Genomic DNA, 54,729 nt, shown 5'->3' with positions numbered 1-54,729 from the left:
GCGCCCACTGGCTCGCGGCGTAGGTCGCGCGCCGCAGCGACTGCACGAACCCCGCGGGACGGATCCCGCGCCCTGCGCGGAACGGATCGAAGCGCAGCATCTCGTCCTCGATCGTCACGCGCTCGAGCAGCACCACGTCGGCGACCGGATGCCAATGACGGTGGCGCCCCAGATCGATCAGCCGCCGATACGGCCGCGCCTCGAGCACGAACCGCGCATGGCCGCGCGCGATCGCGATCGCCAGCTTCTCCTCGCGCGTCGCGCCCTCGTCGATCGCGCCGTCCGGCACGAGGCGCCACTCGACCGTGCCCGCGCCGTGCACCTCGAACGGCGAGACCGCGAAGTACTCGTTCGCGAAGAAGTCGTGCACGCGCGTCGTGAGCGGCGCGAAGGGCATCGTCCACGGCCGACGGATCGTCGCGAACAGGAGATCCTGATCCCCGGGGCCCGGCCGCGGGCTGATCCGCTCGCTGCGCGTGAAGCGGATCGCGATGCCGAGCACGTCCTTGATCTCACCGTGCTTCCACCACGCGCTCGAGAGCCGCACCAGCGCCGGCCCACGGAGCCGCTCCGCGATCGTGTCCCACGGCGCGAGGCGAGCGCGCGGCCGCACGTCGGCGCGTAGCGCGATGCCACGCGGATGGAACATCCGCGCACGGCGCACCGCACTGATCGTGGCAGTGAGCGGCGCCAGGACGAGACCGCCCGCGCGCCCGAGGACATCGCCGACTCGAGTGGGCATGTGCCCGCACGTAGTCCCCGCGCGCCGCTCCGATCAGCGAACGTCCTCGATCACCCACTCGCGCACCGCGCCCCGCTGCGTCAGCTCGAAGTCGTCGCCCGCGGAGCGCCCGCAGAGCGCGCGGCCGACCGGCGAGACCGGCGTGATCACGGTGACGCGCGTGCCGCCGACGTCGAGCTCGGTGCCGCCGCCCCACGGCACGACGTAGAGCACGCGCTCGTCCTCGCCGTCGATCGACACGCGCACCAGCGCGCCCGCCGCGATCGCCTCGTCGTCGCGGAAGGCGCGCACCGGTGTCGCGTCGAGGCGCGCGATCTCCTCCGCGATCTCCTCCGCGCGCATCGCCTGTCCGCGCGCGATGTAGCTCTGCTCGGTCGCCCGCATGTCCTTGTCGCCCTCGGAGCGATTCTCCTCGTGCGTCGCGCCCTCGGCCGCGTCCTTCGCGGCGTGCGCGAGCATCGCGAGCGTGCTCGCGAGCGCCGCTCGCAGTGCCTCTCTCACCGCGCTCTTGTCGGGAAGCTTCGTCATCACCGGAGCGCGAGGATGGCACGCGAGCGACGCTCGCGCGCATCAGGCGGCGATGCGCTCGTAGAGCGCGCGCGGATCGAGCTGCGCGGGCAGCCACGACACCCCGCCGTCGTTCACCTCGATCACCGTCCATCCGCCGTCGCTCGTGCGCGCGACGTCGATCGTGAAGAACGGCGAGTCGACGCGCTTCGCGAGCGCGCGCAGCGGGCCGACGTCGAGCGGCACGACCTCGACGTCGTGATAGGGCGCGTGCGCGATCAGCGCGCCCTCGAAGAAGAAGAGCCGGTGCTCGTCGCTCACCGCGCGCTCGGGCATCCGATATCCGAGCTCGCGCAGCCGCACGAAGCGTCGCACCACGATGCCGCGCTCGAAGCGATCGCCACGCGCCTCGATCATCGCGCTGCACACCGCGTCGAAGCGCGCGCGCTCCGCGCCCTCGGGCACGAAGCACGCGTCCAGCCACTGCTCCTTCACCGACTTCACGTGGTCCTTCACGATCCACGGCCCGTCGCCGAGCGCGCGCGCCGCGTCCCACGCCTCGTCGAGATCCGCGCCCTCGATCCACCGCGACGCCGGCGTGACGTCCTCGAGCTCCGGATACCACTCGGGCAGATACGTCGCGCGCGCATAGGAGCGCGCGTCGGTGATCAGCCGCCCGCGCCGCGCGTCGACGCCCTCCTCGAGCGACTCGTACTCGTCCTCCTTCAACATCCACGATCGCAGGAGCCAGTCGCGCCCGCGCGGCAGCCGCGCGCAGGCGCGCTCCGCGTCACCGTCGACGACGAGATCGAGATCGATCTCGTGGGCCTCGATCCCGAGCTCTTCCGCCGCGAGCGCCTCGGCCTCGAAGTCGTCTTCGATCTCCTGCTCGGCGCGCGGACGGGCGAACAAGATCGCGAGTCTCGACATGACACCTCCTCGGTCGAAAAGGGCCGGTGAAGGTGGCCAATCGCGGGGAAAGATCGAGGCTTGTTCTTTCCGCGGCGATCGACGACAAACAGGCCGCAGCCCGACGGGGTGCGCGCTCCCCATCGGCGGAAGAGGGAGCCCGGCGCGCTCCACGATCTCGCTGCCGCCACGCGCAGCCCGCGATCTCCGCGGGCGGTCGCGGCACGTGGTTCGCAACCCGCCCCATCACACGCGCTGTCACGTCGCGCCCCGGTCGTGCCTCCGATGCACGGGGGCGGCGCCCGGCTCGGCGTGCGCTCCAAGCTGTCCAGGTCTTGTCCATGTTTTTCCGTGACCCAAGGTGTCTATCATGCCGAATTGCGACATCTCCTCGCTCGACATCGAGCTCGAGTCGTCCTCCGGCGGGCGCCGCCGCCTCTCGGAGCACCGCGGGCGCGTCGTCGTGGTCTTCTGGGAGGACCGCGATCACCTGGGTGACAACCGCGCGCTCAAGGACGCGCTCAGCGCGATCGCGCAGGATCGCGAGCTCGGCCGCGAGCTCTCGATCGTCGCGATCGGCGACGTCAACGCGTTCGACTTCGCGCCTGCGCGCAACGTCGTGCGCGCCGCGATCGCCGCGATCGCCCGCACCATCGGCGTGGAGATCCTCTTCGACTGGCAGGGCGCGATGACCGCGGCGCCGTTCTCGTTCGTGCGCGGCGAGAGCAACGTGCTCGTGATCGATCGCGAAGGACGCGCGCTGCTGCGCTGCACCGGCGCGCTCGATCCGTCGCAGCAGCGCCGCGTGCTCGACCGCGTCCGCGGCGCGATCGGTCCGCGCACCCGCGTCGCGGCCTGACTTGCGGGCGCCGCATCGTGCGTGCACATCGCGCGCATGGCCGATCGTGACGACGCGCTCCCCTCGTACGTCGTGCACCGCGACGACGTGCCGGAGGTCGAGGGCACGTATCCCGCGCCCTTCGACGCGGAGAAGCTCTCGCTCTATCGCGACCTCGGACGCGCTGCGGGCTCGACGCGCGTGGGCTTCTCGGTCGAGCGCCTGCTCCCGGGACGGCGCACCAGCTTCACCCACGCCCACCTGCGCGAAGAAGAGCTGATCTACGTCGTCTCCGGCACCTGCCACGTGCGCGTGATCGAGCCCGGCCGCGAGGCCCGCGAGATCACGCTGCGCGAGGGCCACTTCGTCGCGTTCCCGCCCGGCACCGGCATCGCGCACACCTTCGTGAACCGCGGCGACACGGAGTGCACGCTCGTGATCGTCGGCGAGCGCAACCCCGAAGAACGCGCGTTCTACGCCGAAGATCTTGAGTACGACGCACACTTCGCGCGCACGCGCCCCGAGTGTCACTGGACGCGCTGATCGCGAGATCCCGCTTGCAATCCCGCCGATCCGTGCGACCTAGGCGCGTGCAGTTTCGTGACCTGGGCCTCTCGGCCCCCCTCCTCCGCGCGATCGAACAGACCGGCTACGAGACGCCGACTCCGATCCAGCGCGAGGCCATTCCTCCCGCCATCGCCGGCCGCGACGTCCTCGGATGCGCGCAGACCGGCACCGGCAAGACCGCAGCGTTCGCGCTGCCCCTCCTGCAGCGCCTCGACGCGAGCGCGGGCGACGAGCCCAAGCTCCGTGCCCTCGTCCTCACGCCCACGCGCGAGCTCGCGATCCAGATCGGCGACTCGTTCACGACGTACGGCAAGGGCCTCGACCTCTGGCACACCGTGATCTTCGGTGGCGTCAACGAGAAGCCGCAGATCGCCGAGCTCCGCGACGGAGTCGACGCGCTGATCGCCACGCCGGGCCGCCTGCTCGACCTGATGAACCAGGGCCACGTGAAGCTCGCCGACGTCGAGATCTTCGTGCTCGACGAGGCCGATCGCATGCTCGACATGGGCTTCCTGCCCGACGTGAAGCGCGTGATCGCGAAGCTCCCGCGCGAGCGCCAGACGCTCTTCTTCTCGGCGACGATGCCGCCCGACATCCGCGCGCTTGCAGACTCGCTGCTGCGTGATCCGGTGAGCGTCGCGGTGACGCCGGTCTCGTCGACCGCGGAGCGCATCGATCAGCACGTGTACTTCGTCGACAAGGGCAACAAGCCGCGCCTGCTCGTCGACCTGCTGAAGAAGGATCCGGCGATCGAGCACACGCTCGTCTTCACGCGCACGAAGCACGGCGCCAACAAGGTCGTGCAGCAGCTCGAGAAGGCGGGGCTCAAGGCCGCCGCGATCCACGGCAACAAGTCGCAGAACGCGCGAGAGCGCGCGATGACCGGCTTCCGCACCGGCGAGCTGCGCTTGCTGGTCGCGACCGACATCGCGGCGCGCGGCATCGACGTCGAGGGGATCACCCACGTGATCAACTACGACCTGCCGAACATCCCCGAGACGTACGTGCACCGCATCGGTCGCACCGGGCGCGCGGGCGCGGCGGGCATCGCGATCTCGTTCTGCGAGAGCGAGGAGCGCCCGTACCTCGTCGACATCGAGCGGCTGATCGGCAAGCACGTGCCGCGCGTCGAGCAGCACGCGTACCCGCCGAGCGAGCCGCTGCCGCCGATGACCGATCTCGCGCGTCGCGGCGGGGGCGGTGCGGGCCCGCGCCCCGCCCAGCGTCCGAGCGGCGGTGGCGGCGGTGGACGGCCGCAGCACGCGCGCGGAGGCGGACCTTCGCGCGGACCGGGCGGCGGCGGGCGCGGTCCGATCGTCGAGCGTGTGTCGCGCGGCAAGAGCGAAGGCCCGATCGTCGAGCGCAAGCCGGCGGGCGAGCGGAGCGCTGCCGCGGAGGGTGGCTCGGCGGCGCAGCCGGGTGACGGCGGGCGGCGTCGCAAGCGTCGCCGTGGCGGTCGCGGGCGCCGGCCCGGTGGGCCGCGGCCCGAGGCGCAGGGCGCTCCGACGCGCTGAGCCCACCCAGTTTCAACGACCCGCGAACGGGCGCAGACCTCGTCTGCGCCCGTTTTCGTTGGTGAATCGGGCGGGTCGTCGCGGCTCTGCGATTGACAATCGTTCTCAACTAGCGCAGCTTCCGACCCGTCCGAGGGAAGGAGGCCGCCTTGTCCGATCCGCGTACGCCCGATCGCTCCGCTCCCCGCCCCGACTCGGCCCGCCCCGACTCGGCGCGTCGGTGCGCCCGCGCGCTGATCGAGCTCGCCGACGAGGCCCAGTCGCTCGGCATGCGGCACGCCGCACGCGCGCTCGCGACGGCTGCGCTCGCACGGGTCGCCGCCGCGCCGCGCACGAGCGCGGACGACGTCGCGTTCGCCGCGCTGCTCACCCACGCCCGTCGCGCTCACGACGTCGAGGGCGACGACACCTTCGCCGACGCCGCGGAGTGAGCCCATGCGCACCGAGCTCCTGCCCTCGTTCCCCGCGTTCGCCGAGCACCCGTGCTCGATGCCGCTCGTCGAGCACCTCGCGCGCGCGCGCCTCGTCGAGGCCAACCGCGCGAAGCGCGCGCTGTCGGGCCTGCTCGAGGTCGTCGACGCGCGCCGTCCGGTCGCCGCGGCGCGCGCCGCGGTGCGCGCGTTCGCGCTCGCCGCGCATCGTCTCGCCTCGCTGGAGCGCGCAGCGGGCTCGCACGCCGCGGCGGAGCGCGCGCTCTCCGATGCGCTCACGCGCCTGCTCGGCCTCGCCGTCGATCGCCGCGCCGAGCCCGAGCTGCGTGTCGCCGCCGCGCACGCGGCCGAGTCGTGCGCCGACGACCTCGCGACGCTCTACGACGACCACGAGCTCGCCGAGCACGCGGGCTACGCGCGCCGCGCGATCGTCATGGCGCAGCGCGCCGCGCGCAACGCGATGAGCTGAGCGCGGGTCACTCGGCGCCGGTCTCGACCGCGCTCGCGCTCGGCGAGCTCGGCGCGCAGACCCGCAGCACGCCGGCGCCCGCGACCGCGATCGCCAGCAGGAACACGACTCGGACGACGAACGAAGACTGCGCGTCGGGCACCACCAGCTCCTCTCCGCGACCGGCGCGTGATGGGATCTGGGGCCCGGACGCCGTCCGTCCACGGCGGAGAAACGCGGAGCACCCATCGGAATTACCGATGCGTCGCGGGAGGTGTTCGCGCTTGTCTCCACCGCTCGTGCGCCCTATCTGCGCACGAGCGCCCGACGCATGCCTCACGAGCTCCCTCTCGTCTTCACGATCACCGGTGGCCTCGTCGCCGCGCTCTTCGCGGGCCTCGGTGCGCAGCGCCTCGGGATCTCGCCGATCGTCGGCTATCTCCTCGCCGGTGTCGCGATCGGCCCGTTCACGCCGGGCTTCGTCGCGGACAGCCACATCGCCGAGCAGCTCGCGGAGCTCGGCGTCGTGCTCCTGATGTTCGGCGTCGGGCTGCACTTCCACGCGCGCGATCTGCTCGCCGTGCGCGCCGTCGCGATCCCCGGCGCGGCGGTGCAGATCGCGGTGGCGACGGCGCTCGGCGTGGTGGTCGCGGTCGCGTTCGGGTGGAGCATCGCCGCGGGACTGGTGTTCGGGGTGGCGATCTCCGTCGCGAGCACCGTCGTGCTCACGCGCGTGCTCTCGGACAACGACGCGCTCCACACCCCGGCGGGGCACGTCGCGGTCGGGTGGCTGATCGTCGAGGATCTGTTCACCGTCGTCGTGCTCGTGCTGATGCCGGTGCTCGGCTCGGGCGAGGCACAGAGCGTCGGGGGTGTCCTGTGGGCGCTCGTCGTGGCGGTCGTGAAGCTCGCGGCGCTCGTCGTGTTCACGATCGTCGTCGGACGGCGCGCGCTGCCGTGGTTCCTCGGTCGCGTCGCGCGCACTCGCTCGCGCGAGCTCTTCACGCTCACGGTGCTCGCGATCGCGCTCGGGATCGCGGTCGGCTCGATGGTGCTCTTCGGCGCGTCGATGGCGCTCGGCGCGTTCCTCGCCGGGATGGTCGTCGGGCAGTCGGAGTTCAGCACCAGCGCGGCATCGGAGGCGCTGCCGATGCGCGACGCGTTCGCGGTGCTCTTCTTCGTCTCGGTCGGGATGCTGCTCGACCCGGGCGAGCTCGCGATGAACGCGCTGCCGATCCTCGCCACGCTCGCGATCGTGCTGATCGCCAAGCCGGTCGCTGCGTTCGTCGTGGTGCGCGCGCTGCGCAGGCCGCGGCGCACCGCGCTGACGGTCGGGCTCGCGCTCGCGCAGATCGGCGAGTTCTCGTTCATCGTGGCGGTGCTCGGCGGCGAGCTCGGTCTGCTACCGCCCAACGCGATGCAGGTGCTGGTCGCGACCTCGATCCTCACCATCGCGCTGAATCCGCTGATCTTCCGGGTACTTCCGTGGCTCGCCGCGCGCTGGCCCGACACCGACGCCGCCCCCGGTGGGCCCCCGCCCGAGCCGGCGGAGCACCCGGTGATCGTCGTCGGCTACGGCCCGGTCGGAGAGACGCTCGTGCATCTGCTCCGCGAGAACGGCGTGGCGGCGACGGTGCTCGAGCTGAACGTCGAGACGGTGCGCGCGCTGCGCGAGCAGGGCGTGCGCGCGATCTACGGCGACGCGGCGCAGAAGGAAGTGCTGGAGCAGGCGGGCGTGCGGACGGCGCGCGCCCTGGTGTTCGCGGCGGTGGGCACGCCGGCGGACGCCGTGATCCGCGCGGCGCGCGATCTGAGCCCGGACCTCCGCGTGATCGCGCGCGCGCCGTACCTCTCGGAGGCGAGCGCGGCGCGCGCCGCGGGCGCCGACGTGGTGGTCACCGCGGAGGCCGAGGTCGCGCTGGCGATGGCGGAGGTCCTGCTCGATCGCCTCGGCGCGACGCGCGAGCAGCTCGATCGGACGCGCGATCGCGTCCGCGAGGAGCTCGCGCAGCGCATCTGATCAGGGCCCGCAGATCGCGCCGCTGCCCGCGGCCTCGCCGGTCGCGACGTCGTCGATCCACACGCGGTCCATGCCCGCGACGTCGCTGCCGTCCTTCGAGTAGCGCCACTCGATCAGGTGCTCGCCCGCGCTCAGCGCGACGCTGACGCGCGTCCACGCGGTCTCGCCCGACCACTCGCCGCGCGCGGTGCCGTCGACGAAGAGCTCGAGGACGTCGTAGTCGCGCTCGGTCGAGGTGCGCACCCAGAACGAGAGCTCGCCCGCGGCCCCGAGCGACACGAGGCGCGAGAGCGTCGACGCGCCGTCGTTCCCGATCGCCGCGCTGCGCGCCGCGAACGCGCCCGCGTGCACGCTGCTGCCGTCGACGACCCAGCCGGTCGTGCTCGAGGTCGTGAACGCGCTCGGCATCACGCCGCTCTCGAAGTCCGCGCTCGGCTGGAGGTGCTCGACGCGCACGTCGTCGATCCACACGCGATCGCTGCCCTGCGCGCCGCTCGAGTCCTTCGCGTAGCGCCACTCGACGACGTGCGTCCCCGCGGGGATCACGACCGCGGCCTGCATCCACGCGGTCTCGCCGGACCAGCCCCACTGGTCGACGCCGTCGACCGCGACCTCGAGCCAGTCGTAGCTGCGCTCGCTCGACGTCGAGAGGCGGAACGTGACGAGCGAGCGCTCGCGCACCGTGAAGCTCGCGCGCATCGACGAGGTCGCGCCGTTCCCCGTCGCTCCGCTGTGCGCGGCCATCGCGCCCGAGAGCACGCGCGAGCCGTCGATCACCCAGCCGCCCGCGCCGCCGACGGTCCATCCGCTCGGCAGCCCGGCCTCGAAGCCGTAGTGCAGCGCCGAGGGCGCCGCGCCGCACGTGCCCGCGGCGCACACGCCGCCGCCGCACGCCGTGCAGTCGCTCGCGACGACGGCGCCGCAAGTGCCGGCGCGGCACGTCTGGGTCACGCAGTCCGTCGCGTCGGGATCGCACGACGTGCCGTCCGCGACGGGCGTCGCGACGCACGCGCCGGTCGCGGCGTTGCACGTGCCGCGCGCGCAGAGCCCGTCCATCGACGTGCAGTCGAGCGCGGTGCCGGCGCAGGTGCCCGCGCTGCACGCGTCGCCGGTGGTGCAGCGATCGCCGTCGTCGCAGCCGGTCCCGCTCGCGCGCGGCTGGGCGCGGCACGCGCCGCTCAGCGGGTCGCAGACGCCGACCACGCACGGGCCGTCGAGGCCGGCGCAGTCGACGCTCGCGCAGCGATCGACCGTGCCGGCGTCGCTCGTCGAGGCGTCGGCGATGCTCGAGGACGCATCGAGATCCCCCGCGTCGTCGGGGTCGATTGTCGCGGCGTCGATCGGCGCGGGGGCCGCGTCGTCGCCCATTCCCGCGTCGTTCGCCGCGTCGATCGCGGGGCCGGCGTCGAGGGATTGAGCTGGGCGCGCGTCCCGTCCATCGGCGCCGCCGCGCGCACAGCCGCTCACCGTCAGCAACGACGAGACGACCGCGAAGAGGCCGAAAAACGACGAGCAGTGAGCGCTGAGAACGGACTTGTGAGGCACGGTCGGACAACGTCGCGCGCATGACGCGGCGTGTCAAACGCGATCGCTCACGCTGCGTGGGACACGCGACCGGCGGGCTTCGCGACCCCGAGGACCGGCGCGAGGGCGGCGAAGTCCTCGGCGCTCAGCACCCGCGCTGCGAGCGCCACGACGGCGTCGAACACCTGCGGAGGCGCGCCCGCGCGCATCGCCGCGAGCATGTATAGCCGCTCCGGCGCGCTCACCGCGGGCAGCATCCAGCGGTAGAACGCGAACGCCGTCTGGGGCGGGATCGACCGCACGAGCGCCTGGTGGACCGCGTCGATCCGCGCGTCGTCGAGCGCGGCCCACAGCGCGGGCATCGCGAGCTCCTCCTCGTCCGCCATGTGCAGCGCGAGCTCGCCCGCGAAGCGCGAGAGCGCGACGACGAACTCGTGCCCGAGATCGGCGGCGCGCGGGCCACCGCGCTCGGCCGCGACCAGCGTCGAGACCATCAGGCGCATGCGCTCGTGGTGCTCCACGTGGGCCGCGTCGAGCTCGGCCGCGGTGACGGGCGCGTAGCTGCGCAGGAGCGGTCCGACGTGCTCGTCCTCGTGGTGCGCGTGCGACTCCAGCAGCGCGAAGATCTCGGTGGTCTCGTTGCGCAGCCGCGTGATGTTCCCCGCGTCGCCGAAGTCGGTGCGGCCGGCGCGCTCCACCAGCGAGGCCAGCATCGCGCGAACGCCCTTGTGGACCTCGCGGTAGAAGCTCGGGCGCTGGTGGGAAGTCGTCGTCGTCATGGCCTTCTCGGTCTCCTCGCCCGCGGTCTTCTTCGTGCGGGACGAGGGTGATTGGGCAGGCGACGACGGACCCGTTTCCTACGATCTCCCTAACCGACCTGAAGAGATCGCTCGCGCGTGCGGGGCGCGATGCGGCGCAAGAAGAGCCCGCTCACGAGCGCGACGGTCGCGCCCATCATCACGCCGGTGCCCGCGACGATCGCGATCATCACGTCGGGGCGGGTCGCGGCCGACGCCATCCCGCCGGCGACGTAGCTCCACGGGAGCGCGAGCGCCCACGCGCATGCGTTGCCTGCGATCCACCGCGCGGCGCCCGACGCGTGACGGCGGAGCGCGAGCCACTGGAACGCGCCGAACATGGCGCCGAGGACCGCGCCGAGCGCCGCCGAGACGAGCACCGTCGTCACGAGATCGGGATCCCACGCGGGCGCGTCGCCCGTGGTCGGCGCGCCGAGCAGCGAGACCAGCGTCGGCGGGAGCGAGCCGAGCAACCACCCGGTCGCGCCCGCGAGTGCCGTCGTCGCGATCCACGCGCGCGCCGGGAGCGAGCGATACGTCGTGCGCAGCGCGAGCCACTGCATCCCGCCGAGCACCGCGCCCTCGATCAGGCCCGCGATGACGCACGCGAGCACGAGCATCGCCGCGAGCGGCAGCGTGGTGGGGTCCGGGATCGCGATGAACGCGCTGGCGCCGAGCGCGCCGCCCACGCCGAACCCGAGCAGCTCGCCGAGCGTGCACGCGATCGTCCATCGCGCGAGCGGCACCGGTGTGAAGGACGCGTCGGTCATGCGCGACGCGGCTCAGCATCGCGCGTGCCGCGCAGCGTCTTCGCGATCTCGCGCGAAGCGCTGCGCAGCGTTTGCGCGCGGTGCGCAGCGTGTGCGTCAGCCGCGCGGTGCGGGCAGCGGGTTGCGCTCGGCGAACTGCTCCTGGTGCCAGTACGGGTAGGGACGCGGCACCGCGCTCGCGGCATCGAGCTTCGCCATCTGCGCGTCGGTCAGCGTCCACCCGAGCGCGCCGAGGTTCTGTCGCAGCTGTGCCTCGTCGCGCGCACCGATGACGATCGTGGACACCGTCGGGCGCTGCAGGAGCCACCGCAGCGCGATCTGCGGCACCGTCTTGCCGGTCTCGCGCGCGACCTCGTCGAGCCCGTCGACGACGCGGTAGAGGTGCTCCTCCGGGATCTGCGGTCCGCCTGCGCGCGACGCTTCGTTGCGCAGCCGGCTCACCTCGGGCAGCGGCTGATCGCGGCGGATCTTGCCGGTGAGGCGCGCCCAACCAAGCGGGCTCCACACGACGGTGCCGACCTGCTGATCGAGCGCGAGCGGCATGAGCTCCCACTCGAAGTCGCGCGCGACGAGCGAGTAGAACGCCTGGTGCGCGACGTAGCGCGCCTAGCCGTGGCGCTCGGCGAGCGCGAGCGACTTCATCAGGTGCCAGCCCGAGAAGTTCGAGCAGCCGACGTAGCGGATCTTCCCGGCGCGCACGAGATCGTCGAGCGTCGCGAGCGTCTCCTCGATCGGCGTGAGCGCGTCGAAGCCGTGGAGCTGGAAGAGGTCCACGTAGTCGGTGCCGAGGCGGCGCAGCGAGGCCTCGACGGTGCGCACGAGGTGATGGCGCGACGAGCCCACGTCGTTCGGGCCCGGGCCGTTGCGGAACGTCGCCTTCGTCGAGATCAGCACGCGATCGCGCCGGCCGCGGATCGCCTGGCCGAGGATCTCCTCGGACGCGCCGCCCGAGTACACGTCGGCGGTGTCGAACATCGTGAGGCCTGCGTCGAGGCACACGTCGACGAGACGCGTCGCCTCGGCCACGTCGCTCTGGCCGAAGCCGCGGAAGAACTCGTTCGTGCCGCCGAAGGTGCCGGTGCCGAGCGTCAGCACCGGTACGTTGAGCCCCGAGCCGCCGAGCCGTCTGTGCTCCATCCGATCCTCCTGTGGGCGCCGCTTGTGGAGCCGGGAGGAGGAGACCGCAACGGCCGTATCCTCGCGCCGTGCACCACGACCTCCGGGCCGCGTTCGACCGCGACATCGCGCGCACCTGGCGCGACCACGTCGTGCAGGCGCTCTTCGCGGGCATCGTCGTCGCGATCACGATCGCGATCGATCACTGGCGCGCGTGGGCGCTCGGATCGCTCGTGGTGCTGCTCGTCGGGCTCGCCGCGTTCCTCGTCGTGCTGCGGCGTCGCGCGCTGCGCCGGCTGCGCGAGGTCGCGCTCGCGCCCGGCGCGATCGTCGCGGTGGACCACGCGCGCGGCGTGCTCTCGATGTGGATGCGCTCGGGCGAGCTCGTCGAGCTGCGCGCCGCGCCCGTCGAGATCGCGGGCGCGCACCGCGTGCGATCGAGCGAAGAGCGCGAGCGCCTCGCCCAGTTCGTCGAGGCGAGCGGGCTCGTCGCCGAGATCGAGCGCGAGCTCGCCGCACCCACGCTCGTCGGAGAGCTCGCGCGCGAGCCCTTCCGCGCGTGGGCCGAGTCGTGGCGCGCGGGCGCGCCGTTCGAGCACGACGCGGCGCGGGTCGCGCCGCTGCTGCGCGACTTCTTCGTGAAGGCGATCGCGGCGCGCGATCACGAGCGTGCCGTCGGCCAGCGCGGGATGGTCGAGGGTCGCGAGATCCGCGACGTTCCGTTCATCGGCGAGATCGCGACGCTGCAGGGGCGCTTGAACGCGCTCGATCAGAAGCGCACGACGGGCCCGTCGACCGCGGTGTGATCGCTCTCCTGCGAGCCGACCGTCGAGACGAGCCCGAGCACTGCGGCCGTCACCACCAGCACGCCGACCGACACGCCGACGACCCACACCAGCGTGTCGTCGCCGCTTCGTTCCTCGCGCGCCGCGATCTCGCCGGCGGTCGTGCCCGCGAAGTGCTCCGGGAGCGCGGTCGTGCCGCGCGTCGCGAGCACGATGCCGCGCGGTCCGAGCAGCTCGATCGCGAGATCGAGCGCGTCGATCGACTCGATCGGGATGTCGACCTCGTCGCCGTGGAGCACCTGCCAGCGCCCGTCGCGCGCGCTGCGCACGCTCACCCGGACGGCCTGCACGAGACCGCTCGGCGCGTGACGCGCGTGGACGCGCACGACCGCGCGCCCGGCGCCGCGCTGCACGTCGACGTCGACCGCGAGCGCGCCTCCCAGCGCCGCCCGCTCCTCGTCGAGCGCGCGCCGCAGCTCGAGCGTCGCGCTCGACGGGAGATCACGCGTCGGGTCGAGCGCGGCGAGCCTCCGCAGATCGATGCGCGCCGCGTCGTGCGCGCCGAGCGCGTCGCGGAGCTCGGCGCGCAGCGCGTGGAGCGCCACCAGCTCGCTGCGCGCGCGCACCTCCTCGGCCTCCGCGCGCTCGAGGCGCTCGATCGCCTCGCTCGCGCGACCCGCGCGCGCGATCGCGATCGCCTCGTGCTCCCACGCCTGCGCCGAAGCGCTCGACGCGTCGCACACGAGCGCCGTCACGACCACGAGCGACGCGGAGCCGAGCGCGCTCCACGCGGGAGCCGACCGCGATCCGTCGCGCCTCGTCGCGCGCGTCGTGCGCCCCGGATCGTGCGCGCTTTCGCCAGTGATCGAAGTGGCTTGTGTCATCGCCCCGTGACGCACGTAGCGACGCTCGTGCCGAGGCATGCGCGCTGCAGCGCTCGCCGAGCGATGCGCCAGCCTCTCGAGCCATCGATCCGCCGCACCGTGCTCGCGACGCTCGCGGTGGCCGGTGTGCTCGGTTGTGCGTCGCCGCGCCGCGCCACGTTCGAGATCGTCTTCGCGAGCGACGCGCTCGCGCAGCGCGCGGTGCGCGCGTCGGTGACGGTGGCGTCCGGGAGCTGTCGCGGGAGCGTGCTCCACGAGGACGAGTTCGACGTGCGCGATCAGGGCGCGCCCATCGCGCCGCTCGCGCCGGGCACGTACGGCTTCCGCGTGCGCATCACCGACGCGTCGTGCGCGGTGTACGCCGAGGGATGCACGCAGGTCGTGCTGCCCGCCGACGATGCGCACGTCGTGGTCGTCGTCGCGGAGCGCGTCTCGCAGTCGACGTGCGACGCGACGAGCTGTCGCGCCGGGGTCTGCGGCGGAGGTCCGATCGCGATCGACGACGCCGGGCTCGTCGAGCTCGACGCGGGGCCGCTCGACGAGGCCGACGCGGGGATCGCCGCGCTCGACGGTGGCGCGCCGCCCGCCGACGCAGGCGCGCCCGACGCGGGCCCGGCCCCCGACGACGAGCTCGTGCCGTCGAACATCCCGCCGCCGCTCGTGTCGATCGGCAGCGGTGATCTCGTGGTGCGCGCGTCCGACGACGTCGTCGTGCTCGACACCGACGACGGCACGATCGAGCGCCTCTCCGACGGATCGAACCGCAGGCCCTCGGGCGTCGTGATCTCGGTGCTCCCGCAGCTCGGCGGCGCGCCCGATCTCACGATCGTCTCGCTGCGATCGCTGCTCGTCGAGGCGGGCGCGGAGCTGCGCGTCGTCGGCAGCGCGGCGCTGGTGCTCGCGGTGCGCGACGAAGCGCGGATCGAAGGGCGTCTCGACGCCGATGCCGATGGCGACGAGCCCGGCCCGGGCGGGTTCGCAGGCGGGACCTCGTCGTCGCGCGCGGGCCGCGGCCCGGGCGGCGGCGCTGCGGGCGCCGGCACGTCGACCGACGTCGGCGGCGGCGGCGGCGGCTTCGCCGCGCCCGGCGGTGCCGGCGGCGACCACGACGACACCCGCGGACCGGCAGGAGGCGCGCGCTGCGGCGAGGACGATCTCTCGCCGCTGCTCGGGGGCAGCGGAGGCGCGGCCGGCGGTGGCTCCGACGCACCCGGTGAGGGCGGCGGCGGCGGCGGTGCGGTCCAGATCGTCGCGGAGCGCATCGTGATCGCGGCCGGCGGCGTGATCGACTGCGCGGGCGGCGGCGGGCGTGGCGGCGCGCTCGACGACGGCGCCGGCGGGGGCGGCGCGGGCGGCGCGATCCTGCTCGAGGCGCGCACGCTCGAGGTGCACGGCGTGCTCGTCGCGAACGGCGGCGGAGGCGGCGCGGGCGCCGACGTGTCGCGCCGCGGCGCCGACGGAGAGCCCGGTCAGACGGCCTCGCGCGCCGCGCGCGGCGGCACGGGCAGCGGCGAAGGCGCATCGGGCGGGGCCGGCGGTGCGACCGGCGCGGTCGGCGGTGTCGCAGGGCGCGCGGCGACGGGCAGCCTCGACAACGCGGGAGGCGGCGGAGGCGCCGGTGGACGCCTCCGCCTTCGTGCCGCCACGATGTCGCTCGACGGCGCGGTGATCTCACCGCGTGAGGCCGCCACGTTCGCCGGGCTGTGACGCTCACTCGAGCGCGAACGACCCGTACGACGGCTTCCCGACGCGCCGGTACACGCTCATCACCACGCCGGTGGTGCTCGTGCTCGAGCGCGCGAGCGAGAGCGCGCTCGGCGCGACGCTCGGCTCGAACAGCCGCTTGCCGGTCCCGAGCACGATCGGGAACTGCATCACGTTCAGCTCGTCCACCAGATCGGAGCGCAGCAGCGTCTGCAGCAGCCCCGCGCTGCCGTGCACCTGCAGCTCGCGCGCGTACTGCTTCTTCAGCGCCGCGACCGCCTCGACGACGTCGCCCTGGATCACGCTCGACGCGTTCCACGAGGCCTCGCGCATCGATCGCGATGCGACGTGCTTCGGCAGCGCGTTCAGCTTCGCCGCGATGGGATCGTTCGGATCGGTGACCCGCGGCCAGTGCGCGGCGAACGTGTCGTAGGTGAAGCGCCCGAGCAGGAACGCGTCGACGCGCGAGAAGACGTCGACGACGAACGCGCCCAGCGCGTCGTCGAAGTACGGAACGACCCACCCGCCGTGGGTGAACCCGTCGCGCCGATCCTCGTCGGGCCCACCGGGCCCCTGCATCACACCGTCGAGCGTCACGAACGTCGTCACCGTCAGCTTGCCCATCGCGTCCTCGCTTCCTTGCCGAGACGACGAACGATCGGCGCTTGATACGACACGCCTCGGCGCTTTTTTTCATGGTCGCCGATTCCGCCGACGCTCGGCGCTTGCGTGCCCTGGTTGCGGACCGAACTCACCGCTGATTCGCGAACGGAGCAGTGAGATGCCTGATGTCGTCCTCGAACCGGCCGCGCGCGACCTCGCCAAGGCCACGTCGAAGCCGCCGTTCCTCTACGAGCTCTCCCCCGCCGACGCGCGCAAGGTGCTCGACGGCCTGCAGTCGGGCCCGATGGATCTGCCCGCGATCGACGAGACCTGGGTCACCGTCCCCGCCGACGTCGGCGACGTGCGGGTGCGCGTCGTGAGACCGAAGGGCGCGACCGGCTCGCTCCCCGTCGTGCTCTACGTGCACGGCGGCGGCTGGGTGCTGGGCAACGCGCGCACCCACGATCGCCTGGTGCGCGAGCTCGCGGTCGGCGTCGGCGCGGCGGTGGTGTTCGTCGAGTACACGCCGTCGCCCGAGGCGCACTATCCCGTCGCGATCGAGCAGGTCTACGCGACCGCGCGCTGGATCGTGCGCGACGGCGAGGGCATCGGGCTCGACCCCGGACGCATGGCGATCGCGGGCGACTCGGTGGGCGGCAACATGACCGCCGCCGTGGCGCTGCTCGCGAAGAAGCGCGGCGACGTCCGCTTCGTGCACCACTCGATGTACTACCCGGTCACCGACGCCGGCATGAGCACGCCGAGCTACGCGCAGTTCGCGAACGGCCCGTTCCTCACCGCGAGGGCGATGGCGTGGTTCTGGGATGCCTACGCGCCCGACGTCGCGAGGCGATCCGAGATCACCGCGTCGCCGCTGCGCGCGACCGCCGAGGACCTGAAGGGCCTGCCCCCGGCGTTCCTGATCGTCGACGAGGCCGACGTGCTGCGCGACGAGGGCGAGGCGTACGCGGCGAAGCTGCGCGAGGCGGGCGTCTCGGTGACGACCGTGCGCTACGACGGCATCTGCCACGACTTCATGATGCTGAACCCGCTGCGCGACACCCAGGCCGCGAAGGCCGCGACCGCCCAGGCGATCGACGTCCTGCGCGAGGCGCTCGGCACGAGCGCTCACGCGGATCGGCGCTCGGGCTCGTAACACAGCAGGACGAGCTGCTGGCCGAGCTGCGTCGTGCGCACGAGCCTCAGCGCTCGTCGCTGCACGACGTCCTTCCACATCGGCGTGCCGCCGCCGAGCACCACCGGGTGCACGATCAGCCGGTACTCGTCGACGAGGTCGAGCGCGCTCAGCGTCGCGACGAGCTCCGCGCCCGCCCACGCGACGATCGGCTCGCCCGGCTGCTGCTTGAGCTCGCGGATCGTCTCGCCCACGCGATCGCGCACGACGCGCGTGTTCTGCCACTCGGCGCGCTCGAGGGTGCGCGAGAGCACGACCTTCGGCAGCGCGTTCATCTTGCGCGCGAACGCGCGCTCGTGCGGCGAGCGCGGGTGGCGCTCGGCCTCGGGCCAGTAGCTCAGCATGATCTCGTACGAGCGTCGGCCGAAGATCGCGAGCCCGACCGAGTCGATCATCTCGTCGCAGTACTGCTCGAACTGCGGATCGCCGTCGTGGAACCAATCGATCTCGCCGTTCGGGCCGTCGATGAAGCCGTCGAGCGACACGCACATCGAGACGTAGAGCCGCCGGCCTGCCTGGGTTTCGGTCGTCATGCCCGGAGGACGAACGAGAAGGCCGCGAGGATAGGGAGCGCGGCGAAAAAACCGCGACGTGCCGAGGCGCGCGTCATGCTTGACAAGCACACGCTGCACCCTGCAAGGAGCGCTTGTCATGCCTCCGAACCGACTGCGCGCGCTGCGCGAGGCACGCGGGCTCTCCCAGGTCGCGCTCGCGTCGGCCGCGAGCCTCACGCGGCAGAGCATCGGCGCGATCGAAGCGGGACGCGCCGTGCCGGGTGTGGACGTCGCGCTGCGGCTGTCGCGCGCGCTCGACACGACCGTCGAGGAGCTCTTCGGCGCCGCGCCGAGCGAGGAGACGATCTCCGCCGAGCCCTGGGGCGCGACGCGCCCGGGCCGGGTCGCGCTCGCGAAGATCGGCGGACGCTGGGTCTCGTACCCGCTGCACGGCGGCGCGGTGCGCGCGGCCGACGGGATCGCGGGCATGCCGGTGAAGGGCAGGGCCACGGTCGAGGCGGTGCGTCCGATCGCGGAGAGCGCGGAGAACCTGATCGTCATGGGCTGCGCCCCCGCGCTCGGCGTGCTCGCCGCGCGATCGGCGCGCGTCGTGTGGATCCCGGCCTCGAGCACGCGCGCGCTCGAGGCGCTGGCGTCGCGCCGCGCGCACCTCGCGGGCGTGCACCTCGTCGACGCGCGCACCGGCGAGGCGAACGTGCCCGACGTGCGCCGTCACGCGGGCGCGGGGCGCTTCGTGCTGATCACGCTCGCGCGCTGGGAGGCGGGGCTGGTGATCGCGCCCGCGCGCGCGAACACGATCCGCGGGCCGGGCGATCTCGGCCGCCGGGGCATCCGCGTCGTCACCCGCGAGCCGGGCTCGGGCGCGCGGCGCCTGCTCGATCGCGCGCTGCGCGACGCGGGATGCGCGCCCTCGACCATCCAGGCGAGCGGGCACCTCGAGGTCGCGCACGCGGTCTCGCTCGGCGCGGCGGACGCGGGCATCGCGACGCGTGACGCGGCGATCGCGTACGGGCTCGACTTCGTCGCGCTCGCCGAGGAGCGGTACGACCTCGTGGTGCCGCGCGCGCTGCTCGCGGACGCGCGGGTCGAGCGCTTCTTCGACGTGATGACGGCGGGGCCCTCGCGCCGCGAGCTCGCGTCGCTGGGCTACGACGTGAGCGCGAGCGGCACGCGCGTCGCGGAAGTGAGCGCGGCGTGAGAGCGCTCGCGCTCGTGCTGCTGCTCGCGGCGTGCAGCGATCCGCCACGCGAGGATCGGCTCGTCGTATTCGCGGCGTCCTCGCTGCGCGACACGTTCGCGGAGATCGGCGACGAATTCGAGCGTGCGCATCCGGACGTCGAGCTCACCTTCCAGCTCGCGGGCACGCAGCAGCTCCGCGCGCAGATCGAGCAGGGCGCGCCCGCCGACGTTCTCGCGTCCGCCGACGTGCAGCACGTCGACGAGCTGGTGCGCGCCGGGCTCGTCGCGTCGCCCGTGGTGTTCGCGCACAACGAGCCGGTGATCGTCGTCGCGCCCGACGTGCCGGTGCGCGCGCTCGAGGATCTGCCCGCGGCCACGCGCATCGTGATCGGCGCGGAGAGCGTGCCGATCGGTCGCTACACCCGGCGCATCCTCGAGCGCCTGCCCGCGGAGCTCCGGGCGCGCATCGAGGCGCGGATCGTGTCGCACGAGCTCGACGTGCGCGCGGTGCTCGCGAAGGTGCGCCTCGGCGAGGCAGACGCCGGCATCGTGTACCGCACCGACGCGCGCTCCGCGGGCGACGAGGTGCGCGTGGTGAGCATCCCGCCCGAGCGCAACGTCGTCGCGGAGTACCCGATCGCGATCACGACGAACGCCGCGCACCCCGCGCTGGCGCGCGAATTCGTCGAGCTCGTGCGCTCCGAGCGCGGACGGCGCGTGCTCGCCGAGCACGGCTTCGCGCCATGACGCGCGCGCAGTCGATCCTCGTCGCGGCGCTCGGCGGCGTGCTCGCGATCTTCCTCGTGGTGCCGCTCGTCGCGCTCGTCGTGACCACCACCGATCTCGCGGCGGGCCTCGCGAGCCCGCTCGTCGTGCCCGCGCTGCGCCTCAGCTTGCTCACCACGCTCGCGAGCCTCGGCATCGTCGTCGTGCTCGGGATCCCGCTCGCGTGGTCGCTGCGCAGCGCGCGCGGTCCGGTCGCGCGCGTGGTGGAGACGATCGTGCAGCTCCCGATCGTCGTGCCTCCTGCGGTCGCCGGGGTCGCGCTGCTGCTCGCGTTCGGGCGCCGGGGGCTCGTCGGCGCGTGGACGGGATCGCCCGCGTTCACGACGCTCGCGGTGGTGATGGCCGAGGTGTTCGTGGCCGCGCCGTTCTTCGTGCAGGCCGCGCTCGGCGCGTTCCGCCGGGTGGACGAGCGGCTGATCGTCGTCGCGCGCACCTTCGGCGCGTCGCCGCTCCGCGTGCTGCTGCGGATCTCGCTGCCGCTCGCCGCGCCGGGGCTGCTCGCCGGCGCCGCGATGTCGTGGGCGCGCGCGCTCGGAGAATTCGGCGCGACGCTGATGTTCGCGGGCAACCTCGAGGGCGTGACCCAGACGATGCCGCTCGCGATCTACACCGCGATGGAGTCGGATCTGCGCGCGGCGCAGGCGATGTCGATCGTGCTCGTCGCGGTCGCGGCGGCGCTCTTCGTCGCGATGCGCGCGCTGCTGCGGAGAGCGACGTGAGCCTGCGCGCCCGCATCGAGGCGCAGGTGGGGCGGCTGGCGATCGACGTCGAGCTCGACACCGGGCCCGGCGTGCTCGCGATCGTCGGGCCCAACGGTGCGGGCAAGACGACGCTGCTCTCGTTGCTGCTCGGCGTGCTGCCGGTCACGCGCGGGCGCATCGAGGTGAACGGCGTGGTGCTCCTCGACACGAGCGCGTCGGTGAACGCGCCGGTCGAGGCGCGCCGGCTCGGGTACGCGCCCCAGGATCACGCGCTCTTTCCGCACCTCGACGTGCGCGGGAACGTGGAACTCGCGGTGTCGAGCGCGCTGGCACGTGCCGAGCGCGCGCGCCGGATCGACGAGGTGCTGCGCGATCTGCAGATCGAGCACCTCGCATCGCGGAGGCCGAGCACGCTCTCGGGCGGTGAGCGCCAGCGCGTCGCGCTCGCGCGCGCTCTCTCGATCTCGCCGCGCGCGTTGCTCCTGGACGAGCCGCTCGCCGCGCTCGACGCGCGCGCGCGCCGCGAGGTGCGCGACTTCCTGGCGACCACGCTGGGTGCGCTCGCGATCCCGAGCATCGTGGTCACGCACGATGCCGCGGAGGCGCGCGCGCTGGGCCAGCGCATCGCGGTGATGGAGGCGGGGCGCGTCGTGCAGCAGGGCACGTGGGACGAGCTCGTCGCGGCGCCCGCCACGCCGTTCGTCCGCGAGCTAGCTGCACACGCCTGATCGACACACGCTCGTGCCGCAGCAGCCGGTCGACGTCGTGCACGCCTGGCCCGACTCCGCGCAGCACACCTTGCGCGTCCCGGACGTCGTCGTGGTCGCGCAGATCAGCCGGCCGCAGCAGTCCTCGCCGTCGATGAACGAGCAGGGCTCGGTCGCGAGCCCGCAGCACACGGTGCGCTCGGGGCCCGACGTCGCGGTGGTCGCGCACGCCAGATCGCCGCAGCACTCCGACTCGCTCGCGCACGCGCTCGTGGCCTCGACGCACATCCACGCGTCGGGCGGCGCGTCGAGCGCGCCGTCGCTCGCGTCCATGTCGTCGCCCGCGTCGAACGGCAGGAGCCGCGGCGTGGTGCAGGCCGCGAGCAGCAGCGAAGCGAGCAGCGCTGTCGTCGATCGTCGCATCGTCGCTCGGCGATCACCCCTGGAGTACCATAGACCGCGACGTGACAGCCCCGGGCGACACCCTCGGACCTTACGTCATCGAAGCGGAGATCGCGTCGGGCGGCATGGGCGTCGTCTACCGTGCGCGCAACCGCGTCACCGGGCAGCTGCGCGCGCTCAAGGTCGTGCGCCCCGAGCTCGGGCGTGATCCCGACTTCGTCGATCGCTTCGTGCGCGAGGCGACGATCGCGTCGCAGCTCCAGCATCCGAACCTGGTCGAGACCCACGAGCCCGGCATCGACGGCGGCACGATCTACCTGCCGATGGAGCTGCTCGAGGGCGAGACGCTCGCGTCGCGGCTGCGGCGCGTGGTGCGCGTCACGCCGTCCGAGGCGGCGGCGATCCTGGTGCCGATCGCCGAGGCGGTGCAGCTGCTGAACGATCGCGGCCTGGTCCACCGCGACCTCAAGCCGGGCAACGTGTTCCTCGCGCGCACCGACGCGGGCGAGACGCCGAAGGTCATCGACCTCGGCACCACGCGCGACGTCGAGGACGACGAGCACACCCACACCGGGATGGTGATCGGCTCGCCGTTCTACATGGCGATCGAGCAGGCCGAGGGACGGCGCGACATCGACGCGCGCGCCGATCAGTACGCGCTCGGCGTGATCGCGTACCAGATGCTCACCGGCGCGCGCCCCTACGAGTCCGACGACTCGCGCAGCGCGCTCGCGAAGCTCCTGCGCGGCGATCCGTACGCGCCGCCGAGCACGATCGCGTACGTCGGACCGGCGCTCGAGCGCGTGATCGAGCGCGCGCTGCAGCACGACCGCGAGCGGCGCTTTCCGACGACGCTCGCGTTCGCGCGCGCGTTCGCGGAGGCGGCGCGCTCGGGCGTGTCCGAGCCTCCGACCTCGGTGCACCGCCGCGCGGCGCCGGCACGACGGCGCGCGCTCGTCGGCGCGGCGATCGTCGCGGCGCTCGCCGCGTTCGGTGGGATCGCGGCGCTCGTGGTGACCGATCGCGCCGAGCCTCCGGTGATCACGGTCACGCCGCTGCCTCCGCCGCCGCGCGCGGCGGCCGCGCCCGCGACGGCGCCGAACGTCGAGCCCGCGCCGCCCGCCGAGCCCGTCGTCGCGCCGGCGGCGAGCACCACGCTGCAGGCGGATCCCGCGCCGCGGCCCGCGCGACGTCGTGCCCGTGCGCGTCGCGATCGCGCGCCTTCCGACGCCGACTGCGGCGCCGCGACCGGCATCCCGTGCCTCGACTGACGATCACGTTGCTGCTCGCGCTCGCCGCGGCATGGGCACCATCGCGGCTCGCGGCGCAGCCGTTGCCCGAGTGCGACGGCGACGATCCTCGCGGCGCGCGCGTCGCGCTCACGGAGGGCACCGCGCTGCTCCAGGACGCGATCGCGGAGGCGCGCCGTCGCGGCGCGCGCGTGCGCGTGATCGCCGAGTCCGCGCTCGCGCGCTTCGATCGCCAGTGCGCGCTCGGCGATCCCGCTGCGCTCGCCGAGCGAGGCGCGGCGTTGATGTTGATGGGCGAGCCGCTGCGCTCGGCACAGAGCTACGACGCGTTCTTGCGCGTGCATCCGCTCTCGTCGCTCGACGGTCGGCGGCGCCGTCGCATCGAGGCGAACCTCCAGCCCGGCGAGGCGATCGTCGAGCTCGATCGCGGCAGCGCGCGGCTGGTCGTCGACGGGCTCGACTTCGGCCCGCTGCCGCGCAGCACCGCGGTGCGCCTGCCGCCCGGAGCGCATCGCTTCGAGGCCCACGATGCCGAGGGCGACGTGCTCGCGAGCGCGAGCGCGACGCTGGTGGTGGGCGAGGCGCCCGCGCTCGTGCGGCTCGTGTCGCCTCGCGTCGAGGTCGAGCCCGACGCGACGCCGGATTTCAGCGCGTGGTACGTGGCGTCGGCCGCGCTCGGCGCAGCCTCGCTCGCGACGGGCATCGGCTTCGTCTTCGCGGTGGACGAGCGGCAGCGTGCCTACGACGAGGTCTGCACGCTCGGTCTTCCGGCGACGGGGTGCGAGGCGGTGCTCGTGGAGCGCGACGCGGCGCTCGGCGCGAGCATCGCGGGGTTCGTCCTCGCCGGCCTGTCGATCGCCGCGCTCGTCACGATCGTCGTGATCGATCTCGAGCACGACGATCGGCCGATCGCGATCCGCTGGGGCGGCACCTCGCTCGCGCTCGAGGGGACGTTCCGATGAGCGAGCGCGCGTACGCCGCGATGATCCGAGGCGCGCTCGACGAGGCCGCGCTCGTCGTCTCGCAGCCTGCGCGCACCGCGATCGATCACGCGTGGTCGCTCGCGCTCCGGGCCGCGGGCGCGCTGCTCGATCCCGACGCGTTCGAGGCGCCCTCCGTCGACGAGATCGCGCGACATCGCACAACGCCGCTCGATGCGCGCGCCATCGCCGCGCTCGCGTGCGCCCACCTCGCGCGCCGTGCCGTGCTCGGCTTCGCGCGCCGAGAGCTCGACGCGATCACGTCGCTCCACGCCGCGCTCGCCCACGATCTGCCCGACGCGTCCGAGCCGCGCCTCTGGCTCGCGCTCGGGCACGCCTGGTCGGCGTGGCTGCGCGGCGATCTCGAAGACGACGACGCATCGCTCGCGACGATCGAGCGCCTCGCGCGCGAGGCCGGCAGCGCGCCGGTGGTGATCGATGCGGGCACCCTGCGCGCGCTCCGCGCCGAGAGCCGCGGCGACGTCACGTCGATGCTCGCGCACGCCCGACGCGCCTCGCGCATGGCGCGCACCGAGGCGCTCCCCGCGCACGAGCACCTCGCGCACCTCGTGCTCGCGCGGGCGCGCCGGAGCGCGCGCCATCCGCACCTCGCGCTGCGCATCCTCGGAGCGCTCGATCGGTTCGTCGCCGAGCCCTGCCGTCCGTGGGTGCGCTGGGAGCGCCTGCTCGCGGGCGACACCGAGGCCCTCGAGGGGCTTCGCCCCGCGCCCGACGCGACCTGCGCGGAGCGCGGCGCAGCGGCGCTCGCGTCCGTGCTCCGCGCCGCGACCGCCGGCGACGAGCCCGCGCTCGAGCGCGCCGCGCATGCGCTCTTCGACGCGGTGGGCCCGATCGCGTTCGCCGCGCGCGAGGCACGCCACGTCCTCGTCGCGCTCGACGCGCGTGTCGACGCGCGCGCCGAAGAGCCCGAGCTCGCCGCGTGGTGCAGCGGCGCGACGATCGCCGCGCCGGCTTCGATCCACGGCCTCTGCATGCGCATCGACGCCGAGTCGCGCGACGCGGCCGAGGCGATCGTCCTCGCCGCGCCCGATGCGGCGCCGCGCCGCGTGCTCGGGGCCGCGGGCGCGCTCGTCGCGCGGCATCCCCGCGTGCACCTGCGCAAGACGCTGCGGCGTCGTGGCCGCGTCGAGACGCTCGTCGCGGTGCTCGCGTGCGCGGGCCCCGAGGGGCTGACCGACCCCGAGTGCTTCGCGCGCACCTACGAGATGCCCTACGACGCGATCGCGCATCGCGGCGTGTTCGAGGTGCTCGTCACCCGCGCCCGGCTGTACCTCGAGGGCGCGGGCGAGATCGTGCGCGGCCAGGGCGTCATCGCGCTGCGCCTGCGCGCCGCGATCGCGGTGCCCGATCCGCGCTGCGCCGCGCCGATCCACGACGCGGTGCTGCGCGTGCTCGCGCACGACGGTCGCGTGACCGCGAGCGATGCCGCGAAGCGCGTCGGGCTCTCGCTCCGGGCGGTGCAGCAGGCGCTGCGCTCGCTCGCCGAGGACGGCGTGTGCGTGGGCGAGAAGGAAGGCCGGCAGATCGTCTACGCCGTCGAGGACACCACGTTCTCCGAGCCGACCTACTTGCTCGCGCGCCGCTCGTGACCCGACGTCGCGTAGAGGGCGCGCCGACGTGGCGCGGTGCGACGGAGAGCGCGCCGTTGCTGCTGCTCGGGATGCGCCCATCTGGCGACTCGATGCCGCCCGCTCCCACCGATCTCACCGACGAGAGCCTCTACGTCTCCACGGGACACCTGCCGCCTCCTGCCGACGTGCAGCGCCGCGTGCAGGCCGCGTTCGAGCACGCGCGCGTCCACACCGAGGGCGCGTGCTCGGAGGTCTATCCGGCGCTCGCGCGCGTCTCACCCGAGCTCTTCGGCGTCAGCTTGGCGGGCATCGACGGGAGCCTCGTCTCGATCGGCGACGCACGGCACCCGTTCACGATCATGAGCGTCGCCAAGCCCTTCACGTTCGCGCTGCTCTGCGAGGCGCTCGGTCCTGCCGCGTGCCGGCGCCTGATCGGCGCGAACGCGACGGGCATGCCCTTCAACTCCGCGGCTGCGATCGACTTCGGCGACGAGGGGCGCACCAACCCGATGGTCAACTCGGGCGCGCTCGCGGCCGCGAGCCATCTGCCGGGCGAGAGCCTCGAAGCGAAGTGGGCGCACCTGAGCGAAGGCCTCGCGCGCTTCGCCGGACATCCGCTCGCGCTCGACGAGGACGTGTACGCGTCCGCGATGCAGACGCACCACCGCAACCACGGCATGGCGTGGCTGCTCCACGGGCTCGGCCGGCTCGGGATGCATCCGACCGAGGCGACCGAGCTCTACACGCGTCAGTCGTGCGTGCAGGTGACCGCCGAAGATCTCGCGCTCATGGGCGCGACGCTCGCCGACGGCGGCGTGCAGCCGAAGACGCGCGAGCGCGTCGTCTCGGTGGAGAGCTGCGCGTACGCGCTCGCGGTGATGACGACCGCGGGAATGTACGAGACGTCCGGCGACTGGCTCTACGAGGTCGGCATCCCCGGCAAGAGCGGGATCGCCGGCGGCATCGTCGCGGTCGCGCCGGGCAAGGGCGCGCTCGGCTCGTTCTCGCCGCTGCTCGACGGCGCGGGCAACAGCATCCGAGGACAGCTCGTCGCGCGCGAGCTCTCGAGGAGCCTCGGGCTGAGCCTGTTCACGTCGTCTCCCGCCGAGCCGCCCCGCGCCGAGAGCCGCGCCATGCCGCCGTCGTCCGAGTGGGCGCGCGGCTGGTGATCGAGGGATCCCGTCTGCGTGCGGCGCGCGTGCACGACCACGATCGCGACGTGGTCGTGCACGCGACGCGCACGCTACCGGCTACCGACGGCGACGGCGCGCCGCCACCGCGATCATCGCCGCGACCAGCCACCACGCGCTCGCGCTCGGCCCCGACGACACCCCGCCCGACGACACCGCGCAGCCGCCGTCGACCCGCACGCGTCCGCCGCCCGTTCCGCCGTCGGTCCGCGGCGTCGTGCCCACGCCGCCGTCGCTCTCGACGCCCGTGCACGAGAGCCCGTCGTCGGCCTCGCCGTCGCAGTCGTCGTCGCGCCCGTTGCACACCTCGTCGCTCGCGCTCTCGTCCACCTCGCCGTCGCAGTCGTCGTCCACGCCGTTGCAGATCTCGTCCACCGCGTGCTCGTCGACCTCGCCGTCGCAGTCGTCGTCGCGCCCGTTGCACGCCTCCATCTCGGCGCGGCAGGTGCGGCTGCTCGAGAGGATCGTCGTCCAGTAACGCGCGTCGGTCCAACCCTGCTCGTTGCCCATGTCGCCGAGTTCGATCACCGCGCCGAACGAGTCGCCCGCCGAGGGCTGGCAAATCCATCCGACCGCCGCGCGCGCGCAGATGTCGTCGAGCCCGTCACCGCTCACGTCGGCGAGCTGGATCGTGTCGTAGTAGTGCGCCGCGCTCCATCCGTTCGCCTCGTCCCACGCAGGACCGGCGTGCCCGACGAAACCGTCGCCATCCCACGTCCAGCAGTGCACCTGCGCGTTCGCGCGCGCGCACAGATCGTCGGCGCCGTCGCCGTTCACGTCGCCCACGCGCAGCGTCGCGTAGTTCGCGCGGTCGCTCCATCCGCTGCCGTTCGACAGCGGCGCGACGATCACCGTCTCGCCGAAGCCGCTCTCGCTCGCGAGCACGCAGCGCAGATCCGTCGAGCTGCGCGCGCACACGTCGGCGCGCCCGTCGCCGTTCACGTCCGCGAGGCGCAGCGTGCTCCAGTACTGCACCGCGCCCCAGCCGCTCTCGTCGCTCCACGCCGGCCCCGCGACGCGCGTCGGGAAGCCCTCGCCGTCGGCGAGCCAGCACTCGATGCCCGCCGAGCTGCGCGCGCACACGTCGCTGCGCCGATCGCCGTTCACGTCGCCCATCCGCACCGTGCCGTAGAACCGCGGCGCGCCCCAGCCCGACGCGTCCGACCAGCGCGGCCCGTCGATGCGGCGATCGAAGCGCGTCCCGTCCGAGAGCCAGCACCCGAAGCCCTGGCTGTCGCGCGCGCAGAGATCCTCGCGGCGGTCGCCGTTCACGTCGGCCAGGCGCAGCGTCGTGTAGAAGCGCGCCTGGTTCCACCCGTTCGCGTCGGAGATCGCGGGGCGCCACACCGCGGGCGCGGTGAACCCGTCGGCGGTCGCGACCGCGCACCACACGTCATCGTTCGCGCGCCCGCAGAGATCGGCGCGTCCGTCGGCGTTCACGTCGCCCATGCGGATCGTCGCGTAGTTCGTCACGTCGCCCCAGCCGTTCGCGTCGCTCCACGGCGCGGCGAGCACCGCCTCGTTCCATCCGCCGTCACGCGCGGTCCAGCAGCGCACGCCGGACGCGCCGCGCGCGCACACGTCGGCGCGTCCGTCGGCGTTCACGTCCGTCGAGCTCGGCGGCGCGTAGGCGTGCGGCTGCTCCTGCAGCAGCGCGACGTCGCACACGTCGTCCTCGTCGCTGTTGCCGTCGCAGTCGTCATCGCGCCCGTTGCACACCTCGGCGCCCGGCGTGCAGCTCGCGCCGCACACGTTGCGCTCGACCGGGTGCGTGTAGCGCCACGGATCGACGCCGCGGTCGTAGTCGCCGTCGGGATAGATCGAGTAGTGCAGGTGCACCACGCCGTTCGACGCGCTGCCGGTGCGGCCCACGTAGCCGATCACCTGGCCCGCGGTGACCCGCACTCCGTCGCGGATCCCCGGCGCGATGCGCTGCAGGTGGCAGTAGAAGTGGTACCAGCCGCAGTCGTCGACGACCGTGACCTTGTTGCCCGAGTAGCTCGAGAACCCGACGAGGGTCAGGCGCCCCGCGCTCGACGCGACGACGGGCGTGCCCTCGGCCGCCCAGATGTCGTTGCCGATGTGATCGCCCGCGATGAAGTCCTCGTTGGAGTAGGCGTCGTCGCAGGTCCAGAGGCTCGAATTCCCGGCGTTCCGGTCGTAGCCGTGGTTGTGACGGCCGCGCACGGGATACACGGTGACGACCGGGTTGCATCGGACCGCCTCGGTCGCGACTTCCACCTCTGGCGCGTTGGTGCACGCGCCCAGCACCAGGACGACGGCGAGCGCGCTCGAGACTCTGCCCATGAGATGCCTCCTCCGGTTCGACCGCGTACCACCCGCGCGCCGCGGCGGGCACTTACGGATGCTTCGCGAAAAAAAATCGCGAGCGATGTCGATTCGCGCGCCGCTGGTTCGTCGTTCCATCGAAGGGCAGGCTCGGGGCCTGCCGATGCGGAGGAAGAAGACATGCGCGTTCTCGTGATCATCAAGGCGAACAAGGCGTCGGAGACGGGTCAGATGCCGAGCGAGAAGCTCATCACCGAGATGGGCAAGTTCAACGAGGACCTGCTGAAGGCGGGCGTCCTCCTCGGGGGCGAGGGCCTGCACCCGAGCTCGAAGGGCAAGCGCGTCGTCTGCTCGCCGAGCGGCAAGAAGACCGTCGTCGACGGGCCCTTCGCGGAGACCAAGGAGCTCATCGCGGGCTTCTGGATCTGGAAGGTCGCGTCGATGCAGGAGGCGGTCGACTGGGTGCGCCGCGTGCCGATGCCCGAGGGCGAGACCGAGGAGTCGACGATCGAGATCCGCCCGATCTTCGAGGCCGAGGACTTCGGCGCGGAATTCACGGCGGAGGAGCGCGCGCGCGAGGACCGCATGCGCGCCGAGCTCGAGGCCCGCGCCGCGAAGAAGTGAGCGGGCCATGCGCTTCATGCTGCTGATGATCCCGAAGGGCTACGAGGCCGCGCCCCCGGGCACGATCCCCGACGACGTCGAGCGCGTCACGGCGATGGCGAAGTACAACGAGTCGCTGCAGCAGGCGGGCGTGCTGCTCGCGCTCGATGGGCTGCATCCGCCGTCGATGGGCGCGCGCGTCTCGTTCCGCGGCGGCAAGCCGAAGGTGGTCGACGGGCCGTTCGCCGAGGCGAAGGAGGTGGTCGGCGGCTACTGGCTCATCCAGGTGCGCTCGCGCGACGAGGCGATCGAGTGGGCCCGCCGTTGCCCCGCGAGTGACGACGAGATGATCGAGGTGCGGCAGGTGCAGGAGTGGTCGGAGTACCCGGCGGACGTGCGCGAGGTGCTCAAGCCGGATCTCACGGCGCGGTGACGCGCGATCGCGCGCCCGGCGTCAGCGTTGACACCGGGCGCCTGCGCACCGACGTCCCCTCGGGAGGTCGCACCGATGGCACCCGAAGCGCCGAGCGCGGCAGCGCCGATCCTGGTCACCGGAGCCGCGGGACGGGTCGGCGCGATGGGCCGCATGCTGGTGGAGCGCCTGCGCGAGAGCGGCCTCGCAGTGCGCGCGCTCGTCCATCGCGAGGACGCGCGCGCCGACGCGCTGCGCGCGACCGGCGCCGAGGTCGTGCTCGGCGATCTCACGCGCACCGAGGACGTGGCGCGCGCCCTCGCGGGCTGCCGTCGCGTGTACTTCGGCATGAGCGTGTCCGAGCAATACCTCGCCGCGACCACCGCGGTCGCCGCGGTGGCGCGCGCGCAGGGCGACCTCGAGGTGCTGGTGAACATCTCGCAGATGACGGTCTCGCAGATGAGCCTCACCGACCAGACCGACTCGCCCCAGCAGCGGCTGCACTGGCTCGCGGAGCAGGTGCTCGCGTGGTCGGGGCTCCCGGTCGTCGAGATCCGCCCGACGGTGCTGTTCGAGAACCCGTTCTTCCTCTCGTGGGCCGCCGAGTCGATCCGGCGCGACGGCACGATCCGTCTCCCGTTCGGCGCGGGACGCACCTCGCCCGTCGCCGCGCGCGACGTGGTCGACGCGGTCGCGGTGATCCTGCGCGACCCCGCGCCGCACATCGGTCGCACGTACGAGCTCACCGGGCCGCGATCGCAGGACATGCGCACGATCGCCGCGCAGTACGCCGCGGCGCTGCACCGCCCGGTGACCTACGTCGACGTGCCGTTCGAGCAGTGGCGCGATCACGAGCTCGGGCCGCGCAACCTGCCGGAGCACCTGCGACACCACATCGAGGTGATGGCGCGCCTCCACGCCGCGAACCGCTACGATCGCGCCACGTCCGACGTGGAGACGATCACCGGTCACCCCGCGACCGACATCGTGCAGGACGTCGCGGGGCACGTCGCGGAGTTCGCGGCCTGAGGCGCAGATGAAGAACGACGTGGGACGAACCATCGACGCGGTGTGGAGGATCGAGTCTCCACGCATCGTCGGCGCGCTCCTCCGCATGACGCGCGACGTCGCGCTCGCCGAGGAGCTCGCGCAGGAGGCGCTCCTCGCGGCGCTCGAGCGCTGGCCCGAGCACGGCATCCCCGACAACCCGAGCGCGTGGCTCGTCACGACCGCGAAGAACCGCGCGCTCGACGAGCTGCGCCGCCGCAAGATGCTCGCGCGCAAGCACGAGGAGATCGGTCGCGAGCTCGACGAGCGCGACGCGCCGGACCTCGAGACCGCGATCGACGAGGACGTCGGCGACGACGTGCTGCGCCTCGTGCTCATCGCGTGTCATCCGGTGCTCTCCACCGAGGCGCGCGTCGCGCTCACGCTGCGCCTCGTCGCGGGCCTCACGACCGAGGAGATCGCGCGCGCGTTCCTGGTCGCCGAGCCCACCGTCGCGCAGCGCATCACGCGCGCGAAGCGCACGCTCGCCGAGGCGCGCGTGCCCTTCGAGGTCCCACGCGGCGCGGAGCTCGCGGAGCGGCTCGAGTCGGTGCTCGAGGTCGTCTACCTCGTGTTCAACGAGGGCTATCTCGCGACGTCGGGCGACGATCTCATGCGACCGCAGCTCTGCGAGGACGCGCTGCGCCTCGGGCGCATCCTCGCGGCGCTGGTGCCGAACGAGCCCGAGGTGCACGGCCTGGTCGCGCTGATGGAGCTCTCGGCGTCGCGCGCCGATGCGCGCGTCGATGCGAAGGGCGACCCGGTGCTCCTGCTCGAGCAGGATCGCGCGCGCTGGAGCCCGCTGCTCATCCGTCGCGGCCTCGAGGCGCTCGCGCGCGCCGAGTCGCTGCAGCGCCCGCTCGGCCCGTACACGATCCAGGCCGCGATCGCCGCGTGCCACGCGCGGGCGCGCACCGCGCGAGAGACCGACTGGGCCCGCATCGTCGCGCTCTACGATGCGCTCGCACAGATCACCGGCTCGCCGGTGGTCGAGCTCAACCGCGCGGTCGCCGTCGGCATGGCGTTCGGCCCAGAGCAAGCGCTCGAGCTCGTCGACGCGCTCCAGGAAGAGAGCGTCCTGCGCGACTACCACCTGCTCTACGCGGTGCGCGCCGACCTGCTGATCAAGCTGGGACGAGCGCGCGAAGCGCGCGCCGAGCTCGAGCGCGCAGCGTTCCTCGCGAAGAACGCCCGCGACAAGGCGATGCTGCTCGACCGCGCGTCGAAGCTCGGCGATTGAGCGTACCCTCGCTCGCATGCGCGTCGTGCTCGCGACCGTCGGCACTCGAGGGGACGTCCAGCCCATGCTCGCGCTCGCGCAGGCGCTCACGCGGCGCGGGCACCACGCGATCGTCGCGTGCCCCGACTCGTTCGCGCCGTGGGTGCGCTCGTTCGGCGTCGAGCACCGCGCGCTCGGCGAAGATCTCCAGGCGCTCATGGCCGAGAAGGGCGCGTCGTTCGAGCGCTCGCTCGCGAGCATGAAGTCGTACTTCCGCGAGCAGCTGCTCCAGCAAGCGCCCGCGCTGCTCGACATCACGCGCGGCGCCGACGCGATCGTCGGCACCGCGATGGCGTGGATGGCGCCTTCGGTCGCGGAGAAGCTCGGCATCCCGGCGCTCGAGCTCTTGCCCACGTCGTGCGCGCCCTCGCGCCTCCACCCGCCGCCGCTGATGCCGTTCTACGGCTTGCCGCAGTGGCTCAACGCGCTCTTGTGGTGGACCAGCGATCACATCCAGAACGGCCTCATGGGCGCGCCGGTGAACGAAGCGCGCGCGACGCTCGCGCTCCCGCCGATCGCGTCGTTCACGAGCCACCTCTTCGTCGACGTGCCCGCAGTGATCGCGGCCGACGACACGCTGCTCCCGCCCGACCCCGCGTGGAACGGGCGCTATCCCTACGCGGGCTTCCTGTTCCTCGACGATCCCGCGCCGCTCGATCCCGCGCTCGACGCGTGGCTCGCGAAGGGCGAGCCCCCGATCCACGTCGGGTTCGGCAGCATGGCGGGCGGTCACCCCGAGCGCGTCGTGGCCGTGCTCCACGACGTCGCGCGCGCGACCGGCCGTCGCGTGCTGGTCGCGGCGGGCTCCGCGAAGCTCGGCGCGTTGCCGGAAGAACTCCACGTCGTGCGCGATGCGCCGCACGCGAAGCTGTTCCCGCGCGTCGCGGTCGCGGTGCACCACGGCGGCTCGGGCACCACCGCGGCCGCGCTGCGCGCCGGCGTGCCCCAGGTCGTGCTCCCGATGATGCTCGACCAGTTCCACCACGCGCACCACCTCGCGCGCGCCGGCCTCGCGCCGAAGGCGCCGAGCATGGCGAAGGTCACCGCGAAGACCCTCGTCCGCGCGATCGAGGAAGCGCTCGCGCTGCCCGACGCGCCCCGCCGCGCGATGTCCGAGCGGCTCCGCGCGAGCGATGCGGGCAACGTGATCGTCGACCGCCTCGAGCAGATGACGCGCGCACGCGCGTGACCGCTGGCGCGCAATCGTGCACGGCTCCGCGCGAATCAGCTCCCCGCGCGCGCGCGCGGCGCTACACGCGCGGGATGACGAAGGACGAATGCGACGCGCTCGATCGCGCCCTCAGCGCCGGTCAGGCCGCCGGCGAGGCGATCGCCGCGCTCGACAGCGCGGTCCAGCTCCACCGCTTCGCGCTCGAGTACGACGTCAACGACGGCAACCTGCCGATCTACGCCGTGCTCGCGCACCCGCTGTGCGACGAAGGGACCGCGCTCTACTTCTACTGTCTGCGTCGGTGTCTGCGTCGGTGTCTGCGTCAGCGTCGGTGTCTACGTCAGCGTCGGTGTCTGCGTCAGCGTCGGTGTCTGCGTCAGCGTCGGTGTCTGCGTCAGCGTCGGTGTCTGCGTCAGCGTCTGCGTCTGCGTCTGCGTCAGTGACGGCGACGGCGTCGGCGTTGGCGTTGGCGTTGGCGTCGGCGCCCGTGTCGGCGTCCGTGTCGGCGTTCAGCGTCTGCTCTGCGTCAGTGTTCTGCTTCCGCGTCCGTCCTCCGGACGCCGTGGGCGCGAGACTCGCCGTTTGCGTTGCTCGGGGCTCCGCAGAACGACCGACGCCGAACCAACCTCCGGCCCGACGCGCTGCTGATCGCGCGACACCGAGGCGGACGCGGATGCGAACGCGTCTGCAGACGCCGACGCCGACGCAGACGCAGACGCAGACACTGATACCCGACGCTGACACCGACACTGATGCCGACACTGACGCCGACACTGACGCGGACGCCGACACTGACACTGACACTGACACTGACGCTGACGCGGACGCCGACACTGACGCTGACGCTGACACTGACGCCAACGCCAACGCCAACGCCCTGCCGTCTCGACCGGAGGCCGGGATTGCTCCACTCGGGCTTCTCGAGGATGCCGTCGTGCTCGACCGCCTCAACGATGACCGCTTCGCGGTCACCCGTGCTCGCCTCCTCCGCTGCGCTCCGTGCGGCTCCGCGCGGGCGCTTCGCGTCGTTGACCCGGTCTGCGCGCGCCGGGCGGTGGGCGGAGCCCCGAGTGGGACGCGAACGGAGGAAGACGATGCTGAAGCTGACGGAGAACGCGATCGAGTGCTGTCGTGACGTCGGTCGGATCGCGAAGGTGATCGCGAAGCACGATCGCTCGCTCGCAGATCAGCTGCGGCGCGCGATCACGTCGGTCGCGCTGAACGCGGCGGAAGGAACGAGCGCGCACGACGGGAACGGGCGACAGAGGTTCCGAACCGCGCTCGGCAGCGCGCGTGAGGTCGATGTCGCGCTGCGCGTCGCCGAGGCGCTCGGGTACCTCGATGGGCTCGATGCCGCGCTGATGCAGAAGCTCGACCGGATCTGCGCGGCGCTGTGGAAGCTGACGCGATGAAGCACGCGGGCGGCCGGGCGAGCGCTCGGCCGCCTCCTCGGCGTGGGGGTCGGTCCGCGTCAGAAGTACCGATGCGGCGACTCGTGGTCCCAGTCGTCGTTCGCGCCGTCGGGCCACTGGATCGGCGCGCTCGCGAGCTCTTCGTGCGATGCGTCGTCGAGGCACGTCACGTTCACCGCGTGGAACGAGTCCCCGAAGGCCGGCAGGTACCCGCCGCGCGCGAACGCGCGGATGCCGCAGTGACGGCAGAACGTGAGGTGCAGGAACGGCTCCGACTTGCCCGGCGGGGTGTGACGGTAGTCGACGAGCGCGTCCTCTCCCGCCAGCAGCCGGAAGTCGGGCCCGACCGCGAACGCGAGCCAGTTCCGCGCCTTGCGACAGAGCGAGCAGTTGCAGCGGATGGTGCCCTTCGCGAGGTCGAGGTCGGCCTCGAAGCGCACCGCGCCGCAATGACAGGAGCCGCGATAGGTCTTCTTCATGAAGACGTAGACGGATGAGCGCCGCCGAATTCATCGCTGCGCGCGTCGAGCACCACCTTTCCGCGCACGTGCCCTCGCTCCACGTAGCGCATCGCGTCCGCGGCCTCCGCGAGCGGGAAGACGCGATCGATCACCGGGCGGAGCGCGCCCGTCGCGAGCAGCGCGCGCGCCTCCTCGAGCTCGGCGGTGCGCGGCGCCTCGTCGAGCGTCAGCACCTCGATGCGCTGCTCGCCTCCCCGGAACCGCCGCCACCCGAGCAACAGCGCCTCGAAGATCTGCGCGTTCGCCCCGCCGACCATCACGTACGTGCCGCGCGGCGCGAGGCGCGCCCGGTGCGCGGCGAGCGGGCGATGGCCGTTCACGCCGAGCACCGCGTCGTAGCGCTCGTCGTCGGCGTCGCCCGCCGAGCGGTCGAGCACGCGATCGGCGCCGAGCGAGCGCACCAGCTCGACGCTCTTCGGCCCGCACACCGCGGTGACGCGCAGCCCGCGCGCCTTCGCGATCTGCACGAGGAACGTTCCGACCCCTCCGCCCGCCCCGTAGATCTCGATCGACGCGCCCGGCGCGAGCCGCGCCCGCGCGAGCGCGGAGATCGCGGTGATCGACGCGAGCGGCACCGCGGCCGCCTCCGCGAACGACAGGCCCTCGGGCACCCCGACGAGCGAGCGCTCCGACACGCACACGTGCTCCGCGAACCCGCCGAGCCCGTCGAGGAACGTGTCGCCCATCACCGCATCGCCGATCGCGTGCTTCGTCACGCCCGGGCCCACCGCCACGACGATGCCCGCGACGTCGACGCCGAGGATCCGCCGGCGCGGTCGGAAGAGCCCGTTCGCGAGCCGCGCGAGGAACGGATCGGCGCGCATCAAGCGGGCGTCGGCCGCGTTGATCGACGCGCACGCCACCCGCACCAGCACCTGTCCGGGCCCCGGCGTCGGACGCGGCACCTCGGCGATGCGCAACACCTCGGGGCCTCCGTAGCGCTCGTACACCACGGCGCGCATCACCGGCCCGACGTGACGTCGTCGCTGCAGCGCCCACTCCGCGACCACGACGTTGATCGCCCAGCCCGCGCCCATCGCCGCGGCGTGGCTCGCCTCGCTCTGGAGCCCGTCGACCAGCACGAGCGGCACGTGCGTGAGCGCCTGCGTCCCCGCCCCGATCCCGATCGCGTACGCGCGCGTCATCCACGCGCCGTGCGCGACGAAGTCGCGACGCCGCACCGCGACCAGCCCCGCCACCACGAAGCCCGCCATCGCGGTGCCGGCGACGAGGCGCATCGCGAAGAGCGCCGACCCATCGAGCGGCCCCGGCGGGTACACGAGCGTCATCCACAGCCCCGAGAGCGCAGCGGCGAGCCCGAGCGGCGCGAGCACGCGCCCCGCCGCACGGTGCCACCCGAGCGCGCGGCGACGCATCCCCGGCGCGAGCTGGAGCGCGCCGAGCACGCTGAACGTCGTCGCGCTCACGACGTGCACGATCGCGGGGATCGGATCGGCAGCGAAGCGCGCGTTCTCGGCGAGCGTCGGATCGCCGATCGCGAGCGCGAGCAGCCGAGCGACGCCCGCGAGGGTCGGCACCGCGGCGAGCGCGAGCAGTCCGGCGAGGATCCCGAAGTCGGATCTCGGCGCGGCGAGTGGGAGCGAGGTGGAGTGGGCCATCGCGATGGATGCTGTCCACGCGCGCGCTCGCGAGCATCGGACGAACGGCCATTTCGCCTCGGCCGAAAGTACGACCTGTCAACGAGGCCGCACGCGTCGCGTCTCGTAGGCCCACATCGCGATCTCCACGCGGTTGCGCGCGCCGAGCTTGCCCATGAGGCTCGCGACGTGGCTCTTCACCGTGCTCAGGCTGATGTGGAGCTCGCTCGCGATCTCGAGGTTGGTGCGGCCGCGCGCGAGGGTGCGCAGCACCTCCTCCTCGCGCTCGGTGAGCGGCTCCGCGGGCGACGCGGGCGGAGGGCCTCCGCCGCGCGCGACGAACGTCTCGAGCAGCCGCGCGGTGATGCTCGGCGCGATCAACGCATCGCCGGCCGCCGCGGCGTGGATGGCCTGCACGAGCAGCTCGGGCCCCGCGTCCTTCAGCAAGAACCCGCGCGCGCCCGCCTTCAGCGCGCCGTGCACGTGCTCGTCGAGATCGAACGTCGTGATCACCACGACCGCGAGCGGATCGTCCACGCCGGGCCCGGCGAGCCGGCGTGTCGCCTCGATGCCGTCCATCTGCGGCATGCGGATGTCGAAGAGACACACGTCGGGACGCAGCTCGCGCGCGAGCCGCACCGCGCGCACGCCGTCGCCCGCCTCGCCGACCACCACGATGCCGGGCTGCGCCTCGAGGATCATGCGGAGCCCGGTCCGCACGAGATCCTGATCGTCGGCGACGAGCACGCGGATCGGCTTCGTCATCGCGCGCCTCCTTCGCGGGGCAGAACGGCTCGCACCGACCATCCTCCTTCGTCTGCGGGACCGGCCTCGAGCGTGCCGCCGAGCAGCGCGGCGCGCTCCGCCATCCCGACGAGACCGTAGCCCGAGGGCCCACGTGTGCGCGCACGCTCTCCGTCGTCGCGCACGGTGAGCCGCACCACGTCGCGCTCGCCCTCGATGCGCACCACGACGCGCCGCGCCCCGCGCGCGTGACGGACCGCGTTCGTGATCGACTCCTGCGCGAGGCGATACAGCGCGGACTGCACGAGCGGGCGCAGCCCATCGAGCTCACCTGCGCGCTCGATCGTCACCGGCAGCGCGGCGCGCGCGGCGAGCGCGTCGAGCTCGGCGAGCCCGAGCGCGGCGCCGTCGTCGTCGCGCAGCGCGCCCACCAGCGCGCGCAGCTCGGCGAGCGTGCGCGCGGCTTCCGCTTCGATCGCGGCGAGGGCACCGCGGGTCGCATCGGGGCGCGTGGCGAGCACGGCGCGCCCGGCTTGGGCCTGGATCGCGATCGCCGCGACGTGATGCGCGACGGTGTCGTGGAGCTCGCGCGCGAGCCGCTCGCGCTCGCGGAGCCGCGCGTGATCGAGCTCGCGGAGCCGCGCGTGATCGCGGAACCGCACCGACGCGCCGAGCACCGCCGGAAAGAGCAGCACGACCGCGCCGCCGATCGCATCGCCGGGATGGCGGAAGCCGCCCTGCAGCGCGCCGAGCGCGTAGGCGAGCGCCATGAGCGCGAGCCCGAGCGCGGCCTGTCGCCCCGACGCGGCGCGGAACAGCGAGTACGGCAGCAGCAAGACGGCCAGGCCGGTGTGGAGCTCGGCCCGCGCGACCCCGAGCGCGAGCTCGAGCGCGGTCACCGCGTTCACCGAAGCGAACGCCGCGACGAACGCGCCGAACGGGTGCGTGCCCCGGAAGAGGAGAGCGGCTGCGATGACGAGGCCGATGGCGATCGCGATCGGGCGCGAGGGCACGTGATCGCGGAGCAGGCCCTCGGCGAGCGCGAGCGCGAGCACGAGGAGCGCGACCCCGCGATCGGCGCGCGACGGGCGCGAAGGACGCGCGAGCGCGGGCTCCGCGAGGAGCGAACGGACGAGATCGAGCACTGCGAGAGAGAGCGTAGTGGGAACGCGGCGCGCGTGAACCGGCCGAAAGTACGAGACGGGGGGCGCGCGGGCGGTGTCGGGGTCGGGGTCGGGGTCAGCGTCCGTGTCAGCGTCTGTGTCGGCGTCAGCGTCTGTGTCGGCATCAGCGTCTGTGTCGGCGTCAGCGTCTGTGTCGGCATCAGCGTCGGCGTGAGCGTCCGCGCGCCAAGGAACTCTTCTCACGGCCGACGCAGGGGGAGCAACGGCTACCGATCGCGAGTGTGGAAGGTGAGCTTCATCGGCTTGCCGGCGAGCACGGCATCGCGATCCGCGTGAGCCATTTCCCGCCCGGCACCAGCAAGTCGAACAAGGTTGAGCATCGGCTCTCTCGTTCATCAGCATCAACTGGTGCGCCAGGCCGCTCCGGACCCACGAGACCGTCATCAACTCGATCGGCAACACGACGAACCGAGGAGGGCTCGTCGGCGAGCCGAGTTAGATCCGCGCGGTATTCGGTCGGACAGCGGGTCTCCGAAAGGGAGATGCGCTCGCTCAACCTCGAATCGGACGTCTTCCGACGATTGGCACTACATCGTTCGCCCGCGCAACGTTGCCGCGTGACCGAGACGGTTGTTCATACGCAGGCCCTAGTTAACCCGTCGCGTCGTAGTTCGTGGCCAGTACACGGCGCCTCTCGCCCGCACGTCAATTGGCGTCCGTCTCGACGGTGTCGAAGACTCACGCCGAGAGTTCGACGGTGGTCGACTTCAGATCGCCTTTACGAACCCCTCGTACGATGAGCCGTGAGCGCGCTGGCTCGCCGAACTCCATCGCTGGGATGTCGACGCCTGCGTCGTGGAGCTTGCGATCGAGCGACTCGAGCGATGTGCGGGATGCGTCGCCATCGGAGTCGAGCGCTTCGACCGATTCGATGAGGCGCCCTTGCTGCCACTCGAGCGACAAAGCCGGGTAGACCGCCATCACCCGGGCACCAGCTCGTCGGCTGATCGCGGCGGCGAGGTCGTCCAGCCAGCCACCGGTCGGCACGATTCCGCCCAGCTCGATCGGAGCGAGCGAGCAACTCGAGCCGCGCATCTGCAAGACATGGAGCGCCGCGGGGAGCCCTGCATCGCCGCGAGGGCTCGACGCATCGCGCGCCGCGAGCTCGATCGCGGAGGCCACGTCCTCCGGCGCCGCACGGACGGCGAGAACACACCAGTCGAGATCGGAGCTCCAGTACAGCTTCCGGATCTCGCGAGCCCCAAACAGCTCGCGATTTCGACCTCGCGAGGATCTGAGCTCGACCGTCGGCGCGACACGAGCGTTCGGACGACGAGCTGCCGCCTCGCGAAGCATGTCGAGCACCGCCGCGCGGACCGTCTGGTCCATCACGGCGGCGTTCATATTGTCGATGGGGGTCTCACCCATCTCGGAAGCGATGGTGGGGTCGGCGCCCGCAGCGAGCAGACGCTCGACAACCTCGATTCGCGCGTCGCGCCCGCAGGCGAAATGCAGAGGCGTCAGACCTGCATGCCCCGGAGCGTTCGGATCTGCGCCCTTGGCAAGAAGAGCGTCGATGAGCGTCAGGTCTCCCGTATCTCGCGAAGAGGCGATCGCTGCGCGAAGAGGCGTCTGGCCTTCGTCGGCAAGGAGCCGTCGTGTCATGGACACTGAAGAGCGAAAGACACGATTCGGATCCGCACCTGCGTCGAGCATCGCCAGCGCGAGCTGCGTGCGGGGGATTTCGCATGCGCCCACCAGCGCCACGAGCTGAGTGTCACCGCAGGGAAGGTCATCGAGTACGTCCGCCGAGATCGCACCCGATCGAATCGTTGTGATTGCTCGCTCCACGTCGTCTCCGGTGGCCTCCCACGGACACGTCGAGTCACACGCTCTCACGATCAGCTCGGTAACGGATGACCCCACAGAGCTAGAGCTCATCACCGTCTCCCGAATGCAGACGATCGCGAGGACCCCGCAGGAAAGTAGGTGCGCATGTTACCCTGCCCCGTAGCATGCGACGGCGGTACGTTGGAGAGCACGAGGTCCGGAACGATGTGCCGGCGCGACGAGAATCCACGCGATGGTCCTGCGCGCGGCGGAGCTTGACCGCCGGGCGAACACAGGAAGCCATCGTTGCGCGCACGCCCCGTCGTCACGTCTGCATGCGGTTCGGCGCGTCGACGCGCTGCTCGTGTCCGCGCGAATCGATTGCACTCCGACGCGCGCTCGAAACACTGACGCCGACCACGCGCTGACCCCGATTGCGGCGCTGGCTCCCATGCAGACACGAGCTCTGGCTGTGTCGGTGAGGCAGACGCAGACGCTCAGGCTGATTCCGACGTGGACGCCGACGCTGATTCCGACGCTGACGCTGGCGCAGATGCCGACGCAGACGCAGACGCAGACGCCGACACCGACGCTGATGCCGACGCTGATGCCGACACCGACGCGGACACCGATGCCGACGCCGACGCTGACGCTGATCCCGACGCGCTCGGAGATCTGAGGCGATGAGGCCACGAGGGGGCCCGGCGAGGAGCTCGGCCGCCTCGGCCCTTGATGCCGACCCGCGCGCTGCCGATGATCACGGCGCGCATGGACAAGAAGCCGCGAATCTTCACGACGTCGTTCGCGAGCGTGTATCCGCCCTACGTGCAGAAGGCCGAGAAGAAGGGCCGCACGAAGGACGAAGTCGACGAGGTCATCGCCTGGCTGACCGGCTACCACGGCGAGCAGCTCCAGCGCGCGATCGAGAGCAAGGTCGACCTCGAGACGTTCTTCGCCGAAGCGCCGCGAATGAACCCGAACGCGGCGCTCATCAAGGGCGTCGTGTGCGGGGTGCGCGTGGAAGACGTCGCCGACCCGCTGATGCAGAAGATCCGCTACCTCGACAAGCTCGTCGACGAGCTCGCCAAGGGAAAGAAGATGGCGAGCATCCTCCGCGGATAGCGATCGACCGGTTCGGCTTCGCGATGTTCTCCATCGCGTCGGAGCTCCCGCGGTCCGGCCGGCTCGATCCCCTCGGCGCGCTCCTCGATCCCCTGCTCCGACGCCTCGATCCCCTTCGGCGCGTGCTCGATCCCCTCGTCGGTCCGCTCGATCCCCTCGCCGTCCTCGTGGATCCCCGGCGTCGAAGTCGCGATCCCCTCGTCCTGCTCGTGACTCCCCTGCCGGACCGCGTCGATCCCCACCGCCCGTGCCGAGATCCCCACGATCGAGCACGCGATCCCCTCGAGGGTCGGCGCGCGCGAGCGCGGGGAGCGCGCTGGCCAGCGAAGGGATCGCGTCGGCGAGCGAAGGGACCCGACGCGCGCGCCGAGGGAGCTCGTCGGCCGTCGAAGGGACTCGGTGTGTGAGCCGAGGGACACCGCCGGCGCACGAACGTGCACGGCGCACGCAACGAGGGATTGCGTCGCGCGATGAGGGGAGCGTCGGCGCGAAGCCAGGGAGCTCGAGGCTCTCCCGCGGGACGCCGAGAACGACCCACCTCGCACATCGGAAGGACCGGATCGCACATGGCCAGGCTCACCTACGGACAGAAGGCGAGGCGCGTGCTCGTCTTCCTGCTCGCGCTGCGCAACCGCAGCATCGCCAGCGCGCTCGCGCGCTACGGGTTCGACGGCGACGAGCTCAAGCTCGGCTGGAACCTCCTCAGCAATCTCAGCCGCGGTCGGCTCGATGTCGTCATCACGGCGAGCCCCAAGCTCGTCGACGACGTCGATGCGTTCGAGAACGAGTGGTTCCCGATTGCGATCGCGACGCTGCAGCACAAGCACCCCGAGGCGCACGAGCTGCTCTTCCGCAACATCACGCAGACGACCGGCGCCGGCGCGGTCATCAACGTGCGCACCTTCCTCGAGCGCCTCGATCGGCTGACGAAGCCGAAGAGCGAAGGCGGCCTCGGTCGCGAGGGCAAGGCAGCGATGGACCTGCTCGCGAAGCGCGGCCTCACGCCCGACGTGATCGCGCCGGTGAAGAGGACGCTCGAAGAGGTCGCGCAGATCGAGCCCGCGCTCGAGCCCGAGCGCGATCCCGAGGACGACGCGACCGCCGAGCGCGAGATGTGGGAGTGGTACCTGCAGTGGAGCGCGATCGCGCGAGTCGCGGTGAAGGAGCGCCGCCTGCTGAAGGCGATGGGCTTCCTGCAGACGAGCACGGGCGCGGTGATCGAGCCCGACCTCGAGGAAGAAGAGGACGAGGACGAAGGCGGAGAGGGTGACGAAGACGGCGGAGAGGAGGAGGAGAAGCCCGAGACGCCGGCAGCGTGAGAGTGACGAGGGGAGTTATGAAAACGAGCCCGCGGCGAGAGCCGCGGGCTCCGTTTTCGTTCATCGCGTTCGTGGATTCGGGAGCCCGTCTGGCTCTTCCGCAGGCCTCATTTGAGCGGTTCTATCCGCTGCACACTGATGAGCTCGGCCGGGAACACGTCGAAATCCGCATCCGCCGTCAGCAGCGTTGCACTCGTAGCCGCCGCAGACGCTGCAATCCACAAGTCGTTGTGCGAGAGCTGTCGCGCGCCTCCGCGTGCCTGGTCTGCCGCACGTGAGAGCGCGACGTATCGATCGATAACCTCAGGACTCCCGATATCGATCACGACGAGCTCATCGAACAGCCGATCGATCTCGGCGCGCTTCCTCGGACCCCAGCTGTTCCGATCCGCCATCACGCGTAGCTCAGCCTCGGAGACGACACTCACGAGCGGTGTCGGACCGGACGCGCGCAGCCCGTAGCTCCGCTCGAGCCGGCTCGCGATGGGTCCGCCCCGTGCGATCGGGAGGAGGATGCTAGTGTCGAGCAGGAATACTCGAGAGCTCACGTCCGACGCAGCTCCGCGAGCTGCGCGAGCAGCTCTTGCTCGCTCTCGTCACCCGGCCAGCGGCCCCATATCGCGTTCACGCCGGTATGTTCGGTTTGAGAACGCCCCCGGCTCGACTTCGCGATCTGACGCGGCCCGGGCACGCGCGAGAACACAGCGGGTTCGCCGGTTCCGTCGCTGACGGAGCGTGCTTCCACGCGAAGCGGTCGGCCCGACGCGCGATACACAACGCGACCGTCGATCACGACACGGTGGCCGAAGAGCGCCTGCAACGAATCGGTCTCGGTCCCCGTCAACACGCCGCGCACGCGCGATCCGTCATCGAGCACCAGCTCGAACGACGGTGTGCTATGGCGGATCATGTCGAGCTTTCCGACGATCCGTGCCGCTCTGGGCTTCGGGATGCGGGAAGCGAGCTCGCCTGCGATTCGCACCGTGTCTTCGTCCAGGATGGCGCCCGGGCGCAGCGTCTCCGCGACGTCGACGAGCTCGACACGTCGTACGCCATGCTTCAGCGCCGTCTTCAGCGCTCGCACGTCACGCAACCAGGCCTGATCGAAGCGATCGCTGTCAGCGTTGGCCGCATGCACGTCCCGGAGTGACTCGGCGACGAGCTCGAACGCGGTCCACTCCCGCGGGGGGTAGAGCGGCAGCAGCGTGGTTTGCCGATATAGGTCGGGAAGCGCCTCGCCGAGCGCCGGCGCCTCGTAATGCAGCCGTGCAATGTCGCCGCGCTCGATCGCCACGAGACGCGGCTCTGCGGCCCCTCGAAAACGACGTCGCGCGCTGTCGCTCCGGCCAGCGAACCGGAGCAGCACCGCGCCCCCGGTCACATCGTCGAGCGCGGGAAGGAGCTCCTTCGCGCCACGCCCCAGACCGCGCGTAAAGCCCTCTGCGCTCGAGAGCGCGATGACGCGATGAACCGGCACGGATCCTCCTTCGCCCAGTCTGACCCGTCCACGCCGCGGTTGCCCACAACCTAAAGGATCGCGAGCGACAGTGCGTCAGCCCTCGGGGATTCGATACACCGCGACGACTCGCTCCTGTGTCGCGTCGACTGCGACCACCGCGGTGCCCGTCATTCGCGCGGCGAACATCACCGACCAGACTCGCGTCGTGCGCGTCACGTCGGCTTCGGTGCCGTGCAGGTGCTCCCATCCGTGCTCGCGCGCTTCGCGGGCGAGCTCCGCGCCCGTCGTCAGGCGCGCTCGCGGAGTCGCGCTGCGGTCCGCGCCGGGGAGCGCGCTCCAGTGCGCTTGCCACGCGGTCCGCGCGAGCTCGATCGCGCGCGCTTCGCTCACAGGCGCTTGAGCGCTCGCGATCGCGCACCAAGAGCTGGTGACCGAGGCGGCAGCGAGCGCGAGGAAACGGCGTCGGGAGGTCACGGCCGAGTCTCGCACGATCGCTCTCACTCGTCGTCGGGGGCGGGGAGCACGTCGGCGGGCGGCAGCGGGACATCCCGCACCAGCGCGTCGATCGCGGCGTCCGACGTCGCGCCCGCGAGCAGGACGAGACCGTCGTAGTGGGCGTACACGCGACCCGACGAGCCCTGCAGGATCTGTCCGTGGCTGATGCTGCCGATCGCGATCACCGGTTCGTCGACGCGATCTCCGAAGGCGCGAATCCAATCGATGTCCTCGCAGCACTGCGCGTACGCCAGCAGCGCGCACGGATCGATCGAGAGCACGCCACTTCCGCACGGAATGCGCAGCCCGCCGAGCTCGCGCAGGAACGGCGCCGCGACGTCGATCCACGGCAGTCCCCAGGCTCGTAGGCAACCCGCGTAGCTCGTCAGGTCCGCCGAACGCCCGGGATACCAGCCCGCACCGCGGAGCACGACCTCTGTCTCCGGCATCCAGCGGCGACGATGGTCGCGGTACGTCACGACGCGACCAGGTCGGCCGCGATGTGGACTCGTTCCACTCCTCACTCCTGCGCGAAGATCAGCGAGAGCATGCTGAGGATCGCGACGATCGCCAGGATCGCGATCACCGTGTAACAGCCGCGCTGGGCGTTGCGCTCGTCGCGCAGCTGCTTGCGCGCCTTCACGTCCGCGACTTCGTCGCGGCGTGAGCGACCCATCGACGTCGCGCTCGGGCCGTCGCGGTACGCGCTGCGGGATCGCGCGTCGCGATCCGGGGCCTCGAACGCGTGAGGGACGCGCCGCGTGATCGCGACCGCGAGGATCACCAGCGCGCGCACCACCTTCGGGTCCTCGAGCCAGCTCGGCTTGTCGAGCACGAGCCCCTCGGGGCGCGTGTGCAGACCGAGCGGCTTCAGCGCGAGCATCTGCTTGCGCACCCGCGCGTCGAGCAGCGACTTCACGACGTCGGCCGGGCCTGCCTCGACCAGGAACACCGGATCGAACTGCGGATCGTCGAGCACGAGATCGGTGCCGAGCTGCTCCTCCTCGACGTCCTTCGCGTCGCGGTCGGTCTGCGCGATGACGCCGAGGTGCAGGTCGTCGCGCACCGCTTGTCCGAGCACGACGATCTCGGTCCACGGATCACGCGACGACCCGACGCCGCGATCCACGAGACGGATCTCGACGTCGAGCCCATCGAACGTGCCGCGCGCCGCGTCGTGCTCGCGCGCGCTCACGTCGTCCAGCACGCCGGCGGCGAGCTCGCGCGCGCTCTTCATCGCGCGCTCACGTGCGCGTCCGCGCGCGAAGTCGAGGGAGCACCGCCCGAACGCTGCCCCACACGGCGAGCACGAGGACGCGGTCGGCCTCGACGGTGAAGTAGATGTGCCTTCGTGTTCGGGGCAGCAGGTAGCGCCGCACGACGAACGAGCTCCCGATGCGCTGGAACACTGGCAACGTGGTCGCGTGCTCACCGAGGTGGTCGAGCGCTGCCGCGAGCTCGTCGACCACGAGCCCACGCGCGTCGGGGCGGTGCTCGTCCCACCAACTCGTGGCGTCCTCGACGTCGCGCAGCGCGTCGGCCGAGAGGACGACCTCGCGCATCAGCGGCGGCGGAGGCGGGCGATCGCGTCGGCCGCGGTGACGACCTCACCACGCGCGGCAGCTTCGGCACGCGCGAGCAGCTCTGCGTCGAGCTCGGGAGACCACTCGTCGTCGTTCTCGACGATCTCGAGCTCGATCTCCGATCCGTCGGGGAGGTCGATCGGCTCGTCCACGAGGAGGCGCCCTCGACTGACCCTGCCGCGCACCCGCTGCATTCCGAGAGCTTAGAGCCCGCTCCGGTGGAAGTCGATCGCGTGCCATGCTCCGCGGCATGTTGATCGTTCACGTCCACGTTCGTGTGAAGCCCGAGCACGTCGACGCGTTCGTCGCGGCGACCGAAGACAACGCGCGCGCGTCGCTGCAGGAGCCGGGGATCCTGCGCTTCGATCTGATCCGCGACGCCGGAGAGCGTGATCGCTTCGTGCTCGTCGAGGTCTATCGGACCGACGACGATCCCGCGAAGCACAAGCAGACCGCGCACTACGCGAAGTGGCGCGACGCGGTCGAGCCGATGATGGCGGAGCCGCGACGCAGCGTGAAGTACGCGGACGTGTTCCCGCGCGAGCAGACCGCGTGGGCGACGAGCGGGTACACGAGGTCGTGATGTTCGAGCTCGCGACCGCGGGGCGCATCGTCTTCGGCGACGGAGCGATCGCGAAGCTGCCGTCGATCGTCTCGTCGCTCGCGGGCGGCGAGGCGCGCTGTCTCTTCGTGACGGGGGCGCGCGTCGAGCGCTTCGCGCACGTGCGGCAGGCGCTCGAGGGCGCGGGCATCGCGGCGGTGCCCTTCGCGGTGTCGGGCGAGCCGACGACCGAGCTCGCGCGCGAGGGCACCGCGCTGGCGCGTCGCGAGCGGTGCTCGATCGTGGTCGCGATCGGCGGCGGGAGCGTGCTCGACGCGGGCAAGGCGATCGCGGCGCTGGTGACCAACGAGGGCGATCCGCTCGACTACCTCGAGGTGATCGGGCGCGGGCTGCCGCTGACGCGCGCGCCGCTGCCCTTCGTCGCGGCGCCGACCACCGCGGGCACCGGCTCCGAGGTGACGAAGAACGCGGTGCTCGCCGATCCGACCCAGCGCGTGAAGGTCAGCCTGCGCAGCGACGCGATGCTGCCGCGCGTCGCGTTGGTCGACCCGGAGCTGACGTGGAGCGTGCCGCCTGCGGTGACCGCGAGCACCGGGCTCGACGCGATCACGCAGTGCCTCGAGCCCTTCGTGTCGTCGATGGCGAGCCCGCTGACGGATCCGTTCTGTCGCGAGGGGATGCGGCTCGGCGCGGGCGCGCTGCGTCGCGCGTATGCGAAGGGCGACGATCGCGAGGCGCGCCGCGACATGGCGCTCTGCAGCGTGTTCGGCGGGATCGCGCTCGCGAACGCGAAGCTCGGCGCGGTGCACGGGTTCGCGGCGCCGATCGGCGGGAGCTTCGAGAGCCCGCACGGCGCGGTGTGCGCGCGGCTCTTGCCGCTGGTGATCGAGACGAACGTGGCCGCGCTGCGGGCCCGCGCGCCGGAGAGCCCCTCGCTCGCGCGCTACGAAGAGGCGGCGCGCATCGTGTGCGGGCGCGCGGACGCGAAGATCGAAGACCTGATCGCGTGGGGCCACGACATCGCGCGCGACCTCGCGATCCCGGCGCTCTCGACGTACGGGATGCGCGCGAGCGACGTCGAGACGATCGCGGACAAAGCCGCGAAGGCGAGCAGCACGAAGGGCAATCCGATCGTGCTCGAGCGCGCGGAGCTGATCGCGATCCTCGAGCGCGCGCTGTGAGCGGCCGGGCGAAGCACGCGTGGTGCGCGCTGCTCGTCGCGTGCGCGCATGTGGCCACTCTCGACCCGCGCGCTGGATTGGCCTCGCGCCGGGCGGCGGGGCGGCTCTGTCGGGCGCGCCTGGTGCGCGGGATCGTCGCGGTATGAGCACCGTGCAGATCGTCGGGCGGAGCAGCTCGCACTTCACGCGGATGTGTCTGATCTTCGCGCACGAGCTCGAGGTGCCCTTCGAGCTGGTGCCGGTGCACGACATGACGCGGCTCGATGCCGAGGCGTACGGTGGGCATCCGGCGCTGAAGGTTCCGGCGCTGCGCTGCGAGGACAGGCTGGTGTTCGGCGCGCAGAACGTGTGTCGCGTGCTCGCGGAACGGGCGGGGGCGACCGAGCGCGTGGTGTGGCCGGAGCAGCTCCGGGACGACGTCTCGCGCAACGCGCAGGAGCTGGTGTGGCACTGCATGTCGGCGCAGGTGCAGCTCGTGGTCGGCACCGGGCTCGCGAAGCTGCCCGCCGACAACCTGTACTTCACGAAGGCGCGCGGTGGGTTCGAGGGCGCGCTGCGCTGGCTCGACGAGCACCTCGAGGCCGCGCTGAGCGCGCTGCAGGCCCAGCGCGCGCTCAGCGTCTTCGAGGTGTCGCTCTTCTGTCTGATCGAGCACCTCGGGTTCCGCCCGACGCTGCCGCTCGAGCCGTACCCGTCGCTCGTTCGGTTCGCGCGCGAGCTCGGCGCGCGGCCGTCGGCGGAGCGCACCGCGTACCGCTTCGACGCGCCAGCCTGAGCGCTTCAGTCGGCGGAGTCCGGCCAGCAGTCGGCGGAGTGCGGCCAGCAGTCGGCGGAGTACGGCGACCAGTCGCGGTGGGCGTCCACCACCGCGCGGAACGTGCGCTCGAGTGTCTCGCGCAGCGCGCGCCAGGTGGGTGGGAGGTCCGCGCTGTGGCAGCTCAGCGAGCGCGCGGGGGAGCGGAGCTCGAGCGTCGCGCGGCCGGGGTCGTCGGGGCACTCGGCGGTCTCGAGCGCGGGCTCGAGCTCGTCCCAGAGCGCGTCCGCCTGCGCGACGTCGAGCGTGAGCTCGGAGGGAGTGGATTCGCAGTCGGGGCAGTGGCTCACGACCGAGAGCACCGCCTCGTCGGCGCGGCAGTGGAGCGTGATGCGCCTGCGGGACGAGTCGTCCGGCGCGATCACGTCGACGGCCAGCTCGACCCCGAGGCAGCGCGGAGGCGTCGGCTCGGGCGCGGCCGGCGGCTCGGACGGCGGCTCCGCGGCCGGCAGCCACGTCACCGGCGGGATGGTGCACGCGACACGCGAATGGGAGGCGCAGCTCGCGAGCACGAGCGCGGTGGTGAGGAGAGCGGGGCGCACGCCGGTGGGCCAGCGTACGGCGGGGCGCGGTGATCGTTCCCGGTGTCGACACGGAGTCGACACCCAGGAGTCGACAGTGTCGACTCCCGGTCGACAGTCACGGGGCCTCGACGAACACGCGGAGGCGGTACGCGCCCGGCGTCGTCTGGTCGCCCTCGACCGCGAGGTAGTGCTCGCCCGCCGGGAGCACGCGCTCGAACGCGGCGGTGGTGCCGGTGCGGCAGAGGAGCTCGGGGCCCGCGCAGCCGCCGGTGTGCAGCGACACCGAGACCAGGCCCGGGACCAGGCTCTCCGCGAACACGAGGACGCGCCGCTCGGTCGCCAGCGAGAGCCGGTAGAACGCGTCGGGGCGCCCGAAGCTCGCGCAGGTGCCGGCGCGCAGGTCGTCGGCCGCGCCCGCGAACGTCGCGTCGATGCGCGCGCCCGCCGAGACGTCGACCGCGTCCTCGCAGTGATCGCCGGGCACCGACTCGCTCGGCGCGCTCGTCTCGACGTCGATCGTGAGGTCGCCGCTGGTCGCGGCGGTGGTGACGACGATCGCGTAGGTGCCCGCGGCGAGCGCCTCGGTGGTGAGCGGCTGGGCGCGGCACGCGAGCTCGCTCCACGTGTCGTCGCACTCGGTGCGCAGCGCGACGTACGAGGCGTGCCCGGTGGTCGTGGTCGCGGTCACCGTCACGTCGCGTCGCTGGGTGAGCGTCAGGCGCAGCACCGCGTCGCGCTCGGCGCCGCTCGCGCCGCCGCACGAGGTGCCTCCGTCCTGCAGCAGCGAGGCGACCGGGATCACGACGCGTCCGTCGACCGGCACGTCGATCGCGCTGCCGCACGCATCGCCCGGCGCGGCGGGCGCCGCGGGCGTGACGTGCGCGACCAATTCGTACGTGATCACGGTGGGATCCTCGGGCTCGACCACCACGAAGTAGGTGCCCGCGGGGAGCGCGCGGCGGCGCACGATCGCGGCGCGATCGACGACGCACGAGATCGAGTCGGTGAGCGCGTCGCAGCCCTCGACGAGCGAGAGGTACACGCCGGTGAGCCCGTCGGTCGACGCGCTGATCACGACGTCGCTCGGCGCGTCGAGCCGCAGGCGGTACACCGCGTCGGCGACGAGCCCGCCGTCCTCGCGACACGCGGGCTGCACGTCGTCGCCCACCTCGTCGAAGCGGCCGCTCACGGTCACGCCGCTCTCGAGGCGATCGGTGGTCGCGCTGCACGTCTCGTTCTGCGCCGGGGCGCTGGGCGGCTCGACGTCGACGACGAGCGTGAACGGCGCGGGCAGCGGCGTGCGCACGATGATCGCGTAGTCGCCGGGCGGGAGATTGCGCCCGACGAACGAGGGGCCGACGCGCGTGCTGCAGCGCAGATCGGGGCCGGTGATGCACTCGTCGAGCGGCCGCAGCGCGACCGAGATCGTCGTGTTCCCCGAGCGCGCCTCGACGTGGAGGTCGGTGTGCGCGGGGAGCTGGATGCGATAGACGGCGTCGGCGCCGCCCGCGGGCGCGCACGAGAGATCGAGGTCGCCGTCGAGGCCGCGGGTGCTGCCCGAGACGGTCACGTCGTTCGGCGGCAGGGGCTCGGCGGTCGCGCAGTCGTCGTTGCTCGGGACGCAGTCTTCGTCCTCGAAGTCGAGGGCGCCGTCGCAGTCGTCGTCGCGGCGGTTCGCGCAGAGCTCGCCGACGCCCGGGTAGGTCGACGCGCCGGTGCGCGGATCGTCGTCGCAGTCGTCGCCGCCGCAGCGCACGTCGGGGTGGCCGTCGGCGTCGAGATCGCGCGGATCGTGGACGCATCCGACGCCCGCCTCGCAGGCGTCGATCGTGCACGAGTCGTCGTCGTCGCACGAGGGCTCCTCGCCCGCGACGCAGCCGAGCGAGGCGCTGCAGGTCTCGGCGCCGTTGCAGGGCTCGCCGTCGTCGCACTGCGTGTGATCGGGCATCGCGGCGCAGGCGCGCGCGCTCTCGACGCAGCCGGCGACGACGCACGAGGGCGCGCCGTCGGGCACCACGCCGTCGGCGCAGGGATCGTCGCCCGCGGCGCACACGCCCTCGACGCAGCGCTCGGCGCCGTTGCAGAAGCACGCGTCGCTGCAGTCGTCGTCGGCGGTGCAGGTCTCGCCGATCCGCGAGCCCTCGGGATCGCACGCGACCGCGGCGTCGTCGGGCGGCGGGCCGGCGTCGGCCTCGGGCTGCGCGTCGATCTGCGCGTCGCGCCAGCCCTCGTCGGGCGGATCCATCGGGACGGTGCACGCGGCAGTCAGCACGACGAGCGCGCAGGCGAGACGAGCGAGAGCGGGACGCATCGCGCGGGCGCTCCGCAGGATGCATGCCGCGCATTGGCACCACGCGTGCTCTCGCTCGCCGCGCGATGGAGGCGAGAGAGCTCATGCGTGCCCATTCCCACCAAGTCGGACGAGCGTTCTTTTCGATCGGGTCGGTCGCGATGCTCGCGCTCGCGCTCGCGGCGTGCGGCGGCGACGACGACGGCGCGACGGAGACCGACGCGGGCGGTCGCGTCGACTCCGGGTCGATGGACTCGGGCACGCAGACCGACTCGGGCACGCAGGTCGACTCGGGCGAGGACGAAGAGGTCGACTCGGGCAGCGAGCCCGACTCCGGCGGCGGAGACGACGCGGGCAGCGACGCGGGCGGCGACAGCGACGCGGGCAGCGACGGCGGCGGCGGCGACGTGTGCGCGCCTCCGGGCATCGGCGCGGCGTGCGACGCCGAGACCGGCGAGTGCCAGACCGGCCTCCGCTGCTACACGGGCAGCGCGGGCGACTTCTGCTCGGTGGATCGCGCGCCCGACTGCGGCGGCTTCGCGCACACGCGCTGCCCGGCGTCGGCGCCGTACTGCCTGCGCCCGATCGGCAGCAGCCTCGGCGCGTGCGCGACGGAGCAGGAAGCGATCTGCATCTGCGCGGTCGCGAGCGAGAAGATCCAGCCCGGTGAAGGCACCGAGGGCTGCCCCACGCCCCCCCGCTGAGCGTCGTCGAGAGAGGTGTTCGTCATGTCGAGATCGATTCGCGCGCTCCTGCTCGCGCTGCTGATGGTCGCGTGCACCGAGCCCGCGCCCGGGGCCGACGACGGCGGCTCGCCCGACGGCGGCCCGCCGCGCTGCGGGCCCGGCGACGACGGTGATGGCGACACCATCTCGAGCGTCGACGAGGGGCGCGCCGATCCCGACGGGGACGACGTCCCGAACGACGAGGACGACGACAGCGACGGCGACGGCATCGAGGACTCGGCGGAGGCCGGCGACACGAATTGCGCGTCGCTGCCCTACGACACCGACCAGGACGGCACGCCGGACTACCTCGACCTCGAGTCGAACGGCGACGGCGTGCCCGACGCGTCGCAGGGCACGACCGATCTCGACGAGGACGGCCTGCCCGACTTCCGCGACGCCGACGTCGACGGCGACGGGATCCGCAACTCGGTCGAGGTCGGCGAGGATCCGAACGATCCCGTCGACACCGACGGAGACGGCACCGACGACGTGCTCGATCTCGACTCCGACGGCGACACGATCTCCGACGAGCACGAGGGCGTGACCGAGCGCGACGAGGACGGCCTGCCCGCGTACCTCGATCTCGACTCCGACGGCGACGGCGTGGACGACGCCGACGAGGCGGGCGACGGCGACGTCGCGACCGCGCCCGTCGCGTGCCCGGTCGAGGCCGACATCGTGACCGGCGAGGTGCGCGACGACGGCGAGCCCGACTTCCTCGACACCGACAGCGACGACGACGGTCTCGCCGACGGCCAGGAGGTCGCGATCGGCAGCAACCCGTGCGACGGCGACAGCGACGACGACGGAGTCGCCGACGCGTTCGAGGGCGCGTACGTGCAGGTGCACTGCCCCGACGGACCGAGCGCGCCGGGCGCCGAGTTCTGCGACTGCGCGGTGAACGCGGACTGCGTGATCCCCGACGACGACTACTACGTCGTGCTCCCGTTCAACGCGCCGCCGGTGACGCGCACGCTCGTGTTCGGCACCGAGATCCGCTCGGCCGACGTGTTCTTCCTGTTCGACACGACCGGCTCGATGGGCGGCACGCTGCAGAACGCGAAGGACACGGTCACGCAGCCGACGACCGGCATCGTCGATCGCGTGCGCGCGTCGATCCCCGACACCTGGTTCGGCGGCGGACAGCACGACGATCTCCCGTTCTCCACGTGGGGCGCGCCGCCCGACGACGTCACGTTCGGGCTCGCGTCGACGATGACGGGTGTCGACGCCGACGTGCAGAGCGCGATCGACGGCATCGAGATCCACAGCGGCATCGACGCGCCCGAGGCGCAGGTGCCCGCGCTGCACGCGCTCTTCTCGGGTGTGGGCGGCACCTGGGAGCACCGCGGTCCGCTGGGCGGCGTGTCGATCTACACGCTTCCGAGCTACGGCGAGGCGTGCACCGGAGGGCGCTGGGGCGCGGCGTGCTTCCGCACCGACGCGCTTCCGATCGTCGTGCACTTCACCGATCGCTGCGCGCACGGCGGACCGCCCGGTGAGGATCTCGTGCACTGCAACCCGTACACGGGCGTGACGCCGGCGCTGCCGATGTGGCAGGACGCGGTCGACCTGATGAACGAGCGCGGCGCGCGATACGTCGGCGTCAACGCGGGCGCGGCCTCGTGCGACGGTCCGACGATGCCGAACGGCGTGTCGGCCTGTTACTTCATGCGCCGCACCGCGGAGGCGACGCGCTCGGTCGATCTGAGCGGACGGCCGCTCGTCTACGATCTGCCGAACGAGTCGACGCGCGACGCGTTCGTCGACACGGTCGTCGCCGCGATCGACACGATCCGCTCGAGCGTTCCGTTCGACGTGAGCACGAGCGTGCGCGGGGAGCCGCACCCGCTCGCCGACGCGGCGCGCTTCGTGAAGCGCCGCACGCCGGGATGCCGCGCGACGCCGGCGATCGATCCGTGCTGGGAGGCGCCCGAGGGCACCGAGCACGACCACGCGGTCGGGG

59 protein-coding genes and 1 pseudogene (2 of these 60 only partly in view) are annotated in these 54,729 nt (G+C 72.6%); 33 read left to right on the top strand and 27 right to left on the bottom strand.

Features of this window, described 5'->3' with window-relative positions:
• The 3 genes in view from DB32_RS39345 to DB32_RS39335 are tightly spaced (at most 42 nt apart) and all read right to left on the bottom strand, a layout consistent with a single transcriptional unit that may run on beyond the window.
• A protein-coding gene (locus DB32_RS39345) for a hypothetical protein (protein ID WP_157070101.1) crosses the window boundary here: on the bottom strand, positions 1-742 show its 5' portion. The gene continues 113 nt to the left of window position 1, outside the view; 742 of the gene's 855 nt are visible here — the first part of the coding sequence; it begins with the start codon at positions 740-742; its stop codon lies beyond the left edge, outside the window.
• A gap of 33 nt (positions 743-775) precedes the next feature.
• The gene (locus tag DB32_RS39340) at positions 776-1,270 is read right to left on the bottom strand and encodes a GreA/GreB family elongation factor (protein WP_053237796.1); all 495 of its coding nucleotides are present in this window, start codon (positions 1,268-1,270) and stop codon (positions 776-778) included.
• A 42-nt stretch (positions 1,271-1,312) separates the two neighbouring features.
• On the bottom strand, positions 1,313-2,179 hold the full coding sequence (locus DB32_RS39335; protein ID WP_053237795.1) for an ATP-grasp domain-containing protein: 867 nt from the start codon (positions 2,177-2,179) through the stop codon (positions 1,313-1,315).
• Positions 2,180-2,528: 349 nt separating this feature from the next.
• Here DB32_RS39335 and DB32_RS39330 point away from each other — a divergent pair, with 349 nt between their 5' ends.
• The 5 genes from DB32_RS39330 (at position 2,529) to DB32_RS39310 (ending at position 5,977) form a co-directional block, all read left to right on the top strand.
• Complete coding sequence (locus DB32_RS39330; protein WP_053237794.1) at positions 2,529-3,017, top strand: hypothetical protein; 489 nt, start codon at positions 2,529-2,531, stop codon at positions 3,015-3,017.
• Positions 3,018-3,053: 36 nt separating this feature from the next.
• Complete coding sequence (locus DB32_RS39325) at positions 3,054-3,539, top strand: cupin domain-containing protein (protein ID WP_157070096.1); 486 nt, start codon at positions 3,054-3,056, stop codon at positions 3,537-3,539.
• Between the two features lie 47 nt (positions 3,540-3,586).
• Positions 3,587-5,077, top strand: coding sequence for a DEAD/DEAH box helicase (locus tag DB32_RS39320; protein ID WP_075097738.1), 1,491 nt, complete (start codon positions 3,587-3,589; stop codon positions 5,075-5,077).
• Positions 5,078-5,226: 149 nt separating this feature from the next.
• Positions 5,227-5,508, top strand: coding sequence for a hypothetical protein (locus DB32_RS39315; RefSeq protein ID WP_053237792.1), 282 nt, complete (start codon positions 5,227-5,229; stop codon positions 5,506-5,508).
• Positions 5,509-5,512: 4 nt separating this feature from the next.
• The gene (locus DB32_RS39310) at positions 5,513-5,977 is read left to right on the top strand and encodes a hypothetical protein (protein ID WP_053237791.1); all 465 of its coding nucleotides are present in this window, start codon (positions 5,513-5,515) and stop codon (positions 5,975-5,977) included.
• 7 nt (positions 5,978-5,984) lie between these two features.
• On the opposite strand, the gene DB32_RS50125 is transcribed toward DB32_RS39310, so the two are convergent.
• On the bottom strand, positions 5,985-6,119 hold the full coding sequence (locus tag DB32_RS50125) for a hypothetical protein (RefSeq protein ID WP_275935518.1): 135 nt from the start codon (positions 6,117-6,119) through the stop codon (positions 5,985-5,987).
• A 168-nt stretch (positions 6,120-6,287) separates the two neighbouring features.
• Between DB32_RS50125 and DB32_RS39305 the strand changes: the two genes are divergently transcribed.
• Positions 6,288-7,976 (top strand): cation:proton antiporter, encoded by a 1,689-nt coding sequence (locus DB32_RS39305; protein ID WP_053237790.1) that lies wholly within the window; start codon positions 6,288-6,290, stop codon positions 7,974-7,976.
• Here DB32_RS39305 and DB32_RS39300 read toward each other — a convergent pair whose 3' ends face one another.
• From DB32_RS39300 to DB32_RS39285, 4 genes and pseudogenes are all read right to left on the bottom strand, one after another.
• On the bottom strand, positions 7,977-9,344 hold the full coding sequence (locus DB32_RS39300) for a hypothetical protein (RefSeq protein WP_053237789.1): 1,368 nt from the start codon (positions 9,342-9,344) through the stop codon (positions 7,977-7,979). It abuts the gene before it with no gap.
• A gap of 224 nt (positions 9,345-9,568) precedes the next feature.
• Complete coding sequence (locus DB32_RS39295) at positions 9,569-10,279, bottom strand: hemerythrin domain-containing protein (RefSeq protein WP_053237788.1); 711 nt, start codon at positions 10,277-10,279, stop codon at positions 9,569-9,571.
• Between the two features lie 89 nt (positions 10,280-10,368).
• On the bottom strand, positions 10,369-11,067 hold the full coding sequence (locus tag DB32_RS39290; RefSeq protein WP_053237787.1) for a hypothetical protein: 699 nt from the start codon (positions 11,065-11,067) through the stop codon (positions 10,369-10,371).
• 96 nt (positions 11,068-11,163) lie between these two features.
• Positions 11,164-12,204: pseudogene (locus tag DB32_RS39285) on the bottom strand (aldo/keto reductase).
• A 68-nt stretch (positions 12,205-12,272) separates the two neighbouring features.
• Here DB32_RS39285 and DB32_RS39280 point away from each other — a divergent pair.
• Positions 12,273-12,989, top strand: a complete 717-nt coding sequence (locus DB32_RS39280) for a hypothetical protein (protein WP_053237786.1) — start codon at positions 12,273-12,275, stop codon at positions 12,987-12,989.
• Here DB32_RS39280 and DB32_RS39275 read toward each other — a convergent pair.
• Positions 12,953-13,723, bottom strand: a complete 771-nt coding sequence (locus DB32_RS39275; RefSeq protein ID WP_157070093.1) for a hypothetical protein — start codon at positions 13,721-13,723, stop codon at positions 12,953-12,955. The genes DB32_RS39280 and DB32_RS39275 overlap by 37 nt on opposite strands.
• Before the next feature lie 192 nt (positions 13,724-13,915).
• Here DB32_RS39275 and DB32_RS39270 point away from each other — a divergent pair, with 192 nt between their 5' ends.
• Positions 13,916-15,559 carry a hypothetical protein gene (locus DB32_RS39270; RefSeq protein ID WP_053237784.1) on the top strand — a complete coding sequence of 548 codons (1,644 nt, stop codon included), beginning with the start codon at positions 13,916-13,918 and terminating at the stop codon, positions 15,557-15,559.
• Positions 15,560-15,562: 3 nt separating this feature from the next.
• Here DB32_RS39270 and DB32_RS39265 read toward each other — a convergent pair whose 3' ends face one another.
• Positions 15,563-16,180, bottom strand: a complete 618-nt coding sequence (locus tag DB32_RS39265; RefSeq protein ID WP_053237783.1) for a dihydrofolate reductase family protein — start codon at positions 16,178-16,180, stop codon at positions 15,563-15,565.
• Positions 16,181-16,337: 157 nt separating this feature from the next.
• Here DB32_RS39265 and DB32_RS39260 point away from each other — a divergent pair, with 157 nt between their 5' ends.
• On the top strand, positions 16,338-17,315 hold the full coding sequence (locus DB32_RS39260) for an alpha/beta hydrolase (RefSeq protein ID WP_053237782.1): 978 nt from the start codon (positions 16,338-16,340) through the stop codon (positions 17,313-17,315).
• Here the strand turns inward: DB32_RS39260 and DB32_RS39255 are convergent.
• The gene (locus tag DB32_RS39255) at positions 17,288-17,887 is read right to left on the bottom strand and encodes a dihydrofolate reductase family protein (RefSeq protein ID WP_053237781.1); all 600 of its coding nucleotides are present in this window, start codon (positions 17,885-17,887) and stop codon (positions 17,288-17,290) included. The genes DB32_RS39260 and DB32_RS39255 overlap by 28 nt on opposite strands.
• 118 nt (positions 17,888-18,005) lie before the next feature.
• Between DB32_RS39255 and DB32_RS39250 the strand changes: the two genes are divergently transcribed.
• The 4 genes from DB32_RS39250 to DB32_RS39235 are packed head-to-tail and all read left to right on the top strand — an operon-like array spanning position 18,006 to position 21,263.
• Positions 18,006-19,067: a substrate-binding domain-containing protein gene (locus tag DB32_RS39250; RefSeq protein WP_053237780.1), complete on the top strand. Its 1,062-nt coding sequence runs from the start codon at positions 18,006-18,008 to the stop codon at positions 19,065-19,067.
• On the top strand, positions 19,064-19,795 hold the full coding sequence (gene modA, locus DB32_RS39245; RefSeq protein ID WP_053237779.1) for a molybdate ABC transporter substrate-binding protein: 732 nt from the start codon (positions 19,064-19,066) through the stop codon (positions 19,793-19,795). Before DB32_RS39250 ends, modA begins: the two co-directional genes overlap by 4 nt.
• Positions 19,792-20,553, top strand: a complete 762-nt coding sequence (locus tag DB32_RS39240; RefSeq protein WP_053237778.1) for an ABC transporter permease — start codon at positions 19,792-19,794, stop codon at positions 20,551-20,553. Before modA ends, DB32_RS39240 begins: the two co-directional genes overlap by 4 nt.
• A complete protein-coding gene (locus DB32_RS39235; protein WP_053237777.1) occupies positions 20,550-21,263 on the top strand; it encodes an ATP-binding cassette domain-containing protein in 714 nt (237 codons plus the stop codon). Before DB32_RS39240 ends, DB32_RS39235 begins: the two co-directional genes overlap by 4 nt.
• On the opposite strand, the gene DB32_RS39230 is transcribed toward DB32_RS39235, so the two are convergent.
• On the bottom strand, positions 21,246-21,665 hold the full coding sequence (locus DB32_RS39230) for a hypothetical protein (RefSeq protein ID WP_053237776.1): 420 nt from the start codon (positions 21,663-21,665) through the stop codon (positions 21,246-21,248). The genes DB32_RS39235 and DB32_RS39230 overlap by 18 nt on opposite strands.
• Positions 21,666-21,706: 41 nt before the next feature.
• Here DB32_RS39230 and DB32_RS39225 point away from each other — a divergent pair, with 41 nt between their 5' ends.
• From DB32_RS39225 to glsA, 4 genes are all read left to right on the top strand, one after another.
• Positions 21,707-22,915: a serine/threonine-protein kinase gene (locus tag DB32_RS39225; RefSeq protein WP_053237775.1), complete on the top strand. Its 1,209-nt coding sequence runs from the start codon at positions 21,707-21,709 to the stop codon at positions 22,913-22,915.
• Complete coding sequence (locus DB32_RS47665; RefSeq protein WP_157070090.1) at positions 22,903-23,856, top strand: hypothetical protein; 954 nt, start codon at positions 22,903-22,905, stop codon at positions 23,854-23,856. The genes DB32_RS39225 and DB32_RS47665 overlap by 13 nt, the downstream gene beginning before the upstream one ends.
• Entirely contained in the window at positions 23,853-25,484 is a 1,632-nt protein-coding gene (locus DB32_RS47660; protein WP_053237773.1) for a winged helix-turn-helix domain-containing protein, read from the top strand. Before DB32_RS47665 ends, DB32_RS47660 begins: the two co-directional genes overlap by 4 nt.
• A gap of 92 nt (positions 25,485-25,576) precedes the next feature.
• Positions 25,577-26,635, top strand: coding sequence for a glutaminase A (gene glsA / locus DB32_RS39210; RefSeq protein ID WP_053239107.1), 1,059 nt, complete (start codon positions 25,577-25,579; stop codon positions 26,633-26,635).
• A gap of 81 nt (positions 26,636-26,716) precedes the next feature.
• On the opposite strand, the gene DB32_RS39205 is transcribed toward glsA, so the two are convergent.
• A complete protein-coding gene (locus DB32_RS39205) occupies positions 26,717-28,963 on the bottom strand; it encodes a VCBS repeat domain-containing M23 family metallopeptidase (protein WP_053237772.1) in 2,247 nt (748 codons plus the stop codon).
• Positions 28,964-29,125: 162 nt separating this feature from the next.
• Between DB32_RS39205 and DB32_RS39200 the strand changes: the two genes are divergently transcribed.
• From DB32_RS39200 to DB32_RS39165, 7 genes are all read left to right on the top strand, one after another.
• Positions 29,126-29,569 (top strand): YciI family protein, encoded by a 444-nt coding sequence (locus DB32_RS39200; protein ID WP_053237771.1) that lies wholly within the window; start codon positions 29,126-29,128, stop codon positions 29,567-29,569.
• A gap of 7 nt (positions 29,570-29,576) precedes the next feature.
• Positions 29,577-29,981 (top strand): YciI family protein, encoded by a 405-nt coding sequence (locus DB32_RS39195; protein ID WP_053237770.1) that lies wholly within the window; start codon positions 29,577-29,579, stop codon positions 29,979-29,981.
• A 75-nt stretch (positions 29,982-30,056) separates the two neighbouring features.
• Complete coding sequence (locus DB32_RS39190) at positions 30,057-30,989, top strand: NAD(P)H-binding protein (RefSeq protein ID WP_053237769.1); 933 nt, start codon at positions 30,057-30,059, stop codon at positions 30,987-30,989.
• A gap of 7 nt (positions 30,990-30,996) precedes the next feature.
• Positions 30,997-32,247 (top strand): RNA polymerase sigma factor, encoded by a 1,251-nt coding sequence (locus DB32_RS39185; protein WP_053237768.1) that lies wholly within the window; start codon positions 30,997-30,999, stop codon positions 32,245-32,247.
• 16 nt (positions 32,248-32,263) lie between these two features.
• Positions 32,264-33,475: a glycosyltransferase gene (locus DB32_RS39180; protein WP_053237767.1), complete on the top strand. Its 1,212-nt coding sequence runs from the start codon at positions 32,264-32,266 to the stop codon at positions 33,473-33,475.
• Positions 33,476-33,549: 74 nt separating this feature from the next.
• Positions 33,550-33,900 (top strand): hypothetical protein, encoded by a 351-nt coding sequence (locus tag DB32_RS47655; RefSeq protein WP_053237766.1) that lies wholly within the window; start codon positions 33,550-33,552, stop codon positions 33,898-33,900.
• A 651-nt stretch (positions 33,901-34,551) separates the two neighbouring features.
• Complete coding sequence (locus DB32_RS39165; RefSeq protein WP_053237765.1) at positions 34,552-34,869, top strand: four helix bundle protein; 318 nt, start codon at positions 34,552-34,554, stop codon at positions 34,867-34,869.
• Positions 34,870-34,928: 59 nt separating this feature from the next.
• Here DB32_RS39165 and DB32_RS39160 read toward each other — a convergent pair whose 3' ends face one another.
• From DB32_RS39160 to DB32_RS39145, 4 genes are all read right to left on the bottom strand, one after another.
• Entirely contained in the window at positions 34,929-35,348 is a 420-nt protein-coding gene (locus DB32_RS39160) for a GFA family protein (protein WP_053237764.1), read from the bottom strand.
• Positions 35,345-37,009, bottom strand: coding sequence for a DUF2306 domain-containing protein (locus tag DB32_RS46055; RefSeq protein ID WP_083458329.1), 1,665 nt, complete (start codon positions 37,007-37,009; stop codon positions 35,345-35,347). Before DB32_RS46055 ends, DB32_RS39160 begins: the two co-directional genes overlap by 4 nt.
• A 78-nt stretch (positions 37,010-37,087) precedes the next feature.
• Positions 37,088-37,753 carry a response regulator gene (locus tag DB32_RS39150; RefSeq protein ID WP_053237763.1) on the bottom strand — a complete coding sequence of 222 codons (666 nt, stop codon included), beginning with the start codon at positions 37,751-37,753 and terminating at the stop codon, positions 37,088-37,090.
• A complete protein-coding gene (locus DB32_RS39145; protein ID WP_075097737.1) occupies positions 37,750-38,877 on the bottom strand; it encodes a sensor histidine kinase in 1,128 nt (375 codons plus the stop codon). The genes DB32_RS39150 and DB32_RS39145 overlap by 4 nt, the downstream gene beginning before the upstream one ends.
• Positions 38,878-39,137: 260 nt before the next feature.
• On the opposite strand from DB32_RS39145, the gene DB32_RS50365 reads away from it, so the two are divergent.
• Entirely contained in the window at positions 39,138-39,656 is a 519-nt protein-coding gene (locus DB32_RS50365; protein WP_075097736.1) for an ISAzo13-like element transposase-related protein, read from the top strand.
• Here DB32_RS50365 and DB32_RS44725 read toward each other — a convergent pair.
• A complete protein-coding gene (locus DB32_RS44725) occupies positions 39,595-40,623 on the bottom strand; it encodes an ankyrin repeat domain-containing protein (protein WP_075097735.1) in 1,029 nt (342 codons plus the stop codon). The two genes, DB32_RS50365 and DB32_RS44725, sit on opposite strands and share 62 nt — an antisense overlap.
• A 316-nt stretch (positions 40,624-40,939) precedes the next feature.
• Here DB32_RS44725 and DB32_RS47650 point away from each other — a divergent pair, with 316 nt between their 5' ends.
• The 3 genes from DB32_RS47650 (at position 40,940) to DB32_RS39120 (ending at position 43,127) form a co-directional block, all read left to right on the top strand.
• Entirely contained in the window at positions 40,940-41,365 is a 426-nt protein-coding gene (locus tag DB32_RS47650) for a hypothetical protein (protein WP_157070085.1), read from the top strand.
• Positions 41,366-41,454: 89 nt separating this feature from the next.
• On the top strand, positions 41,455-41,808 hold the full coding sequence (locus DB32_RS39130; RefSeq protein ID WP_053239104.1) for a DUF2200 domain-containing protein: 354 nt from the start codon (positions 41,455-41,457) through the stop codon (positions 41,806-41,808).
• 566 nt (positions 41,809-42,374) lie between these two features.
• Complete coding sequence (locus tag DB32_RS39120; RefSeq protein WP_053237759.1) at positions 42,375-43,127, top strand: hypothetical protein; 753 nt, start codon at positions 42,375-42,377, stop codon at positions 43,125-43,127.
• 107 nt (positions 43,128-43,234) lie between these two features.
• Here the strand turns inward: DB32_RS39120 and DB32_RS39115 are convergent, their stop codons facing one another.
• The 7 genes from DB32_RS39115 to DB32_RS47645 all read right to left on the bottom strand — a co-directional run bounded on the left by DB32_RS39115 (position 43,235) and on the right by DB32_RS47645 (position 46,816).
• On the bottom strand, positions 43,235-43,675 hold the full coding sequence (locus DB32_RS39115) for a type II toxin-antitoxin system VapC family toxin (protein WP_053237758.1): 441 nt from the start codon (positions 43,673-43,675) through the stop codon (positions 43,235-43,237).
• The gene (locus tag DB32_RS39110) at positions 43,672-44,604 is read right to left on the bottom strand and encodes a hypothetical protein (protein WP_157070083.1); all 933 of its coding nucleotides are present in this window, start codon (positions 44,602-44,604) and stop codon (positions 43,672-43,674) included. The genes DB32_RS39115 and DB32_RS39110 overlap by 4 nt, the downstream gene beginning before the upstream one ends.
• 75 nt (positions 44,605-44,679) lie before the next feature.
• Entirely contained in the window at positions 44,680-44,976 is a 297-nt protein-coding gene (locus DB32_RS39105; protein ID WP_053237756.1) for a hypothetical protein, read from the bottom strand.
• Between the two features lie 107 nt (positions 44,977-45,083).
• The gene (locus tag DB32_RS39100) at positions 45,084-45,530 is read right to left on the bottom strand and encodes an SUKH-3 domain-containing protein (RefSeq protein WP_157070080.1); all 447 of its coding nucleotides are present in this window, start codon (positions 45,528-45,530) and stop codon (positions 45,084-45,086) included.
• Positions 45,531-45,601: 71 nt separating this feature from the next.
• Positions 45,602-46,318 (bottom strand): hypothetical protein, encoded by a 717-nt coding sequence (locus DB32_RS39095; protein ID WP_053237754.1) that lies wholly within the window; start codon positions 46,316-46,318, stop codon positions 45,602-45,604.
• Positions 46,319-46,325: 7 nt separating this feature from the next.
• Positions 46,326-46,643: a hypothetical protein gene (locus tag DB32_RS39090; RefSeq protein ID WP_053237753.1), complete on the bottom strand. Its 318-nt coding sequence runs from the start codon at positions 46,641-46,643 to the stop codon at positions 46,326-46,328.
• On the bottom strand, positions 46,643-46,816 hold the full coding sequence (locus DB32_RS47645) for a hypothetical protein (protein ID WP_157070078.1): 174 nt from the start codon (positions 46,814-46,816) through the stop codon (positions 46,643-46,645). The genes DB32_RS39090 and DB32_RS47645 overlap by 1 nt, the downstream gene beginning before the upstream one ends.
• 98 nt (positions 46,817-46,914) lie before the next feature.
• On the opposite strand from DB32_RS47645, the gene DB32_RS39085 reads away from it, so the two are divergent.
• From DB32_RS39085 to DB32_RS39075, 3 genes are all read left to right on the top strand, one after another.
• Positions 46,915-47,247 carry a putative quinol monooxygenase gene (locus tag DB32_RS39085; protein WP_275935517.1) on the top strand — a complete coding sequence of 111 codons (333 nt, stop codon included), beginning with the start codon at positions 46,915-46,917 and terminating at the stop codon, positions 47,245-47,247.
• Complete coding sequence (locus DB32_RS39080) at positions 47,247-48,407, top strand: iron-containing alcohol dehydrogenase (RefSeq protein WP_053239103.1); 1,161 nt, start codon at positions 47,247-47,249, stop codon at positions 48,405-48,407. The genes DB32_RS39085 and DB32_RS39080 overlap by 1 nt, the downstream gene beginning before the upstream one ends.
• A gap of 142 nt (positions 48,408-48,549) precedes the next feature.
• Positions 48,550-49,182 (top strand): glutathione S-transferase family protein, encoded by a 633-nt coding sequence (locus DB32_RS39075; protein ID WP_053237751.1) that lies wholly within the window; start codon positions 48,550-48,552, stop codon positions 49,180-49,182.
• 5 nt (positions 49,183-49,187) lie between these two features.
• Here DB32_RS39075 and DB32_RS39070 read toward each other — a convergent pair whose 3' ends face one another.
• Together DB32_RS39070 and DB32_RS39065 are read right to left on the bottom strand one after the other, a co-directional pair.
• Positions 49,188-49,763, bottom strand: a complete 576-nt coding sequence (locus DB32_RS39070; protein ID WP_053237750.1) for a hypothetical protein — start codon at positions 49,761-49,763, stop codon at positions 49,188-49,190.
• Between the two features lie 97 nt (positions 49,764-49,860).
• Positions 49,861-52,056, bottom strand: a complete 2,196-nt coding sequence (locus tag DB32_RS39065; protein WP_053237749.1) for a hypothetical protein — start codon at positions 52,054-52,056, stop codon at positions 49,861-49,863.
• Positions 52,057-52,196: 140 nt separating this feature from the next.
• On the opposite strand from DB32_RS39065, the gene DB32_RS39060 reads away from it, so the two are divergent.
• Positions 52,197-52,739, top strand: a complete 543-nt coding sequence (locus tag DB32_RS39060) for a hypothetical protein (RefSeq protein WP_053237748.1) — start codon at positions 52,197-52,199, stop codon at positions 52,737-52,739.
• Between the two features lie 24 nt (positions 52,740-52,763).
• A protein-coding gene (locus DB32_RS39055; RefSeq protein WP_157070075.1) for a vWA domain-containing protein crosses the window boundary here: on the top strand, positions 52,764-54,729 show its 5' portion. The gene runs 200 nt beyond the window's last position; only the first 1,966 of its 2,166 coding nucleotides appear in the window; its start codon is at positions 52,764-52,766; the stop codon falls past the right edge of the window.

This window comes from Sandaracinus amylolyticus (genome assembly GCF_000737325.1).
GTDB lineage: Bacteria > Myxococcota_A > Polyangia > Polyangiales > Sandaracinaceae > Sandaracinus > Sandaracinus amylolyticus.
This window is presented reverse-complemented; position numbering and strand designations above follow the sequence as displayed.

Coding starts and splice junctions, on each gene's coding strand:
- DB32_RS39065 (WP_053237749.1), bottom strand. CDS start 52,056: ATGCGTCCCGCTCTCGCTCGTCTCGCCTGCGCGCTCGTCGTGCTGACT.
- DB32_RS47655 (WP_053237766.1), top strand. CDS start 33,550: ATGACGAAGGACGAATGCGACGCGCTCGATCGCGCCCTCAGCGCCGGT.
- DB32_RS39060 (WP_053237748.1), top strand. CDS start 52,197: ATGCTCGCGCTCGCGCTCGCGGCGTGCGGCGGCGACGACGACGGCGCG.
- DB32_RS39265 (WP_053237783.1), bottom strand. CDS start 16,180: ATGGGCAAGCTGACGGTGACGACGTTCGTGACGCTCGACGGTGTGATG.
- DB32_RS39160 (WP_053237764.1), bottom strand. CDS start 35,348: ATGAAGAAGACCTATCGCGGCTCCTGTCATTGCGGCGCGGTGCGCTTC.
- DB32_RS39260 (WP_053237782.1), top strand. CDS start 16,338: ATGCCTGATGTCGTCCTCGAACCGGCCGCGCGCGACCTCGCCAAGGCC.
- DB32_RS47660 (WP_053237773.1), top strand. CDS start 23,853: ATGAGCGAGCGCGCGTACGCCGCGATGATCCGAGGCGCGCTCGACGAG.
- DB32_RS39150 (WP_053237763.1), bottom strand. CDS start 37,753: ATGACGAAGCCGATCCGCGTGCTCGTCGCCGACGATCAGGATCTCGTG.
- DB32_RS39200 (WP_053237771.1), top strand. CDS start 29,126: ATGCGCGTTCTCGTGATCATCAAGGCGAACAAGGCGTCGGAGACGGGT.
- DB32_RS39335 (WP_053237795.1), bottom strand. CDS start 2,179: ATGTCGAGACTCGCGATCTTGTTCGCCCGTCCGCGCGCCGAGCAGGAG.
- DB32_RS47650 (WP_157070085.1), top strand. CDS start 40,940: ATGGTCCTGCGCGCGGCGGAGCTTGACCGCCGGGCGAACACAGGAAGC.
- DB32_RS39250 (WP_053237780.1), top strand. CDS start 18,006: ATGCCTCCGAACCGACTGCGCGCGCTGCGCGAGGCACGCGGGCTCTCC.
- DB32_RS39185 (WP_053237768.1), top strand. CDS start 30,997: ATGAAGAACGACGTGGGACGAACCATCGACGCGGTGTGGAGGATCGAG.
- DB32_RS39180 (WP_053237767.1), top strand. CDS start 32,264: ATGCGCGTCGTGCTCGCGACCGTCGGCACTCGAGGGGACGTCCAGCCC.
- DB32_RS39325 (WP_157070096.1), top strand. CDS start 3,054: ATGGCCGATCGTGACGACGCGCTCCCCTCGTACGTCGTGCACCGCGAC.
- DB32_RS46055 (WP_083458329.1), bottom strand. CDS start 37,009: ATGGCCCACTCCACCTCGCTCCCACTCGCCGCGCCGAGATCCGACTTC.
- DB32_RS39165 (WP_053237765.1), top strand. CDS start 34,552: ATGCTGAAGCTGACGGAGAACGCGATCGAGTGCTGTCGTGACGTCGGT.
- DB32_RS39205 (WP_053237772.1), bottom strand. CDS start 28,963: ATGGGCAGAGTCTCGAGCGCGCTCGCCGTCGTCCTGGTGCTGGGCGCG.
- DB32_RS39085 (WP_275935517.1), top strand. CDS start 46,915: ATGTTGATCGTTCACGTCCACGTTCGTGTGAAGCCCGAGCACGTCGAC.
- DB32_RS39340 (WP_053237796.1), bottom strand. CDS start 1,270: ATGACGAAGCTTCCCGACAAGAGCGCGGTGAGAGAGGCACTGCGAGCG.
- DB32_RS39195 (WP_053237770.1), top strand. CDS start 29,577: ATGCGCTTCATGCTGCTGATGATCCCGAAGGGCTACGAGGCCGCGCCC.
- DB32_RS39095 (WP_053237754.1), bottom strand. CDS start 46,318: ATGAAGAGCGCGCGCGAGCTCGCCGCCGGCGTGCTGGACGACGTGAGC.
- DB32_RS39270 (WP_053237784.1), top strand. CDS start 13,916: ATGCGCCAGCCTCTCGAGCCATCGATCCGCCGCACCGTGCTCGCGACG.
- DB32_RS39310 (WP_053237791.1), top strand. CDS start 5,513: ATGCGCACCGAGCTCCTGCCCTCGTTCCCCGCGTTCGCCGAGCACCCG.
- DB32_RS39305 (WP_053237790.1), top strand. CDS start 6,288: ATGCCTCACGAGCTCCCTCTCGTCTTCACGATCACCGGTGGCCTCGTC.
- DB32_RS39190 (WP_053237769.1), top strand. CDS start 30,057: ATGGCACCCGAAGCGCCGAGCGCGGCAGCGCCGATCCTGGTCACCGGA.
- DB32_RS39120 (WP_053237759.1), top strand. CDS start 42,375: ATGGCCAGGCTCACCTACGGACAGAAGGCGAGGCGCGTGCTCGTCTTC.
- DB32_RS39330 (WP_053237794.1), top strand. CDS start 2,529: ATGCCGAATTGCGACATCTCCTCGCTCGACATCGAGCTCGAGTCGTCC.
- DB32_RS39080 (WP_053239103.1), top strand. CDS start 47,247: ATGTTCGAGCTCGCGACCGCGGGGCGCATCGTCTTCGGCGACGGAGCG.
- DB32_RS39230 (WP_053237776.1), bottom strand. CDS start 21,665: ATGCGACGATCGACGACAGCGCTGCTCGCTTCGCTGCTGCTCGCGGCC.
- DB32_RS39130 (WP_053239104.1), top strand. CDS start 41,455: ATGGACAAGAAGCCGCGAATCTTCACGACGTCGTTCGCGAGCGTGTAT.
- DB32_RS39075 (WP_053237751.1), top strand. CDS start 48,550: ATGAGCACCGTGCAGATCGTCGGGCGGAGCAGCTCGCACTTCACGCGG.
- DB32_RS39290 (WP_053237787.1), bottom strand. CDS start 11,067: ATGACCGACGCGTCCTTCACACCGGTGCCGCTCGCGCGATGGACGATC.
- glsA (WP_053239107.1), top strand. CDS start 25,577: ATGCCGCCCGCTCCCACCGATCTCACCGACGAGAGCCTCTACGTCTCC.
- DB32_RS39295 (WP_053237788.1), bottom strand. CDS start 10,279: ATGACGACGACGACTTCCCACCAGCGCCCGAGCTTCTACCGCGAGGTC.
- DB32_RS39090 (WP_053237753.1), bottom strand. CDS start 46,643: ATGCGCGAGGTCGTCCTCTCGGCCGACGCGCTGCGCGACGTCGAGGAC.
- DB32_RS39100 (WP_157070080.1), bottom strand. CDS start 45,530: ATGCCGGAGACAGAGGTCGTGCTCCGCGGTGCGGGCTGGTATCCCGGG.
- DB32_RS39240 (WP_053237778.1), top strand. CDS start 19,792: ATGACGCGCGCGCAGTCGATCCTCGTCGCGGCGCTCGGCGGCGTGCTC.
- DB32_RS39300 (WP_053237789.1), bottom strand. CDS start 9,344: ATGGGCGACGACGCGGCCCCCGCGCCGATCGACGCCGCGACAATCGAC.
- DB32_RS39255 (WP_053237781.1), bottom strand. CDS start 17,887: ATGACGACCGAAACCCAGGCAGGCCGGCGGCTCTACGTCTCGATGTGC.